The organism is Celeribacter baekdonensis B30 (assembly GCF_000299875.1).
Lineage (GTDB): Bacteria > Pseudomonadota > Alphaproteobacteria > Rhodobacterales > Rhodobacteraceae > Celeribacter > Celeribacter baekdonensis_A.
Genome location: NZ_AMRK01000004.1, coordinates 1 through 55,999, shown reverse-complemented (window position 1 = coordinate 55,999; position 55,999 = coordinate 1). Strand labels below are relative to the sequence as shown.

Below are 55,999 nucleotides of genomic sequence, written 5' to 3'. Positions count from 1 at the left end.
GATGAAACGGCTGATGAAAACACTGCGCTCCGCCCTCGCCCTCCTGGTGGCGACATGGGGGCTTGCGGGGTGCCTGTCGGGCGAGGCCACCGAGGTCTCGCAAGACGGGTTCACATTTGCCGTTGAGGTCATGGGCGACACTGCCGTGGCCAGAAATTATCACATGGGGCGGCTTAATTTCGCCAAGCTTGAAGAGGCCGCCCGTGCCGCCATTGAAACCGCCTCCGGCTGTGCCGTGCGCACGTTGGCGAAACGCGGTGAGATCAACACATTCGATGCCACGCTCAATTGTGCGGGCTAAGGGAGAGAACACATGTCTGCTCTACGCATCCAACAAGGCTCCACCAGCCATTCCGCCTATGACCTTCGCGACTACCACGCCGAGGTGATTGAAAAACACACGCTGGCCGTTTTGGTCGACAACGAAGCGGGCGTTTTAGCCCGTGTGGTCGGGTTGTTTTCGGGCCGCGGCTATAACATCGAAAGCCTGACCGTAGCCGAGGTCGATCATGCGGGGCATCTGTCGCGCATCACCATTGTCACCACCGGCACCCGCGATGTGATCGAACAAATCAAAGCCCAGGTCGGGCGCATCGTGCCGGTTCATGATGTGCATGACCTGACCGTCGAAGGCCCGTCGATCGAGCGCGAACTGGCACTGTTTAAGGTGCATGGCACCGGTGAAAAACGTATTGAAGCGCTGCGTCTGGCGGAAATTTTCCGCGCCAATGTGGTCGATAGCACCTTGGAGAGCTTTGTCTTTGAAATGACCGGCACCTCGGAGAAAATCGACGCCTTTGCCGATCTGATGCGCCCGCTGGGCCTGATCGAAACCGCGCGCACGGGTGTGGCGGCGTTGGGCCGGGGCGGCAAAGACTAAGCCCCCTCCGCGACGAAAAAACACACAAAAGGGCCCCCAAAAGGGCCCTTTTCTATGATAAATAGGACCGCGTCAGAAGGATTTGGACAGGCCAATCCGCAGCCCGGCGTCATACGTGCCTTCGGCCTGTTTGCCCGCATCCACATCAACCGATAGCATCATGCCATTGGCCATTTCGCTGTCAAAACCAACCCCGATCCGTGGCGCAACAAAGCTGCTGCTGCCCTCGGCGCGGGTCTTATGGCTCACTGCCTCAACCGCCCCGCTGAAATAAGGGGTCATGCCGTTCACCTCGGCAAATTCCATCCGCGCCCCCAACGACAGGCGGGCGTTTTGGATATGCTCGGCGGCAACCGTGCCATAGGCGCGCTGACGTTCGTCAAAGGCGGTCAAACGACCAAAGGGCGACAAGATGCCAGAGGCCAGCGGAACGTCCCCCGACATCGCCAGACCAAGGGCACGACGATTGGCGGTGAAACTTTCGCCGCCGATTTCATACTCAGGCCGGGCGTAGGTCAGGAAACCATCAAGGCGAAGCGTACCGGTCTCAAGCCCAAAATACGGCCCATATGCCAGCGCCTTGCCGGTATCGTCACTGCCATCCACGTCAATTTTATTATAGCCCAGCATCGCGCCGACAAACAGCGTGTCGGACATCATCCGGTCGGCGCCGATCACCAGATCATAAGATGCCCCATCGTCGTCGCCCCAATAGCTGCGGCCTTCGGCATAGCCCCAAACGGTCACGCCTGTGCCCTCGATTGCGCCTGTGGCGAACCCGCCCTGACGGCTAACAGCGACCGTATCGGCATGGCCGCCAAACCGGTTCTGGGCCACCCCATCAAGGGCATTGTGCATGGCAAGGTTTTGGGTTGTGCCCATGATCCGCCCCAATTTGGCTCCTGCGCCAGCATCAGCGTCAAGCCCGGCCCCCGGAACACAGCTTGCACTGGCGCGCAAGTTGGCCGTGCCAAGCGGCACCGCCCCCGATGGCACCAAGGTGACACTGAGCGTCACCTCCCCATCCGACTGCGCCACATAGGTATGTGGCAAGGCCGTTTGATACGCCCCCTCCGGTGAGGTCACTGCCAAACTGTATGCGGATTGCACATTGACATTTATGCGCTCCAAGGCCTCGACCACGGTGATGGCGTCGCCACGCTTCAAATCAAAATGGTAAACGAAATCACCGTAGAAGCCGACATTTGTCGCCTCTTCACAGGTGTAAAGCTGACTGGCCTGCACGCCAACAACCGCTCCAACAGCGATCCCTGTACTCAGTACCAAAGTTCGAAAAACCGACATAACATCCCCCTCTCGCATGGCCTGAACCCCATGCGGCACTCAACTTATTCCTATCTGTAAATGTTAGACCCGTTCAGCGACGCGGTGTATGCGCTATGTCAATGCGAGCGTAATCAGCAGAAAATCTATAATTTTATGTGGTATTTTGAGATCACAAATGGACAGAACACGCACAATAGACGTTATGGCTCTGCTGTGTCTGTGCCTAAATAGTCCTTGTTGCCTATCTCATTGGCGCATGTTTGTCGAAATAACCGCGCACCAAAGCCGGAAACCCTCTGCGCGGATGAATGCCAATGTCATGCCGCCGCCGGATCATCACCGCCAAACTCGGTTCGAGCCGCTCCAACAGCAAGGGCGAAGGCGCGCGCACATCTTGGGTCGAAATGGCGCTGCCGAACAGGAACCTGGGATTGCCAAGATAATTTGGTTCAAACCCGCCGAGATTCATCAATGGCACACGGTCCATCGCCGAAATAAAAGAAAACCCAAGCATTTGACGAAACACGATCCCGCGATAGCGGCGCATCGGCATCGCTTTGCCAAAGCCGACCCTTTCACTGGCGATACGCGAGATAAAGCCCGAGATTTGCATCACACCCATCTGATCCCGCTTGAGCGTGAACAAATGGCAACTCAGCGCGCTGGCGTCAAAATAGGACACCCGATAGTATAGATAGGGCCCGTCTGGCAGTTCCGCAGGCGAGACCCCCACCTCGCTCAATGCGCCCAAAAACCCCGAAAGCTCGCGCACCGCAGCGCCTTTTTGAGCTTGCGATGTCAGGCTGTCCAAAGGATCTAACAAAATCCGCGCATCCACATCAAAATATTGACAGATGCGATATAACACATCCGGGCGCGGGAACGCTTCGGCTTTGAGATAGCGATTGAATTGCGTACGATTGATGCCAAGGTCGCGGCACAGCTGAGAGACGGAGGTGGCGCGTTCCGACAGACGCGTTAAATTTTCTCCGAAAACATGCCTCAGCTGAGCAGGAGATACATCCTGTTTCACGTCATGGCCCCCCTCAGATTGCATTCTGTTGAAAAACAAAGCTGCGCGCTTCTCGGGGCGTGGCGAATACTTTGTATCAAATGAAAAACCGCCCTTATGACACAGAGTATGCGCAAAAATGGGGTTGGTTGATACAGTTTTGTGTAAAATCTTTGGCTACGCTGTCCGCTTGACGCCAAACAGCGTCAGAAGGATCGTATCATGACACATAAAGCCGAATGTTCTGCGCTTTCTGCTCATGATACGAGTATATGCTCAACGGATAACATGAATTCAAAAGGTTTCAATTATGGACGGAATCGTTCTTTGGTCCGATCCTGGCACACATACCGCCGTTATTTGGTGTAGTGATCACGGCGATCTCGCCTATGCCTGTGGATTGGATATTTTGGTTGGAGGGCTCTCGATGCCTGAAACGGGGACGATGGTTTCCATCAAGGCACGCTATGAAAACGGCATTCGCATTTGCTATCAGATGATGCCCATCCAACGCTTTGCTGCCCCGGAAATTGCAAGTCATTTGCGGGAGTTATCCGAAGACGTCACAGCCGCATAGAGCCTGACCAAAACAGGGGCATCCGCGACGGTTCGCAGGTTTCATTTCGGGCGACCACGGCCGCGCCAACCCGGCGCACGTCCTCTCTCGCCCACCGCAGCGTTGGTCAAGTGCCGCAATTGGGTGAGGCGCACAGGCTGGACAAGGGAACGTCGCCTCAATAGATACAGGGGTGTGCTGTCACAATGAACTGCCGAGGAAGGCCCTTGCCCCCGTTATGAGCAACCCTGTCTTTCAGCTTCTCGAACAGCGTAACTCCTGCCGCGCCTTCCTGCCGGATGCGGTGCCTTTGGCCGATCTGCGTGACATAATTGCCGCCGCGCGGCGCGCCCCGAGTGGCGCGAACCTACAGCCCGGCGGGTTCCATGTATTGACCGGCGCGCCGCTTGACCGGCTGCGCGCGGCACTTGCCAATGTTGCCCAAAACCCGCCCGAGTCCTCCGAATACAGTTATTTCCCAAATCCGATGCCACCCCATCTGCGCGCGCGGCAACGCAGGGCCGGGTATGCGCTTTACCATGCCTTGGGGATCGAACGGCGTGACATCGCCGGACGGCAGGCGCAGTTTGCCAAGAACTACCGGTTCTTCGATGCTCCTGTCGGCATCATTGTGACCATTGATCGCAACATGGGCGCGGGCTGTTTTATGGATCTGGGCATGGCGTTGATGGCCTTGATGCTCCATGCGCACAGCATGGGCTACGGCACCTGCGGCATCGGGGCGCTGGCCAATCACGGGCGGTTGACGCATCAGACACTCGGTCTGGCGCAGGACGACATCGTGGTCTGCGGGATCGCTCTTGGCCGACCGGATACACAGGCCCCGGTCAATGCTTTCCGGACAGAGCGCGCGCCGATTGAGGACTACGCGACATTCCATGGCTTCGAGGAAGATCACCGCGATGAGCGCAGTTGAGGCCTATCTTGGAGACAGGCGGCTTCGGGACAATACCGAAAGCGATGAGGCGACGGCCCTGCGGCGCCTGCTGACCTGTCTCACCTCCGGTCAATCCTTTCGCGTGCAACCTCGCCCCCCCTTCGTTCTGGAGATCGCGGGCCGGGAGGCCATTGAATGTTGTACCTCAGGCAGCTCGGGACAGCCAAAGGTCATACGGCGCAGCCGAAGCTCATGGACCGCAAGTTTCGCCGTCAACCGTGCACTCTTCGCCTTCGCCTCTTGCGATCGGGCGGCGGTTTTTGGGGCCTTGAGCCATTCCCTGACGCTTTACGGCATCGCTGAATCCCATCACTACGGGCTTGGTCTTCACCTGCTGCACGGGTTACGACCCAAAGCACAGATCGAACAGCTGAACCGTCATCAGATCAGCGTGATCTATGCGACGCCGACGCAACTGCGGATGCTGAGCGGCCCCCCTGCCCCTTCGGTGCGTGTCGTGCTGTGCGGTGGCGGGCACCTTGATGAGGCGACCCATACGCATGTCGCGCAGATGTTCCCCCGCGCGGAGCTTCGTGCATTCTATGGCGCCTCCGAGACCAGTTTCGTGACTCTGACCGACGCGCAGACACCCGCCGGGTCGGTCGGCCGCGCCTATCCCGGTGTGACGCTCGACATCCGCGCGGCGCAGGACGGTGTGGGCGAGGTTTGGGTGCAAAGCCCCTATCTGTTCGATCATTACGTCGATGGCGACAGTGCCGCAACGCGACGAGATGACGAGGGCATGACAGTCGGAGAGATCGGACGCCTTGACGAGAACGGCTATCTTTTCTTGATGGGGCGGCGTGATCGGATGGTCACAATCGCAGATCGTAACGTCCACCCCGAGGCGCTTGAAACACTCCTGGCCACACTGTTGCCGGACCGCCTGTCGGCCGTGACCACATGGCCCGACGCACGACGCGGGCATGTGCTGGTCGCCTATATCGAAACGGGCGCCACGACTCCCCCCGATGACGCATGGCTGCGCCAGGAAATCACCAACGCCCTCGGCGCGACCATGGTGCCCCGCAAGATCATCCTGACCGCGCAGTTTCCCCTGTTGGCCTCGGGGAAACCGGATCTCGCAGCCATGACGCAGGCCCAGCCATGGCCGTGATCATCGCAGCCCGCCGCACCGCAGTCGTACCCCGTGAGGGGGCATTTTCAACCTTGCAGCCGCATGAGCTCGCCGCACCTGTCATCGCCGCACTGTTGCGCGATACCGGCCTGAATCCCGGTGACATCGGGCAACTCTTTCTGGCAAACGCTCTGGGCGGCGGTGGCAATCCCGCCCGTATGGCCGCGTTGTTTTCGGGTCTTGGGCATGTGTCGGGCCTCAGCATCGACGCCCAATGTGCCGGGGGGCTTGATGCGATTGCGATGGCCGCGGCTTGGGTCGATGCCGGGTTTGCCCGCGCCGTCATCGCTGGAGGAAGCGAAAGCTTCTCGCAGCGCCCGCTGCGCGCAACGCAACCCGGTCAGGACGGTGCGCCGAGATTTTACACCCGCCCTCCCTTCAGCCCATTTCCCGAACAGGACCCGGACCTGACCGTTGCTGCGGACCATCTTGCGCGCAATTTGGGCCTTTCGCGGCAGGAACAGGATGATTTTGCCATCGAAAGCCATCGCAAGGCCTTGGCGGCGCGGGATGTTCTGAGGACCGAAATTGTTTCGCTCCAAGACGTTGACCAGGACGCCTTTACGCGCAGATTGACCTTAAAAACCGCAAGTCGTTCCAAAAGCTTATCTGGTTCGGTCAGTGCCGCCGCAACGGCGGTGGAGGCGGACGGGGCGGCTTTTTGTCTTGTCGTTTCCGATGACATGCGTGCCTTGGCGGATCATGCGGTGTCCATCCGCGCCCATGCCAGCGTCGGTGCGGATTCGGCAGTGCCCGGAATGGCTCCCGTCGCCGCAATCAAACGCGTGCTTGCCGCCTCCACACTGACGCCGAATGATCTGAACACCATCGAAGTGATGGAGGCCTATGCCGCGCAAGCCATCGCTTGCATCAGACTGGGCCACCTGCCCGAAGACAGAACCAATGTGTCAGGCGGCGCCCTGTCGCGCGGTCATCCGATTGGAGCCTCCGGTGCCATCTTGGTCTGCCGCGCCTTCCATGAGCTGACGCGACGCCCCGGCCCGGCCCTGTGCACAATCGCCGCGGCGGGTGGGATCGGCTCTGCACTGGTCTTGGAGACATCTGTGTAACGCTCCGCCGCCCTCCCCCCTCTGCGGTCATCGCGAACACTGGCCCAAAAAGTGCGAAGGAAACCCGGGTAAACTCAGCATTTCCTGAGCCACGTCAAGCACCCTGTCTCTCTCATACCAAACGGCCAATAAGAACAAACACGCCTGTGAATTTTACAAAAAACTCGAAAAGCAAGGTAGACAAAGGCGCGGCCTAAGGCCACCAATTCAATCGCATCGGAAAGCTGAGTGACAGCACCGGATTTGTGCATCTGTCATTTGCGAAACGCGTGGGGAAGAGCTTTGAGCAACCAATTGAAAGATTCTGCGATCATTCAAGCCTTCAAACACATGCAGGTCGCGCTTATGATTTTAGGATCAGAAGGTCAAATATTGCATAGCAATCACAAGACCGATCACTTGTTCGGTTATGACGAGGGCGAGTTGATAGCACGCAACATATGTGATGTTTTATGCGTTGAATCCTTGGCTGAGTTGAATGCTTTCATCGAACCTCCCGCCGTGGATACCCTCATTAAAAAAATAGCGGGACGCCATAAAAACGGGGATCTGCTCACTCTCTCGGTCCATGTCACGATATGGATTGATGCCGATCAGGGTCCACAGCATGCACTGGTTTTGAGAGATATTTCAAACGAATTGAAAAGCGAAAAATTGGTCAGGGACGAGTTGACGCGAGCGAACAATGCCATCGTTGGGGCTTATATTGGCGTTTTCGAATACAATCCCGTTGAGGACACCGTGATTGTGTCGGATATCTGGCGAGAGTTGCTGGAGTTGGGCCCCTCGGACGATGTGGACGTTCAGGTGGAATGGCGCGGGCGCGTGCATCCTGACGACCTGAATGCCGCACTGGAGCCAATCCGCCTTTGTCTCGAAGACACACACGAACGTGCCCGTTGCGAATATCGATTACGGTCGCGGGATGGATCGCAATGGCGTTGGATACGCACCGATATTGCAGTTTCGCAACGGGATGAAGCTGGTCAGCCTGTTCGTTTGAGTGGTGCAATGACGGATATTTCTGACATCAAGGCCACTGAAAGCGCTCTGCGATCGAGTGTCGAACAGTTCAGAGCCTCTTTCGAAAGCCCGGTCATTGGGAAAATCATTGTCGGCTTGGAAGGTGAGATCCTGCGTGTCAATGAGGCTGTGTGTAATCTTTTAGGGTATTCCACGGAGGAGCTTCAGGCCACCGATTTCCAGACATTGACGTATCCTGACGATCTGGAAGAGGACCTTCGTTTGTTTGCCCAATTGAAGGCCGGTAAAATTGCGCATTACGAGATGGAAAAGCGCTACATCCGTGCGAACGGTGCCATTATGTGGGGGCACTTAACCGTGAACATGATCAAAGACGCGGATGGCCATCCAGAATATTGCGTCTCCCAAATCATAGATATCACCGAACGACGGCGGCTGAGTGAACTTAAAAGCAGGTTCGTGTCAACTGTCAGTCATGAACTCAGAACGCCTCTGACCTCGGTTCTTGGCTCTTTGATGCTGCTGTCTTCCCTGGACGACGAACTCCTGTCGGATGAGGTTCAGCGGTTGTTGTTCATTGCGCAAAGAAACGGCGAGCGCCTGCGCGATCTGGTCAATAACATTCTGGATTTCGAAAAGTTTTCTGCCAAGCAAATGCGGTTCACCTTATCGCAAAAGCAACTCGTCTTGCTGGTTGAGGAAGCCGTTATGGCAAATTTGGTTGCGGCAGATATATCCGGTGTGCGGTGCAACGTCATCTGCCCGGACCGGACGGTGCGCGGTTTTGTTGATCCTAAACGATTTGAACAGGTGATGGCCAACCTCCTGTCGAACGCTACAAAATTTGCCGCCAAAGGGAGTTCAATTGACATTTCTGTTATAGAGCACAGCGAAGCCGTGCGTATTACAGTCACCAATAGAGGCGATGGCATTCCGGCCCCCATGCAGGCTCATATGTTCGAGCCTTTTTTCCAAGCCTCTCCCGGAACGACACAGACCAACGGTGGGACCGGTCTGGGCCTCAGCATCACCAAACAAATTGTTGAGCAGACGGGAGGGGAAATCGGCTTTGAAAGCATTCCAGACGAGACCACCACATTTTGGTTTACAGTTCCGACAGAGGACCCAGGCGGGAGTTCAACCCACTGATTTGTTTCGGATCACTTTTGAAAACCGTAGGCTGAGTAAATATTGATCGGTCTCGGCCCGTTCTGTTTCTCTTCAACGCGGGCCTCGGCACGCGCAATGGCGCGTTCAAAAGTCTGTTGGATCAAGAGCGCCACACTGGTGTTGGGGTGCAGCGGGCTTCCGGCGGACACTTCGATGTCAAGAGGATCACCATTGTCGTATTCGGAGTTCTTTTCGTCGAGAATGGTCTGAATGTTGGCTTCCAACTCTTCGGAGCTTTCAAAGCGCAGCCCGTTGGAGACAACAATATAGGCGCCGTGGCCGACATAAGACATCAGATGGCGGGTCGCGCCCAACACATTGGAAATCGCATCTATCACCTCCGTGAGCGCATATGAGAACTCTGCCACCGAGGCGCGGGAATGGATGGCTTCGATTTGGTGTATTTTGACAGCAAAGATATGTGAGCCCCCAAGACCCGCTCTCGAAAGCTGTTTCAGGTAATTTTCCAAGGCTCTTTCATCGACAAGGTTTTTGATACCCTCAATCATCACGGCTTCAGAAAGAGGGGATAGGGTATCGACCCCAGCCGAGGGAGGCTGCGGCAAACGCTCGCCACTCGTGTGCAGGTTGCTTTTCCGGGCGACGAGGAGTTCTTTTGCCAGTCGCAAACGCGTCCGCAATTCAACGATGTCGAACGGTTTGCTGGCGTAATCTGTGGCCCCGGCTTCAAAGGCACGATCAATGTACTCCCGCTCCTTCATCGCAGTCAGCATGACTATCGGAACCTTGCGATAGGAGGGGATTGCACGGATATGAGTGCAAAGTTCGATACCATCCATCTCAGGCATGTTGATATCCAGAAGGAGGCATTCGAATGGTGTCTCACTGTTTTTCAAAATATCCAACGCGGCGGCCCCGGAAGGCGCCGTCGACATTTTGGAAAACCCCGCCTTTAGCGCAATCATCGGAAGAAGTTCAAGTATGTACGGGTCGTCGTCGACTGCCAGAATTCGCATGTATGCCTCTAAAGTTGAAATGTAACAACCGACGTTAACTCATACAGCGTTTAGGATGATGGAAAACAACCTGGTCAAACCATTAGGGCACACCCAAATCGAATGCAACCAAATGCAATGACACTTAAAAACCCAAAGATATTGCGGTTCTCATTGCTTAAATCATCTTGAATGCACAGTCCAACGTGATCACTGCCTGTCATGCTTCCCCAGTCATCAATATTGGCAATGCAGCGAATCTGTTGCAAATGGTTTCTTCAAAGCGCGGCGTATTGAGCAAAGTTTGGTGCAGTACTGGGGTGTTGACGGGCTCAATCGGTCTGCCAAAAGCGTCACGCCTTTCACCTGAGACAGGGAAAGGGTGATGCTGCCAGACATGTCAATGTTGTGGGCGTTTTATGCGCCACAACCGCCCGCCTGCCCATTTGATGAGCGGATGTTCGCAAGTCAGACATAGCGGGCGAACGCCTCCGACAGAGCACTTCCCGATAGCCCAGCCCCCAGCAGAGCGGAAAGAAGCAATCGGGTTTTCACGGCGGACAGATCACCCGCCAACAAAGCGCCATATTCAACCAGCGTCACCCCGCCGCTGTCTTTGCCATAAACCGCGCGAGTACGCCCCTCTTGGCAACGGGACGCGACGGCGACGATACAGCCTTTTGCAACCAGACGCGCGACCTCTCCGGCAAAGCCTTTCGGCGCATTGCCGCGCCCAAAAGCGGACAGGACAATCCCTGAGGCACCATGATCCGCCGCCAGCCCCATCAGCCGTGGCGTACTGCCGAGACCGAGGCCAATCAATTCAACATCCGGGTCGAGCTTCGGCGTATCAAACGCCACACGCGCCTGCGCGGGACGCGTGTAAAGATGCACCTTGCCATGATCCACCTCGCCTAATTTCCCATGGCCAATCGAACGGAACGTATCCACGCGGGAGGTATGGGCCTTTGTCACATAGCGCGCACCATGAATGTCGCCCTCGAAGAGGATGACCGGCCCCACGCCTATCAGCTCTGTGCTGGCAGCGGCACAGATCGCATCGTGGATGTTGCGTGGCCCATCCGTATCCGGTTGACCGGCATGGCGCTGTGCGCCTGTGAACACCACGGGTTTGTCCGTTTTCGTGAGCACCCAAGCAAGGAATGCGCTTTCTTCCATCGTGTCGGTCCCATGGGTGACGACGACCCCATTCACCGCATCGTCGGAGAGCACGGCATCAATGCGGCGACACAGGTGATGAATCGTGGCAAGGTCGAGCGCATAGCTGCCTGCGGCCTCGAAATTCTCAACCACGACAGAAATGCCATCCAGCGGATCGTGCAGACTGCGCAACAACGCTTCGCCGGTCAGCCCCGCGTTCACGGCACCCGCAGCTTTATCTGCAGAAGAGGCAATGGTTCCGCCGGTGGCGATGAGGGTTACATTTTTCATTGGGCCTTCTCTCGAATGGTGCGTTTCTTCTTTAGCTGGCGCGGCGATTGGTGCGCGCCTTGGACGCCGCCAAATCAACCAATTCATTCCACCGGCGCACGACATAGTTATGTTCGTCCATGGTGGAATTCCAAATCGCGATATGGCGACACCGGTCTTCGCGAGAGCCGCCCGAACGGGTTTCCCCCGCCCGTATCGCCAGACGTCCGGCCACATCCTTAAGACCATGTGCCGCAGGTTGGCCTTCGTACCAATACGCCCAATCGGCCTGTGGCAGATGCGCTTTCACCCGTTCCGGGACGGACATGTAATAGCCCTGTCGCGCCACCACAGCCCCCGCATAGCCATCAAGATACCAGTTCAACCACTCATAGGCGCGGTCGAGTTTTTCCCCCTCCAGCACGCGGGACAGACACATGCCGCCATGCCAGGCGCGGTAGCCTTCGCGCGGATGGGCCTGACGCACGCGGACACCTTGGCGTTTCATTTCGACAATGGTGGGTGACCAGATCGAGGCGAGTTTGAGTTCACACTCCAAAAACCGCTCCACGGGCTCATTCGCACGAAGCCAGAACGGACTCAAATGTCCGCTAAGGATCAGAGACCGGGCATGTTCGCTTAACACATCAATCTCTTCGACACTCATGTTGCCCATATTCTCGAAACTCATCTGCCCCGATGCCGCCAGTGCCATAGCGAGATCGAACAGGCCGATCGCCGGCTCATCCACCAATGCGACTCGACCCGCCCATTTCGGATTCAGCAGTTCCGCCCAACTCACGATGTCGCGGTCGACATCTACGTCAGTGGTTTCAACCGCAAAACTGTCAAAATTGTAAAAGGTGGGCAGCATGGATATCTGCCCTGTCGGACTGTTCGAGAGGGTCATGTCGTGTTGAACGAACAGACGTGAAGCAGGAACATCGCCCAGCGCCTGACGCCCCGGCGCGCCGGGCATCCGTGACAACTCACCCAAATCGTCCCAATGAGTAATCCGGCGGGTATCAATGGCCTGCACCGCACGCCAATACCAGACAATGTCGAGATTGTGAAAACACTGATCATAAACATCATAGCTTGCCGGGTCGAGCGCGGCGGAACGTTGCGCGCTGTTGAAATCCATTTCGATGAATTCAAGAGGGAACCCAAGATCACTCTCGGCGCGGTCTTTCAGAAAGCGCCAAGGCTGGATTTCAGTTGTCAGGATGCGAAGCGGCTCTGTCATTCCGCCGCAGTCCTGGCCTCAGAAATCCCCATGAATGCTGTAAAGGAGCGGCGAATTTGGTCCGGCGCAAGCCCTTCAAGGATAAAGACGATCCGCGACTGGCGTGGTCCCTTTGGCCAATTCGCCATATGGGTCGGAGCATGAACGAGATGTTGAACACCGTGTATCGCAATCGGACTGTCTTCGCCCTCGATCGCTAAAATACCTTTCACTCTGAAAATCCTCTCACCGTGCTTATGCAGTAGAAGTGTAAGCCAAGTCCCGAACATAGTCCAATCGATCTCCTGTTCGATCACCAAGGAAAAGCTGGTGACGCCAAGCGCGTCGTCATAGTGATGCGCGTGGTGGCGGTTGTGTGAATGATCATGGTGGTGGGTATGTTGGTGCTCTGCGTGATCACAGGTGGGGCCGCAAAGGGGATCGCCTCCTCCCTCGCCGGCAAGAGTATTGGCAAAAGCGGTCGAGCCGAACCCCTCAAGGATCACGTCAACAGAAGCCTCTGTCGTCAAAATGAGTGCGCCCGGATTGATCCGCGCGAGACGCCGCCGCAGCGCCTGTTCCATCTCTGGCTCCGTGAGATCCGTCTTGGTCAACACGATCCGGTCCGCCGCCGCAATCTGACGCACGGCCTCTGAGCGATGCTCGACCTGAAGCACAGCGTTGACCGCGTCCACTGTTGTGAGAACGCCGCCATTGGTAAAATGTGACCGCAGCACAGGATGCGCCGTCAGCGTTTGCAAGACGGGATATGGGTCCGCCAGCCCTGTCGTTTCAATCACCACCCGATCAAAGGCGATCTCCCCGCGCGCCCTTAGGCTGTGGAGATTGGACAGTGCATCGGCCACTTCACCCCGAACGGTGCAACAGATACAACCGGATTTCAACACCACCACGGTGTCATCAATGCGATCCAGCAGCGCGTGATCCAACCCAACCTCGCCGAACTCGTTGATCAGCACAGCCGCGCCTTTCATCGAGGGATCGGTAAGCAGGCGTTGCAGAAGCGTCGTTTTGCCAGACCCAAGAAACCCGGTGAGCAGGATGACAGGAGTCATAGGCTTGTCCTCTCTTCCATCCATTCAATAAGATCATCGTCGAGCGGATCAAGATCGCGGCCAGATAAGGCCTCCGCCTCCGACCACAGATGAGACAGGGCCTCAAACACGCTGGAGCCACCGGTGGGGGACGTCATGACATAGGACCGCCCTTGCCAGACATCGAGTTTAAGACGGCGATATGAGAGGACTGCATTGGCAGACTTCAGGCGTCGCAGGCCCTCGGCCCGGCGCGATTGCGTGTCATGATTACGGGTGTAGACACCTGGGCGCACAATCGCGTTGGTCCAGTGATCATCACAGCCAAGAATACCGCAAAGCGAACACATGCCTCTCTCCTTCGTCTCGTTAAATGGCGGACGGTGCCGGGAATTGCCCGTCCGCCAAAGGCACAGCGAGGTTTAGCCGCGCGGGAACTTTTGGTCGTAGTTGTCGGCCATTTCATCCATGGTGACGAATTTCACGCCCTCATGCGAGGCCATATGTTTGAACAAACGTTCCAGCATCAGCAACACTTGCGGACGGCCAGAGACATCCGGGTGAATGGTGATCGGGAAAACGGCGTAATCCATGTTCTCATAGACCCAATCGAACTGGTCCTGCCACATCTGTTCGATGTCGCGGGGATTCACGAAACCGTGGGAGTTCGGGGATTTCTTGATGAACATCATCGGCGGCAGGTCGTCGAGATACCAGTTGGCAGGAATTTCGATCAGATCGGTTTCCTCACCGCGCACCAGCGGCTTCATCCAGTCCTCGGGCGTGCCGGCGTAGTCGATCTTGGTCCATGTGTCGCCCACACGCACGCGGTACGGCTCAAAATCCTTATGCATCAAAGAGTGATCGTACTTGATACCCTTTTTGAGCAGAAGCTCGTTGGACACGGCAGAGAATTCCCACCACGGCGCAACGTAGCCGGTCGGACGCTTGCCCGAAAGTTCGGTGATCAGGTCGATACACTTGTCGAGCACCGCCTCTTCCTGTTCAGGCGTCATGGCGATCGGGTTTTCGTGGCTATAGCCGTGGATACCGATCTCGTGACCGCGCTTTGCGACTTCTTTCATCTGTTCGGGAAAGGTCTCTGCGGAGTGGCCAGGAATGAACCAGGTGGTTTTGATCCCGAACTTGTCGAACAGATCGAGAAGACGCATAGAGCCGACTTCGCCTGCGAACAGACCGCGGGAAATGTCATCGGGGCTGTCTTCGCCACCATAGGACCCGAGCCAGCCGGCCACGGCGTCAACATCAATCCCGAAACCGACGAGAATTTCTTTTGCCATTGGATTTGTCTCCTGTTGGGGGGTTAAGTGTGAATAAGAGTGACAGAGGCCGGATCGACCCCAAGGGTGATCGGTGCGCCCAGTTCAAGCGCGCGCACCTCGGGACGATCCGCGCTCACTTCGACGGCAATCTCACGGTCCTCTGAAAGACGCACTTTGAGATGACCGACGGCGCCGACCAACTTGCGCTCGGCCAGGCGGCCTTCGAACCGGATTTCGCCCGGCGTGTTCTGTGGCGTGATGCGAAAGGCCTCGGCAGGCACGACAGCAAGGCTTTCATTGCCAAGCCCGACACCTTCGATCAGACCGAAGGGTGTCTCAATCCGGCCAAACCCTTTGTCCGCCGCCCCTTTCGGTATGCCCTCGAATACCGTGTTCGAGCCAATGAACTCCGCGACAAAGGGCGTTCTCGGCCTGCGATACAAGTCGCGCGGCGGGGAGATCTGTTCCACCACCCCGTTGGACATGACCACGACGCGGTCCGAGAGACCAAGAGCCTCGGATTGCGCATGGGTCACAAAAATAAAGGTGATGCCCAGTTCGCGCTGTAAAAGTTTCAATTCGTTCTGGATGATCCGTCGTAGGTTTGCGTCCAGCGCTCCGAGCGGTTCGTCGAGCAAAAGTATTTCCGGCTCAACGACCAGACCACGCGCCAGCGCGATCCTCTGACGCTGCCCCCCCGATAGTTTATCCGCCTTGCGATCTGCGAAACGTTCGAGATCGAACATATCGAGGATGCGATCCACCTTGCGGTCACGTTCCGTTTTTGGGGCGCCTTTGACATCAAGCCCGAAAGCGACGTTCTCGCGCACCGACATATGCGGGAACAACGCATAGTTCTGAAAAATCATAGAAGTTGGGCGTTTCTCAGGCGGGACATCTGTCACATTCTGTCCCATCATCAAGACGTCGCCATTGGTGATGTGCTCAAACCCTGCGATCATCCGTAACGTCGTGGATTTGCCGCACCCGCTTGGTCCAAGAAAGGCCACGAATTCGCCCTTCTCCACTTTCAGGTCGAAATCGGAAACAGCAACGGTGCCGTCAGGATAGGTTTTACCAACGGAAATAAGTTCGAGGTCGTGGACCATGGCACTCAACTTTCGGTTTTAAGCATTGGAAATGGGCGGGCGTCCGAAGAGCCATCAGACGCCCACTGTCACATCAGGCGTTCAGGAACTCGTCCCAACGCATGATCAGGTGATCGTACTCATCCGGCCACTGGTGCCAGTAGGCGACGTTGGACGCGCGCTCCTCAAGAGAGCCGCCATCGCGCAGATCGCCCGGATTGATGCCACGCTCGGCTTCGCCTTTCCACGGCTGGCCCTCATACCAGAAGGCGTATTTATCAGGGTCCATCGCGTCTTTGATGTTGGTGGACGGCGAATAGTAGCCCTGTTCCGTCACGGCGATGCCCGGCTCCCCCGACAACCAGAAGTTCGCATAGGCGATGACCGCCTCGCGGTTCGGCGTCCCCTTGAGCATTGACGGACCGATGGCCCAGCCGCGATACCCTTCTTTTGGTGTCGCGTATTTGGCGGGCTTGCCCTGTGCCTTCACCGCCATGACGGCGGGCTGCCACGCGTCACAGACGACCATTTCCCCCGAAGCCATAAGGTTCACCAACTCACCGAAATCGCCCCAAAGCGCACGGAACTGACCAGCTTTCTTCTTGGCGATAAGAAATTTGGCGGCTTCGTCGATTTCGGATTTCGTCGGGTTGCCGGGGTTTTTCGCCTCAAGCAAACCGAGCGAATTCATTGCGAGGACGGCCTGACCGATGGCGATGAGCGGGTCAACGTTCAGGCCCGACTTCCCTTGCCATTTTTCATCGAACAGCGCGGTCCAGGTGTTGGCCTCCTCGGCGCTCAACACGTCGGGATTATAACCGATGGAATCGTAGTTGTAGACCGCTGGCACCATGTAGAGCTGTGTCTGCGCCTCGTCCGCCCAAATCTGGCCGGAGATCTGCTCCTGCGGCTGCCATTTCGGATCGGTTTTGGTAAAGGTGTCGCGGATCGACGCCCAGTTCGGAAGCTCCGCGGCCGGAATGGTTTCCACATTGTCGGTCGCGATCAGCGCCGGAAGACGCTCGCCGATGATTTCCCAGCAATCGTAATCCGAGGAGCCGGACAGGATTTTGGTCTGGGCATCCGGAAATGTGGACGGCGTGCCAGAGGTCGCTCCGACGCCAGTCTGGGCCTTGAACATTTCAAGAATGCGATCCTGAACGGTCGTGGACAGACCGGTGGTGCGCAATTCCAGATCGGAGAGGTTCGCGGCATAAGCCATGCGCGACCAAGGGTGCAAACCGGAACCGAGGGCGGCAGCCCCCGCAGCGGCACCGTATTTCAGAAAGGTACGGCGGTTGGATTTCAAAGTCATAGTGTCTTTCCCTGTTGCTGGCGTATTGACGTTGATCGAAAGAAAACGAGGCGTTATTCGCCTCTTATCATTGGCGACTTCAGTAGCGGCCGGGGGTGAGGCCCCCATCCACCGTCACGACCTGACCGGTGAGGTAGGACGCGTCAGAAGACGCAAGAAACTTGATGACATTGGCGATTTCAGCGGGTTCACCCAGTCGCTTCATCGGGATGTAAGGCGAGGCAATCTCGGCAGCATCCGGCCCGAGGCTATGCCCCGGATTGAGAAGCTGCGCGGTGCGGATGTAACCCGGAGCGACGCCGTTGACGCGTATGCCCTTCTGGGCATATTCCACCGCCAGACCGCGGATCATACCGATCACACCGGATTTCGCGGTCGAGTAATGCACATGCTCGTCCCAACCGTAATTCGTGCCCATGATGGAAGAGAGGCAAATGACTGACGCGCCCTCTTTCATCGCGGGCAAAGCCGGACGGATCACCCGCAACATGCCATAGAGATTGATGTCGAGGGTCTCATGCCAGGTCTCGTCGGTCATCTCCGACATCGGAACCCGCAGGGCGATGCCCGCATTGGCAACGATCACGTCGATCCCGCCAAAACGGCCGTTGAGATCACCGACCAAGGCATCCGCCGCCTCGGTAGAACGCACATTCAATGGGTGGAACTCTGCACTGCCACCGGCATCCTCGATCTCTGCGACGACGGCTTTGCCTTTGTCTTCGAGCACATCGGTCACAACGACATGATCGCCTTGGGCGGCAAAGGCCAGAGCGGTGGCACGGCCAATGCCGATGCCTGCGCCGGTGATGAGAACAATACGTTTATCCATTTGATTCATATCCGTTTGAAGAGGTCAGAGCATGACGTCGCCGGAGTTCGGCCCGAGCGTTTGTCCAACGAAAAGCGCCGCATCATCGGAGACAAGGAAAGAGACAACACCGCCCACTTCGGCCGGACTGCCAAAGCGTCCCAAAGGCAATTCGGCGCGCTTGGCGGTTTTCCAGTCTTCAGACAAAGCCTCGACCAGCGGTGTATTGATCGGCCCCGGTGCGACGGCATTGACGCGCACGCCCTTGGCGGACACCTCACGGGCGAGAGATTTGGTCATCCCAATCACAGCGGCCTTGGCCCCTGCATAATGGGTCAGTTCAACACCGCCGATCTGGCCAAGCTGCGAGGCGATATTGACGATATGCCCCTGCCCTTTCGCGAGCATCGCGGGCAGGCAGGCACGGGTGCAAAGGTAGTTGCCACGAACATGCACGGCGAAGATTTTGTCGAACATCTCGGGCGTGATCTCGGTGAAAGGTGCTTGGTGACCGAAGCCCGCGTTGTTGACCAAAATCTCCGGCGCGCCGAAATCTTCGGTGATTGTGGCGACCATTGCGTTCACCTCAGCTTCGTCACTGACATCGGCGGCATAGGCTCCGGCAACACCCCCGGCGGCATGGATTTGTGCGACGGTTGTTTTGGCGACCTCAAGCGAAAGATCATTGACGGCGACGGTATGCCCGTCGGCGGCGAGACGTTGGGCGATGGCGGCCCCGATGCCGGAGCCTGCTCCGGTGACAAGCGCAATCATCATGCGTCCTCCTGGCCTTTGTAGCGCGAGGCTTTGGACGTAAACCGCTTCATCAACAGGCCGTAGATGACCAAAAGCGTGAAGCTGAAGAGCGTGGTGAGAACACCGAAGGCAAAGAGGTTGGGATAGATTTCCACCGAAAAGGTGCCATAGATCGCCAGCGGCAGGGTCAGGTCACGGCCAGCCGTGAACAGCGTTCGCGCAAATTCGTCATAGCTGAGCGTGAAAGAGAACAGCATGGCGGAAAGCACCCCCGGAAAAATGATCGGGAACGTCACACGGCGGAACGTCTGGGCCGGGCTGACACCGAGCGAGAGGGAGGCTTCTTCGACCGTCCGGTCAAACCGATTGAAAATGGCGAGCATGACAAGGAAAGCAAAGGGATAGGTGTAGACGACGTGCAGGACGAAAGACGTCCCCCACCAGGCCCGTCCGAGATCGAGCGTATTGGACAAAAGCGCCATCCCGAGACCGACCAGAACCCCCGGCACCATCATCCCGAGGATGATGAGGTAAAAGGCAGGACCGGAGCCTTTGAATTTTGTGCGAAAGGCTTCGGCGCTCATAACACCAAGAACCGTGGAGACCACCGTGGTCATAAAGGCCAGGACAATAGAGCGGATCAGGCTCTCGCCCACTGGAAGTTGGGACACGCGAGAGGTCTCGGCCAGCCCCAAAAGGTGCTCATACCAGTAGATCGACCAGTCGCGGATCGGAAATTGTGGACCGCCGTCGATGCTTTGAAAGGAGAGGATCGCGAGGACGATCATCGGCCCGTAGAGAAACAGCAAAAAGCATGCCGTATAAAGAGCGAGGGTCGGACGAAGGATACGAGATTCCATGGCTCACATTTCCTTGCGCAGATCGACGAGACGCAAAGCGAGCGCGATCACGGCGGTGATGATGATGGTGAGCACGACACCTGCGACGGCAGCGAAGGCCCATTTGAGCGAGCCGACCTGGCTCACGATGATGTTTCCGAGTAGGTTGACTTTGCGGCCCGAAAGCGATGCGGCGGTCGCGAACTCACCGAGCACCATGACGGAGACAAAGATCGCACCGACAATGACCCCCGGCAGTGACAGCGGAAGAATGATCCGGCGGAAAATGGTTCCGAAGGAGGCGCCGAGATCGCGCGCGGCTTCGATCACGGAGATGTCGATCCGCCCCAGCATGAAGGTGATCGGTCCAACCATGAACACGCAGTAAATCTGGGTCATGCCGACAAGCACGGAAAACTCGGAAAACAAAAGAAAAGTCAGAGGTTCAGAGATGATCCCGAGTTTCATCAGGATCACGTTGATCGCCCCTTCGGTTCCCAACATCGGACGCCACGCGATCACCCGGATCAGGAAAGAGGTCCAGAACGGGATCACACAGGCCACGAGGAGAGCCGTTTGCAGCGTCTTGTTACGCACGAAAAGCCCGATGAAAAGCGCCACCGGATAGCCGACCACAACGGTCGATATCAAGACGATGAGCCAGATGCGCAGTGTGGTCCAGATCGCACTGAGATAGGTCGCAGAACTCAGGAAGTGCTTCCAGCTTGCAGTGGTCAGGGTCGAATTCACCGAGAATGTCGTCTGGGTCCAGAAGGACACATAGATCACCATGGCCATCGGCAGGACCATGAAGAAAAACATCCACAACAGGCCCGGAGTCAAAAGGCTGATCGCGCGGCGGCGATCCTTTTTCTCGCGTAATTCGGCGGGGGAATGGGGGGTGGCGAAGTGAGTGTCGGTGGACAGGGCTGACATCAGGCGGCTCCGTGAAATTGGCGCAAGGCTTGCGGGGCAAAATGAATATCGTAGCGCTGACCTTCGACCAGATCGGGCAAGCGGGGCTGGCTCAGGTGATCAATGACCTGCAAAAGCGTGCCGTCATCCGCGCGAAAAAAGGACAGCGCGGTCGGCCCGTTGAATTCTCCAGTGAGATATTTCGCGCCCAAAGCGGGACGCCCTTGCGGCGCGGCGCCTTCCGCGCTCACATCCATCTGGTCAAATCGCACAGCGATTGTGCCCGAAGAGACATCACCGCGACACAGCCCGGCCTCAAAGATGTTCCATGCATTGAGGTGCCGCGCTGCCTCGGCATTCCCAGGTTGATTGAAAAGCATATCTGGGGCGTCGGACTGCATAATGCGTCCGTCTGCAAGGACGGCCACCTTGTCGCCCATGGTGAGAGCTTCTGTTTCGGAGCCGGTCACATGCAGGAAGCTTACGCCGAGACGTTCCCGGATTGCTTTCAACTCGTCGCACATCCGTGCTCGCAAGTTGGCGTCAAGCGCCCCAAGCGGTTCGTCAAGCAGAACAATCCGCGGTTCACACACCAGCGTTCGGGCGAGCGCAACGCGCTGACGCTGCCCGCCTGAAATCGCACTGACCGCCCGGTGACCAAAGCCCGACAGCCCGACAAGCGCCATCATGTCTTCGGTCCGGTCTTTGATTTCGGCCTCTTTGGTCAACGGCGCATGGGCGCGATAACGCAACCCGAACGCCACGTTTTCGGCCACGGTCAGATGTGGAAAAAGAGCGAAGTTCTGGAACACAAACCCAATGTCGCGCAGATGAGAGGGCTGGCCGTCGATCCGGTCGCCATCAATGGAAATCTCTCCCTGATCGGGTTCCTCGAACCCCGCAATCAGGCGCAAGAGAGTCGTCTTTCCCGAACCGGACGCGCCAAGGAGCGACATATATGTGTTTTCCGGGACGACAAAATCCACGCCGCTCAAGGCGACAGTTTCGCCGTATCTGCGGCTTACTCGGCTTAGCGTCAGCACTGATTTTCCCCTGTTTCGATATTTTTGATTTTGTTGATACAAACATCGATTCTTGCGTCCCGTAAAGTAAATAAACGATTTTTGTATTCTAAAAATCGTTTTAATGAACTTCCATAAATGCGGTAAAACGCATTATTATTGTACTTTTAAAGACTTAAGTCGCATTTGCTTAAATTCATGGCACCCAATTATTTTTGATCTTTGCACACAAAAATAATTTGCTTTCATCACTTCCTCCCACCTCTTATTGTCAGGGAAAGAAACCAGACGAGGCAGAAATGGCCATTTCAGAAGACCCCGCGCCCACCACTGAAGACAACGACAAGCGGGCACCTCTTTTCGAGGTTGCCGCTGAATTCATTCGCCACAACATCGCGCTCGACCACCTCTGCCCCGGCCTGGTTTTGCAAGAAAGCGCTCTGGCCGAGCGACTAGACATGTCGCGTGCCACAGTCAAAAGAGCGCTTGAAATCATCGAAGCCGAAGGGGCAATCCAAAGGTTCTCCGGGCGTGGTTTTCTGGTGGCTGGCAGAGACCTCACGCCAAAACGCGTGGACCTGCGCCAGATCGAACTGGATCACAGCACCCTGTCCGAAAGCGTTGGAAAGCCCAGCTGGCTCCGGATTTACGATGACGTCGCCTATCATGTGACACGGTGTCCTGTGTTTGGACGTTACCGTATTTTCGAAGCGCAGATGGCGGAGGAGTATAACGTCTCCCGCACAATCATCCGCGACGTTCTCGGACGCCTTCAGGAGCGCGGCCTAGTCCAAAAGAACCGCACATCCCGCTGGGTCGTAGAGCCTCTTACATCAAAGAAAATAAAGGACAAATTTGAACTACGAAGCATCCTTGAAGTGGCCGCACTCAAATCAGCGACGCTTCCGACCGAAAAACTTCGATCCCTTGCAGAAGAAATCCGCACATTCTCGACACAGTCGACGCTGACGCCGGCTCAGTGGTTTTCTCTTGACCAGCGCTTTTTTGAAATGGTTATTCTAACGACGTCAAACGCGGATCTTTCCGCATTTGCTTCAAGCAACCGCATCGAATTGGAGGCCTGCCAGTCGGCGCTCTTTGCCCTGGGTCTGCCGCCGGACACGCAATCGAGTCTGGAGCTCGGACAAGTGATTGAACTCTCCCTTTCGGGCTCCATAACCGCCGCCGCAAGCATGCTCGCGATGCATCTCGAAAAGGCGCGCGACCGCACCATTGCACAGCTCAAAATCACCGCCATCATCCCTCCCCCCCTCGACTTCCCCCCCTACCTCCAATTCACCTGAATCGGTCCCCACGGCAACCGGCGGCGTAAATCGGCCAGTGGCGGGTCCGGGCACCACGGCGCGTCCTTTCCCTTCCAAAGAAAGGACCGCACCCTCAAAACGTGGGATCAAAGCGCTAGCGCTGAACAGAATTGAGAAGTTCCAATATGTCCGGTGCGACGTTCCCGCTGTCGCGAAAAAAAACACCGCAAGCGCGTATGTCATCTTTTCGGATACGATCCGCGTTGAGACGCTGAAAGACAATGGGTGTTGAATATATCGGACGGTTTCGGGCGTTGTTCGTCGTCATGAGCAAACCGGTCAGGTAATCGGCCTGCGGAAAAGAGCTGGGATAGAGTGCAATGGATTGAATGCGCGCATTGGGCTGTCCTACGTTTTGAGCATCCAGTATGTATATTCTCTCACCAAGATAAAGCGCGATCCCATTGATTTTGATCGGTCTGCGGGGTTTGTTTTCTGCGCCATACGGACTGGCGAACATGATCGTTTTGACGGCAGTAAAATCGCCATGTCGTTGAATGACTGTATAGGCCCGCCCGATCTTGTTCGGATGTGTGAGCAAGTTGATGTAGGCGTGATAGAAACCACAAATCTCGTCCATGTCCCCATGGGTCCGGTGCATATGGTACAAAATATCCTGAACAGTCCCTTCAAGCTGAGGCGGCAAACCTTCAACTTTTGCCGGAGGGCTCCACCGCTTTTTAAAATCGCGCGGTGGCAGGAACATATCGTCCGGTTCGACCCCGAAATACGAGGCGATGGTTCGAAGAGTGGCAAGTGAAGGGGTGCTTGTCCCGCTCAGATATTTCGTCAACTGTTGGCGATTGATGCCAAGTTTGCCCGCGGCCTGAACGACGCTTGGGAAATACCCGACGACATGCTGCAAATTTTGCGCGAACGTGTGATTGTCTTTAGGCATAGTAATGATCTTATTCCATTATATGAACGACAGGAGAGGCCCTATCATTCCCGCACAAGCGATGGGCGATTTCGGAGTGACGCAGAAGAGCGTCAAAAGATAACAAACCACAGTTCAGAAGATCGCTCCGTCTGATACGGTCCACAGGCAGGCGCTCCAACGCCACGCTTGCCGAAAAGATCGGGCGGCGCCCAAATGCAAAGCTGCCAAGAAGAAACCCGCTGAGATATTGCACCCCTTTCATGTAAGTGGGGTAGAAGATCGTAAAATTCGGCGAGGCTTTTTGATTTCGTACAGTTGGTAGTTCGATACACTGAATCCGGTCCCCATTGAAGGAGAGGAGATGCTGGCTGCGACGGATATGAGCTATTTTCCACGGCTCACCGGCATTCGAGAACCGTTCGATGAAGCGTGCAAAGGTAAGCCCGTCTTTCTGGTAGATCATGGCATAGGAACGCAGCACCTGATTGCCGGTAGAGGGGAGCGCGTAGTAGCGAAAGTAAAGACCGCAATAGGGCCGTAACGCCTGGCTGCTGGAGATCGCCTGATCGGTCAGCTCAGAGGTCAGAGACTGTTGTATGCTGACTTGTTCAAGTTCACGGAATTTGTGCATTTTGCGCGCGAAGTCCGGAGGCGGCAGCGTAAGATCTTCGATCGCAACATCAAAGGCCTCGGCCACTCGGCGCATTGTCCGCAAAGACGGTTGGCTGCTTCCGTTCAAATATTTATTCAACTGCTGACGGTTGATACCGATGTCTCGGGATGCCGTTGCAATGGAAGGCATCAGGCTCACGAGATAGCGAATATTTTCCGTCAGATGTGCATTCTGGTCCTGCACCTTCTGCTTTTCCTCCATTTGCCCCCCCTTTTATTCATCTTTTGTTTCGTATTCTGATTTTCCGTTCACCAGCGGCCGACCCGCCCTGATGTCGTGCAAGCGACGTCTGAACACACAAGATAAAGACTACAGGAATGTCCAACAGTTCGCTCCAGAGCATCAGTTTTCAATATGAAAATACTTCAAACGCTACTGGTTCGGTTTTGGAGCGACATATTTTGATGGTTTTCCGCGAAGATAGCGCATGGTTTTCTTGCCACAAGGGAATAATTGCACCCGCGTTGCGAGAGCCATTTCTATGCGGAAAAGGTTATATTCAAAGCGGCTGTGACGGCCCTTATGGCGGGCACGCCACCCCCATTCTCTCCTTACTGTTGCGGAAATATGAGGTAGGCCATCCTCCAAGACACATCCATTGGTGTGACCGCAGACATAACATGCGGGGTTTGCCGGAGGCATTTTGACACAACGAGTCCTCTCAAACGCTGGAATGCGGCGGCGATACCTTTGAGATTTTCAGACGCGCTGCGAGGGCCATGATGAGAAGACTCGACAGGCAAATGAAACCGCCGGTCGTCCCCATGGCGACAGCTCCCTTCACTTCCCCCAAACCCGCCAGGGCAGGCAGAGCGAAAAGCGACAGCATGGCAATCATCGGATAGGCAAGTGCGGCGTCAGGATGGGCATCACTTTTTTGCTCAGGATCGACCATACGCAAGAGCACAAGCCCGCTGACATAGACGCCCGTGCCGGTTCCGTACATCAACAACGCCCGCTCCAGCCAAGAGGACGAATTAAACACTTTTGCAGACACCGCCAGAACAAGAAACATCGTTCCGATGAGGCCTGCGGTGGCGATGATCAGAACCGGCTTGAGCATCGGCCCCACCTGTTCGTACGGCAAGGCGGTGATCGCCGCGATCACTGCAATATCTGAGCAATATGCGGTTACGTTGTGGGAACTGTCACGGTCGACATGACGCCCGACAGCCGTGTTGCGCAGGCCCTTCCAAAGCAGCCATGCACAGAGCAAAGCATAAATCCATGGCGGCACCACACTAAGCCCGGCAATGCCGAGCCGCATACATGTGATCTGGAAGCCCAATCCAAGAAGAGAGGCGAGGAGGATCAGAAACCCGGTGGCGAGCAGGCGCACCCCTTGTGTTTTGCGCCGCTGTGGCATGGATATTCCGTCTTGTTCCATTTTGATGGGGTGAGTTCGGGTCTGGCCGTCCCGGCCTGAACGTCGAAAAATTTTTATAAGGATGAGGCCTGTTACGATGCTCATCACGAGGCCGTAAGTGGCATAGGTAATCGCCAAGGCCTGTGCGAGCGTCCATTCGCTATGCCCCATATCGTGCAGAACCCTGCCAAGCACACCTGAGGTTGCATGACCGCCAAAGAAGCCGGCCGTCATTTCAAGACCAAGGCTGCCATAGGCAGGCAGGTCTTTGTAAAAGAGGCGCAAAACCTCGGCAAGGTAACCGCCGATCATGACTTGCAGCCCGAAAACGGCAATGCCGATGAGCAACATCATCATAACGTTGCGTTTTATACTGCGTGTGGCGGCCGAGGGGCGGTTCCCGAGCGGAATACCGGCCAGCAGCGGGACAAGCATCAGCCCGGGCAACAGCATGAAGTACCCCACTGCGGATTGCAACAAGGACCAGTCCGGAAAAAAATGCTCGGCAAAAAGCCGTATTCCAAGGCCCAGTGCGCCGGCCAAAACCGCCGGGGGAACGGCCATGGTCCAACCGGCCGGACCAACCCGGAGTATCAAGCGCGATAAGACAAGCAAAAGGTTTATGAAGAGTGCGAGCGTCAGTAGCGTTACCAACTTGTCCTCCAAATGTCGTCGTTTGGTGAAGTTTTCCCGAAAAGAGGCGTCTCTCGCGTCAGTCGTTCTTGCCTGTGTTTAGATTCTTGCGCTCGTAAGGGGGAATTAGAGTGCGAAATCCCCCCTAAATCGACGCTTTATACCGCCTGCCGATGCAAAAAACGACCGAAAACAGCGTTGAATCGCAAAGGCATTCGCTCTCAGGCGTCACTCACTGTTGGTCACTAGAGAAATTCCGCCCCCCCTAGGCTTGTGCTCCTCTGTTCGAAACACGTTGATCGATTCCCAAGGAAATTTTCCCTGATGCTTGGAATTTCGCAGTTATTTGGACCTGGCTCAAGTGTCGCGTGTTTGGCAGGCGGCGGCGTGCACGGCGAACTCGGGTGTGAAAGCCAAGCACGGCTGCGGAAGTCAATTTTGACCGGGGCGTCTCGCATGGGGGGAAGGCACGTCACAGCACTTTAGGAAATGCAGAAGCCATAGCGCACTCCACGGGCGCTAAAGGGTGGCTTGAGAAGGGTTAGAGGCGACACGAGGCAGTATCTTACAACACCTTAAGTCTTTTTCTTAGGGCAATTCAGGAGATATGGAATGGCAACTCTTGATATGTGGGCGTGGTATGGGCAAGGCCTCATACCTCAAAACGGCGCGGCTGATCTCGATGGAAGTTTAAACGGAGTAGAATTCACTGCTGGCGTGGATTTCGATTACTACAATTACGGCGACCTTCAGATGGTGGACGCTGACGGAAATGATGTGATCAGGGATGCCGACGTGGACGACGGCACCGTGCATGGCGGGGATGGTATCATCACTCCTGACGGGGTTCAGCGTCAACTGAATGAAGTCGCCCTCTATGAAAATACAGTTATTACCTATCTTGATTTCAACGGAACGGAACAGACCTGGACGATGACCCTTACGGTCTGGCAGTTGGGAAATGGGGATGCGGTCCTTCGGATCAATGAGAGTATCAACGCTCAATGGCCAGCTGATTTCTATCCCGGAAATATCACCAGCATCACAGTGGGAACATGGGACGGTGTTGAATATGGTTCGGGTTCCGTATCGGCAAATGACGACCAAGCTGTCGTGGTCTGCTTCACCTCCGGCACGCAGTTCAAAACACTATACGGGGAGGTTATGATCGAAGATATCCAAGTCGGCGACATGATCCTGACGCTGGACCACGGGTATCAACCGGTCCGCTGGATCGGATCTCGGACGCTCTCGGCAACGGAACTTGGCACCAGCCCGAACCTGCGTCCGATCAGCATCCGCGCAGGGGCTTTGGGGTACGCTCTGCCGGAACAGGATCTCATCGTCTCACCGCAGCACCGTGTTCTGGTCCGCTCGCAGGTGGCCGAACGAATGTTCGGCACCAAAGAAGTCCTCGTGGCTGCAAAACATCTTGTGGCCCTCGATGGCATCGAGGTGGCAGCAAACATGACGGAAGTGACCTATTGGCACTTCCTTTTTGACCAACATCAGATCGTCTTTTCGAATGGGGCTGCCACCGAGAGCCTGTTCACGGGGGCCGAAGCCTTGAAAGCGGTGAGCCCGGAGGCGCGCGAGGAGATTTTCACAATATTTCCGGGCCTGCGCGCCGATCCTGAGGCAGGCACCGCAGCTGTACGTCTTTTGGTGCCTGGGCGTCGGGCGCGCAAATTGGCCGAGCGCATTAAGTGCAACGGCAAACTTCTGGTGGCTTAAAGGACGGATATGTTCGGCCTTAACCCTTGTGTGTAAATGGTTTTTTGGTTTCCCCCCTCTCTTCATGCCCTTGCGAGAGAGGGGGTACAGGCCGGGATCGGCAGGCTTTCCGCCATATTCCCCCAATATGACGCGGTTACTGGCAGCACTGCTTGGTCCCGGTCTGTATTTATATGTCGTGTGGTGTGAGCCGTGTCCGTAGATGCAGGCCCTCACCTAACCCGGAGCTTGGGACCCTCCCTCTGCGTTCCGGTTCTTCGTTCAAGTCCTCGGGCAAGGACATCCGCTTCGAAACAAGGTTCATCGTGTGACGTTTTAACAATCAGGAGCAAAAATGGGACATACAAACACAAACTGGACGCTGCGAAAGCGCCCGTCACAAGAACACATCCCCAAAATGATACGCAAGATATGGCTGGCCCGCGAGTGTTTCGACGAGTCCAAGGCGGGCGTGCAAGAGCACTCCGAACAGCATGTGGCCTTCTGTGGTAAAGAGGTGTGCGTCCTCCATGGGCGGGAGCCTCTTCGTATCCGTTTGCACCCAAGCCTGCCTGCGATCGAAGGAGAAATGCGGGCCATCAACCTGATCCGCCGGGTGTGGTTCGACGTGCCCTTTGAAGTGCCGCCTTCGGTATCGCTTCACCTCCCGGTGCACGTGCCCGGATGCAGGTTGAAAGCAACTGACATCACTGGCGATGGATTCGATATTTCTGCTGAAGTGTCACGTTGTCACGATGTCGAAGAGATCGTGGTCACATGGAAATCCGTCGGCTTTTCTATAGCCATCCCGGATGCGGAGATCGTCGATGCCCGAACCTCTTAGTGGCGCCAGACTGCAGCCGGTTTGCGAAGGAAGTGGCGCAAAAGCGCTTCGTAAATTGCGATTTGTGCAGTGCGGTAGAGAAATTACAACTTCCGCTTTTCGACGTAATTTGATGAGGCGTCGCTGTGCGCAGCACGAAGGTTACAACACATCCCGCCGTTTTCGATGATCCGGCGTACCGGGTTGAGAGGACGCGGGCAACGAAGTGCTCTGATCGCAAAGTCTAAAAATTAATGAGTAAAGGATATACACATATGCTGAGTGCTGCCCGTACTATTGTCGCCTCTCTAGCTCTGATCGGCCTGTCCGGCTGCGGGTCAGAATTCTTAGTGGATTACACGCCGGTTTCTTCAGAAACGTCCAGAGCATGGACCGTGAAAGCCATTCATGTTGACGTGCCGGAGGCGCTTGAGGTCAATCGGATCAATGTGGTGATCCCGCAAGAAGACATCGTTTGGTACGGCGATGGTGAAGGCGACAAGCGTGTGCAGGTTGCTGCAATTCTCAAAGAAGGGCTTGCGCAGGGGAGCAAGGGGCTTAGAGGACCGGTTCCCGTTGTCTTCGATGTGGAACTGATCAGGTTTCACGCTTTGACACCTAAGGCGTTCCACGTCGCCCCGGACGGCACTGGCGTAGAAAGTGTGCGCTTCAAAATCGAAGTCAGAGACGCCCGTACAAACACTGTTCTGGTGCCCGAACAGATCGTTGCATCGGATGGGCGTGCGCTCACCGCAGTGAACGGGGGCACCTTGGGCTCCGGGGAACGTTTGCGTATCGTCAACAAGATTGCAGAAACAACGCGGGGCTGGCTTGGCACAGGTCCTGACAACCGCGGAGAGTTCTGGCGGATGGGGCGTTAAAACCCCGCATCCCCGGTTTCGCAACATTCAGAACAGAGCGGGAAAAGGGAGGGGCCAAGATGACCGATTTGCTTGGAATTCAAGAGCTTGGCCAACGCTTAGTGACACCTGTCCTGCCGGGGTTGATCTCTGAAGGTGCGATGGTGATGACCCCGACTGGGGCCATCTTGATCGAAGATCTGAGCGAAGGGGATCGTGTCCTCACCTATGATCGGGGCGCAGCCGTCCTGGAAGGCTTCCTTCATGTGACGGTTTGCGCCAATGGCGGGCGGGACGTTCCGATAGAGATCAATCCGTATGGCAAAGGAAGTGTTTGTGTGTCGCCGCATTCGTTACTGCTGGTAGACACGCCGCATTGTCAGAAGATTTTCGGTTCTTCCAAAGCATTGGTCCGCGCAGCGTCTTTGAGCGAAGATCGACTGGCGCGCGGCTCCGATCAGACTGAGTGGCGCTTTATCGCGCTTTGTCTCAATCAGCCGGGGCTGATTTACGTAAACGGCTTGATTATGGAAGCACTCGGAGCGCGGGACAAAACCAGTGGGCCAGACGCTGGACATTTGAAAATGATCCGAAACACTCCCTCGGGCCTTCTGTTTCTCAGCGATGAAGAGGCGCGGTTTTTGTACAAACACGCAGGTGGGGCGGTGAATGCCGTAAAATTCGTCGATCTGGGAACGGGACATGCCCCTGATGTCGAGGCGGTGTCACCCTGCCAGTCTGGGCTCTGACGAATTTTTCTTCGTCGCAGGTGACGCGACGCAAGGACAGGGTCAATAAAGGACAGGCGCAATAAATGATGAATGGGCACCTCGTCTGCTCGTGTTGAATTGGTGCCGCCTGTCAAACCTGATTTAGACATTGGAGGGGAGTGAATGGCATTGGCCGTAGTTCCTGTCGGTTTTGATCTGCCCGACGGTCCGCACCTGAGTGAATTGCGAAAAATTGGTGGGCGGACACTTTTGGAGATTTGCCTGAAAGAGCTGTCTGACGCCGGTCAGACGGAACTTGTTGTCCTCGTTGGGCCTCATTCTGGGGTGGAAATTGGCGGTTACGGGGCAGAAACAGGTTTGCATGAAGTGTCCATCAGGCACGCTATTGAGGCGTTCGGCGCCGAGGTGTCAATTGCATATGCGTCAAGGCTGGAACAGGGTATATCAGAGCTGTCGAACCGGGACATTCTGGTCGTTTGGCCGACTGATCTCTGGAGAGATGAGAGCCCGGAGACCGTTCTCACAGAGGCAGAAATGAAGGACTCCGTACGTTCGGAGACAAACAAACAGACTTGTATCCGGCATGTTGCCGAACTGATGGCATTCCTGTGCCATCCAGTGGTCGTGGTTGAAAATGGCGTGGACTGGGAGATATCTCTACATGCCTGTGCCGTCGAACGGGATGCGTCCAATCACATTGTCCGGATTCTGGACCCGGACATATGTCGCGCGATGCCTGAAACGCTCGATATTATCCGCATGGTGGCGGGCATTCCGGCAGGATCGTTCCGGAAACTCAGGCCGGACAACACGTTCGTCGGTTGGTATGGATCTCAGGCCCTTTTCTACCATCTGCTTTCTGACAATGGAAAAATCATAGCATTTTCTGAGGAGGGAAAATGCTATGACGCGCGGTTCGAAAGCCAATTCAACGCCTATCTCGCCTCTTCGGCCAGCAAAGAATAAATGCGCAAAATGTTGACCCGCGCGGAGGACCTTGGAGGGCTGGGGCAGCATGGCCTCCGGTTCTCACCTGGCGCGCCCATCGCGCACCTGTTGCTGGTGAAAGCTTCAGACGCAACGCTGCCGCTCGCCCGCTTACCCCTTCTTCAATCAATCTCTGGAACCGACCTCTGAGTGCCAATGGCAAAGGTGCTGACATGATCCATCCGCCCAAAACAGATGAATCACATCTGACACCTCATGAGAATCCCCCGCGATTCAAGTTCAAGCCGAAACGCATTAGGGCGCCGTTGCGGCACCGGTTCGCCTCAAATACATGTGGTGTCTTCCGACCCCGCATTACGGTAAGTGCATAATTTCCTGCATTTCACCTCGTTCCCGGCCCAAACCTGCTGATCGTCCATTATATATGATGCGGCAATGCGGTCCGTCATTCCGGACTTTCGCTGCAGGCGCGAAATAAGAGCATGCGCGAATTCACTCCGTACGGGACGAAGCCGCCGCTCGTCCGTCGCTGGAGCCTCCGTTACAGCGCGTACGGACAAGATCGCTCCAACACCCCAGCATGGCCAAAGCGGGACTGCCAAGACGCTACCAGCAGCCCTTATGCTATCTGGGCTTACCACCGTTTCGCCCTCAGCCTGTGCGGCGTTGAGGATTTTCTGGCTGAACGCTGCATCACGGTCCGTCATGAGACGATCCGAGATTGGGTGGCGAAATTTGGCACACAGATTGCGGCCAAGATCCGACGTGAACGCCCCCAGTCCGCCGACAAATGGCACCTGGACGAAGTTGTGGTCACGATCCGTGGGAAAAAGCAGGCTCTGGCGTGCAGTCGATGGCAATGGAGACACCCTCGAAATCCTTATGCAGTCGCGCCGAAACGCTAAAGCCGCCAAACGTTTCTTGCGAAAACTCATGAAGCGTTGGGGCACACCTCGGGTTATCGCAACGGACAAATTGCTCAGCTATGGCGTCGCTACGCGCGAGCTTTGTCCTCGCGTTGATCACGTATCACACAAGGGATTGAACAACCGCGGCGAGGCGTCTCGTCGGCACACCCCTCGACGAGAGGAGATTTTCGGCCGGGTTAAATCAGCAAGACAGGTTCAGATGTTCTTGTCGGTCCATGGTCAAACCGCCGTTCTCTTTCGCCCGAAACGCCACCGTATTCGCAATGAGGCACATCGCCTCTCGGGGCGCTACGTGCAAAGCGCGCAGCCGTAGCCGCCTCATACCAAAGCGACCCCGCTGCGCCCTGCCAAACGGCTGCGCTCCAACAAAGTGGCGATCAGGGTGGCGGCAGCGGAAATATCCATGCCGCCGGTACGTATGTTGGACACGCAATAGCGCTCGGCATCGCGCGTATCGGCGCGCGGGTGCCATGTCACATAGGCCCCAAGCGAGTCGGCCGCCGACAGGCCCGGGCGTTCTCCGATGAGCGTTAGAACGGCCTGCGCCTTGAGCGCCAACGCAATACGATCACCCGCAGCCACCCGCCCGTTGCGCAGCAAAACCGTGCCAACAGTCAGCCCCGCAGGCAGGCATGGTCGCAGCGCCTCGATGAGCGGCACAGCGTTGCGGTTGACCGCCAGTGCCGACAATCCGTCGGCCACAACAAGGCACAGATCGCAACGCAGCGCGCTCTGCAAAAGCCGCGTCTGAGATGTGCCCGAGAGGAGACGGCCAAGGTCCGGACGCGTCAGATATTCTTCGCGCGATGTGACAGCGCTCTCGACCACCAAAGGCCAAGCGCCGTCTTTGAGCGCCCGCGAAAGTGCCGAGACCTCAAAGGCCGAGGAAATCGCATCGCGCGCCCGCGCATGGTCGAGGGAAAACCGTAAAACGGCCTGCGTTGGCAGTCCTGAACCCGCTTGGCCCAGACCAATACGCGCATCCGTAAACCGCTTGAGATTTGTCATCACATCCGCCGTAAGGACGCGGCGCAAAACGGGCCTGTCATCACTCATGCGCCAAACTCCAATAACTTGGCCCCTGCGCCCTGCAACCACGTTTGCGCGCCAGTGACACGTCCCGCACGATCAAGGATGTCGTGTTGCGCCAGCCATGCGGCAAATTCCGGCGCGGGGGTAAGGCCCAGCGTTTCGCGCAACTGCGCAAGATCATGGTGCGCGAGGCTTTGGTAATTCAGCATGACATCGTCGGCCCCCGGAACGGTAATGACAAAGTTCACCCCTGCATTCGCCAGACTGTGCAGCAAAAGATCCATGTCATTTTGGTCGGCCTCGGCATGGTTGGTGTAACAGACATCACAGCCCATCGGCACGCCCAGAAGCTTGCCGCAGAAATGGTCCTCAAGCCCCGCACGGATGATCTGCTTGCCGTCGTAGAGATACTCCGGTCCGATAAAGCCCACGACGGTGTTCACCAGCAAACAGTCAAAGGCGCGGGCAACCGCATAGGCACGTACTTCCATGGTTTGCTGGTCGACGCCGTGGTGACCGTTCGACGACAGGGCCGCGCCCTGCCCCGTCTCAAAATACATCGCGTCTTGGCCCACCGTGCCGCGTCCGAGCGCACGGGCGGCGTCCTGAGCCTCGCGCAGGATCGACAGCGAGACGCCAAAGCCTGCATTGGCCGATTGCGATCCTGCGATGGATTGAAACACCAGATCGACCGGCGCACCAAGGTTGATCGCCTCAATCGCAGTCGTCACATGGCCAAGCACGCAGGATTGAACCGGCAGGTCATAGGTGAGCCGCAGCTCGTCAAGCAACCGCGTGGTGCGAATATAGTCACTGACGCTATCGGTGGCTGGATTAACGCCGATCACAGCATCGCCCGAGCCATAGATCAGCCCATCCACAGCACTGATCGCAATACCCAACGGATCGTCAGTCGGATGGTTGGGCTGATTGCGCGCCGCGATCGTCCCCGGCAGACCCACCGTGGTGCGAAACGCACGCACCACATTGATTTTGCGCGCCACACTGATCAAATCGGCGTTGCGCATGAGTTTGCTGACGGCAGCGACCATGTCTGGCGTCAGGCCCCAAGCGACCGCCGCAATGGCAGGGCCATCTGCGCCCAAAAGCCATTCGCGAAACGCTCCCACAGTCAGGGAGGCGACCGGCGCAAAGGCATCAGAGGCATGTTGGGCCGCAATCAGATCACTCACCTCATCGGCCACTTCGGGCATAAGAGCATCTGCGAGAAAGGCCTTAAGCGGCACATCCGCCAGACAATATTGTGCAGCAATCCGTTCCTCGGCACTGCGCGCAGCAAGCCCCGCCAAAACATCACCCGAACGGTGCGGCGCTGCTCGCGCCAGCAGCATGCGCAGGTCCTCAAAATGCCAGCGCGTGGTGCCGAAAATATGCGAATAGCTCATGCGATGGGCTCCGGTTCCGTTTCAACTGGGCCTTTAAAAAGCGCACGTTGCCCTATGCCCGCGCCCTTCGCCTTGCCCAACCTTCAATCTTGGTCCGCGTCGAGCGTTTGCCATCGTGTCAAATGCACCTCGATGATGTCCTGCAAAGCGCGTGCATCGCCCGTCTCTATCGCATCGACCATGTGCAGGTGGTCAAGGCTGGACTGACGAACTTTGGCCGTCGTGGCCCAATTCGACCAGTCGCCCGGCAGGTCGCGTTCGCGCAACTCATGGATCAAGCTCGCAAGTGTTGAGTTCTGCAGGGGAGCGACCAACGCGCGATGGAACGCATGGTTGAGGCCGCGCATCTGCTGAAATGGCAAGACATCCACACCGGCATCAAAAGCCAGAGCCGCCGCCCGGATGTCAGCGATGTCTGCATCACTGGCATTGGCCACGACCTCTGCCGCGGCGGGCAATTCCAACATCAAACGCACGTCGGTGATTTCCACGCGCGCCTCGATCGAGGGCAGCACCACGCGGAACCCACGATTTGGCGTGTGCTCCACGATGTGCGCATTTGCGAGCGTTGCCAAAGCGGTACGCGCAGCGCTACGTGTGCAGTTGTAGCGGTCCTGCAAGTCGATCTGGCGCAGCCACTCGCCCGGACGTAGCGCGCCCAGAACGATGTCGCTGCGCAGACGCTCGGTCACGTCATCCGGCATATGGTCGATCAAAGAAGGGGCCTCCGCGGTCATATCAGCGCCCTCATCCGTCTACCCCAAACACAACGGCATCTTGCGCCCGCACCCAAATCCGGCCTGCACCGCGCGGCTGTGGTGTGTCGATGCTCAACCGGATCGTGGAGCCTGCCACATGGGCCTCCTGTTCAAAGTGATCCCCAAGGTAGCTTTCGGGACCGAACTCAACCTTGATTTCTGACGCATCATCGGTTGGGACGCAACGGATCAGATGCGGTCGGATGGCCAAAAGCTGCGCGCCCGCAGACAAATCCGCAAGTGGCGTGCGCGCCCGAACGACCTGACCGTCGCCCAAAGTAACGTCGCAGGGGCCGACATGCGACGTGGCGCTACCTGTCACAGCCAACAGATTGGCATTGCCGATAAAGCTTGCGGCAAAGGGATGGATCGGGTCACGGTAGATTTCCTGCGGCGTACCAAGTTGCACAATCTTGCCACCACGCATCACCACGATGCGGTCAGACATGGCCAGCGCCTCGTCTTGATCATGGGTCACGTAGATCGTGGTAAGCCCCAGTTCCTGTTGGATATCCTTGAGCCAGATGCGGGCCTGTTGGCGCAACTGCGCATCGAGGTTGGACAGCGGCTCGTCCAGCAACAACAACGGCGGGCGAAACACAATCGCGCGCGCCAGTGCCACACGCTGTTGCTGTCCACCGGACAATTCACCGGGATAGCGTTTGGCCAGCGATCCCAGCTCGACCAGTTCCAGCGCCTGCGCGATGCGGGCGCGCCGCTCGGCCGCGGGCACTTTGCGCAGTTTCAGCGCCATACCAACGTTGTCTTCGACGGACAGATGCGGCCACAGAGCATAGCTTTGGAACACCACACCAAACCCGCGCGCCTCAGGCGGCAGGAAGGTGCCGGATGCAGCATCCACCAACACCTGCTCGCCAAAGGAAATGCGCCCACCTGTGGGTTGGTCCAGCCCCGCGATCGTCGAAAGTGTCGTAGATTTGCCGCAGCCGGAGGGGCCCAAAAGGGTCAGGAATTCACCGTCTGTGACACTCAGGTTGATGCCGTCGATGGCGAGGGCTGTGCCGTATCGGCGCGAGACGTCTTTGAGCACGAGTTCAGTCATAGATCTTAACCTTGAAAAGGAGACGTGAGAGGATCAGCAGGACAGCGATCATCACGATCTGAAGGGTTGCAAAGGCTGCCAGTTCACCGACATCGCCGTTGGTCCACAAGGACAGCATCGTCACGCCCATGATTTCGAGACCGGGGGCGATCAGGAAAATGGCGATGATGTAGGATTTGAGGTGGAACACAAAGAGCAGGATGAAACTGCCCAGCAGCGCGGGTTTGAGCAGGGGTACCATGATCAGACGCATGGAACTGACCCAGTCAGCCCCCACGGTGCGCGCGGCCTTGTCGAGGTCGCGCCCGATCTGGACAATCGCAGGTTGGATCACCCCCAGCGCCAGCGGCAGGGTCGCCATGACATAGGCCACGACCATGATCCCGATATTGCCGCGCAGCCATCCCATCGGCGGCAAAATGATCGCCGCATAAAAGATCCCCAACCCCGTGATCATCCCGGGGATGACACGCGGCGAATAGGCCAGCGCCTCAAGTGTACCGGCGAACTTGAACGACGAGCGTTGGATGACCAACGCCACAGCGACGGCAAGCACGGTTCCAAGCGCCGCTGACAGCAGCGAGATTTGGACCGTGTTGCCAATCGCGCGCAGGTTGGCAGGATTGCCAAACAGGTGCTCGAAATTGGCGAGGGTCAGAACCTTGGTGAACGGCACCAGAGGCGAGAGGAACGAGGTAAAGGCCCGCAACAGGATACCCGCGATCGGCACAACCACCGCGACGAGAAGAATGAGACCCGTCAAGAGTGCCAGAGGCCAACGCAGCGTACCAAGGCTCAGGACCATCGGACGTGATCCTTTGCCTTTGACGGTTTCATAGCGGTGCCCCTGGCGCAACAAGATGCGCTGCACCACAAGCGCGGAGCCCACAAGCAACATCAAAAGAAGCGACGAGGCAGCAACGAGCCCGTGGTTCGGGTTCGAGGCGGCAATCCCTTCGGCGTAAAGAAACGTCGACAGCGTGTCGATCCGCGCCGGCCGCGCCAGAAACAGCGGAATGGACAGGGTCTCGACGGCAATCACCAGATTGAGCGCCGACGAGGTGATGATCGAGGGCACCATGAGCGGCAAAGTGACCCGACGCAGCACTTGCAAAGGCCCCGCACCGACCGTGCGAGCGGCACTTTCCAACGTGGAATCGACAGAGCGAACAGCACCATAGAGACAATAGAGATAGGCCAATGGCGCCTGCGAAATCCCCGCAACAAGCGACATGCCAGCAATGGAATAGAGGTTCCACGGCGCGCCGTCTGTCTGCTGCGCGATGGTCTGCGTGACAAACCCTGATGGGCCGTACATGACCACCCAGCCGAGCGCAAAAATCAGGTGGGACAAATAGAGTGGCCACATCAGGACATCGCCCATAATCTGGCGGCCCGGCAAATCAGTCCGTCCAATGAGTAGCGCCGCACCGATCCCCAGCACTTCGGCGATGATCACACTGAACAGGGCAAAAATGCCAGTTGTGAGCGCGATGCGCCCAATCCGTTCGGACTGCACAATGTCGCCAATATTGGACAGGGTGAATTGCCAGCCATCGGCGTAAAGCGGGCGATCAACAAAGACCTGAAGCAAGATCGGCAAGGCCGGTGCCAGCATCAGCGCAGCGGTCACGATAAAAATCAACCATTGCGCCAGACGCGCCCGGTCAAAGGACCGCTGAACGCCGCCACCGCGAGATGCGCGGTCCGAGAGGGTCGCATATGTCATGGAATATCCTTTTCGGTGGGGACCGGTCCGCACCCGTTGGGCAAACCGGTCCTGTCCGGCTTACATCTTGAATGCAGCGCCCCAACGGGCATTGAAGGCCTCGAAATTCTCGACCATCTCGGCATCGTAGTCGATCAGGATCAGCTTGTCCTCGGACCCAACGGCCGCGATAACCTCATCCAGCGAATAGGCATTCTCACCCTCGGGCGTGACCCCCGGACGGTAGGCCGTCAGATTGCCGTCCGCGACCGCATATTGGCCGGGTTCGGAGAGGACATAATCAAGGAACACGCGGGCGGCGGCCTGATGAGGCGCATCCTTGGTGATGCCCATACCGCGTAGGAAAACCGGCGTGCCGTCAGAGGGGAATGTCCAGCCCAAAACCTGCTCCAGCGCGGGGTCCATACGGCTCAACACGACCGGTGCGGAGACAAAGAACGAAGAGGCCAGCTCGCCTGTGAGCGTGCGTTCGATCATGCCACCTGCCCCGCCGCCGGGACGGGTCATCGGACCTGCGGAGGCAAACCAGTCCCACGCCGCATCGCCATGGAATTTGGTGAAAGCATAGCCAATCGAACCGCCAAAGGCGTAGCGCCCATCATAGGTCCCAACCTTGCCCTCAAACACCTCAGGATGGGCAACGATATTGGCAAAATACTCTTTCATTGAGGACACTTGAAGGTCTTCTGACACCGTCAGCTTATTGTAGATCGTGACCATCGGATCGGTCGAAAACGTATAGAGACCTGCCTCTGGATAGGACCATTGCGGCAGGTTGGCCTGTTCGGGCGACGCATAGTCATCCAGCGTTCCCGCATCGACCGCGCGCACCCAATCGGGGATCGAATTCGCGATGATCAGATCGGCGCTCTGTACCCCAGTGCCAGTTTCAGCATCATAGCGCGAAAAGGTCTCGGACGGGCCCATCTCGATCATTTCGACCTCAATATCGGGATAGGCCGCGTTAAAGGCTTCGATGACCGGACCGAGGTTGGAGCTCGACAGGTTGGTGTAGATAAGCAGCGAGCCCTCCGTCTGTGCTTGTGCGATCAGATCGCTGTAGTCGGCGGGGTAGCCTTCGGGCACGGCTTGCGCCTGTGCCGTTTGGGTCATCAGCAACGCGCAGGCGCTGGCAATCCAGAGATGTTTCATTTGGAACTCCTGTTGAGGGTATGAACGGTGCTTGCTTGTTGTTGATCAAGCCAGTTTCGCAAAACATGCGAAGCCGCTTCGGCGCAGGGGGCAAGCGTATGCCCCACACCTGGAATGAGAGTTAGGGTCACAGGCGCACCCAGAGCCGTGAGGCTATCGCGCAGCGCATGGACCTTATCGATGCGCGTCGCTCCAGCGAGGCCTGCTTGTGCCGATCCAAAGCGTGTGCCGGGACCGCGATTGACGACCCCTTTTGCGCGATCCTCGCCGCCGACGAAAAGCGCCGTGCGCAGAGTGATAAGAGCCTCCCTGTCAAGCTCTGCACCCGTGGCCGCCTCAGCACCGTCAAGACCAGGCCACCACGCGACATCCTCGCGCAGCAACGTCACGCCGCCCGGAGCCGCAAGGAGCAACCCGTCCAGTTCGGCGGCGCGAAACAGGGCGTAACGTTGGGCAAACTGCGCCCCGCCGGAAAAGCCAAAGAGCCAAATACAGCGCGGCTTATGGCCCAGACGCCCTAAAGCTTCGGCCAGAATACGGTCCATGAGGTGCAGGTAGTCAGTGCCGCCGCCGATCAGGAATTTATAATCATCACTTGCATCGTGATCGTCAATCTGCGCCGGAAACAGCGGCGCAAGAAGGGACACGGCACCGCCAAGGTCCAGACCTGTGAGCAGGCCATGAACATCCCTGTCACTGCCATGGGCCGCGATCAGCAGCGGGGCCCCCGGAGCCTCGGCGGGCCGCAAGGCATAGCGCCAATCGGTGCCTGACAGAGTGACAGCAGGCAGGCCTTCCAGAGGATCGGGTGAAGGGTTAAGGCTGGTTTTTCCGCGCGCACATGGGTTGGACATCATCGCGAATCCTTCGGTTTAGACGCACCATAGCCTTTGGTCAAAAAAGGCACCATAATCGGCGCTAAAATTGGCGCCAATTTTTGACATGTGATATTTTGCGCCGTATTCGACGCGTTAAATGGCCCCTCAACTGGCATAAGTGACCTTCCCAATCTCACGGGTTTGCGACAGAACTGGCAAGCGGCGGCGTGTACTGGCAACAGTCTCCGCGACAATATCCGCCAAAATCACACAGGGGACATCCCCGGCAGAGGCCAAAACCTCGCCCATCGGGGAAATGATGCGCGACTGCCCGAAGGTCGCGACGCCGTCGCGCATCCCGCATTGCGCAGCGGCCACCACATAGGCACCTGTTTCAATCGCACGCGCCTTAAGCAACACCTCCCAATGCAACGGGCCTGTGATCGGCGAAAAGGAGGCTGGAATCATCAGGACATTGGCCCCCGCCGTCGCCAATGCTCGGAAAAGATAGGCAAATCGCAAATCGTAGCAAATTGACAAGCCAAGCGTATGCCCCGCCGCATCGCAGATCACCGCGCCTTTTTCGCCGGGGGACACGGCGCGACTTTCAATAAAATCCCCTGCCCCGCCGAGAGCCACATCAAAGGTGTGCAACTTATCATAACAGGCGATGATCCGACCCTCGGGCGAAATCACATGCGCGCGGTTCCACACCCGAGTGCCATCTTCAGTACGCACCAGCAAGGAGCCTGTGTGCAGCCAGATGCCCAACTCCGCAGCGAGCGACACGCACAACGCCAGCGTCGTATCTTCGGCCTCGGGCAGGCAGAGGCGCGGATAGGCCATCTGATCTTTCAAAAGAATATTGGCGGCCTCTGGAAGACTGACGACCTGCGCGCCCTGACGGGCCGCATCGCGCACAAGCGCCTCGATGGTGGCGTTGTTCTGTGCCACATCGGCGGTCGAACACAGTTGGAGGGCGGCAAAAACAGTCATTTGGTGCTCCGGTTCAGGAAATCAGCGACAACAGACATGCACAGATCGTGCTCTTCGACATGCGGCATGTGGCTCGACTTGCCGAGAATCAGCCACTGCGCGCCGGGGATGTTGTTGGCATAGGCCTCGGTTGCGCGTGGGGTCGCTTCGTCAAAACGCCCCGTCAGGACCAGAGTCCGGGCCTTAATCAGGTGCAAGCGATCCTCGATGGTCCAGTCTTTAAGCGTGCCGATAACATGGAATTCCGTCGGCCCGTTCATCGTGTGATAAACCGTCGGATCAGCCGCAATCGCATCAAACGTCGCCACCACTTCCGCAGGCCAAGGGTCCATACGACAGACGTGGTTGCGATAAAACACGTCCGTTGCCGCAAGATAGGCGGGATGGTCAAATTCGCCTTTTCCCTCGTAGGCCAACAGCGTTTCATGCAGGCCGTCTGGCAGATCGTGACGCAGGCGCAGGGCTTCCTCGACCCATGTGCGAAACGAGCTGGGCGAATTGGCAATGATGAGCGCCTTAAGCCCTTTCGGGCGCAAAACAGCATGCTCTGCCGCAAGCATTCCGCCCCAACTTTGCCCGAGCAGGCAATAGTCGTCCTGAATGCCCAAATGACACAAAAGGCCATCCAACTCCGCCAGAAACAGCTCAACAGTCCAGAAATCGGGGGAGGCATCCGGCAAATGCGTCGAGCGCCCATTGCCAAGCTGGTCATAAAACACCACAGCGCGCCCGGTTTGCGCGATCGCTTTGTAGGCATCCACATAGTCATGCGTACATCCCGGACCGCCATGCGCCACCACGAGCGGCGCAAGTCCGCTGCGCAGGTTTCCAACCACCCGATACCAGGTCATGTGATCCCGAAAGGGGTAAAGGCCGTCTTGGGTAGAGGAATGTTGGATGTCGGGGGCAGCAAGCATAACTGGGCGTCCTTGGTCGTCTATGTCTCTGCACTTTGCCGCAGCTCAAGCCCCCCACGTAAGCTGCAACATCTTACACCCTGCCAACCCTACACGTCGGCTTTAGAACGGAGTCAAAATGGAGCCTGCACATGAAACCCCTGCGCCAAACCCTTTTGTCCGGTGAAAAGCTGCCCGCAGCCTTTCTGTTCCTCAACCAGCCCGATGTGGCCGAAATCATCGGACTGGCGGGCTTTCCCCTGATGATCGTCGACCGCGAACATGCGGCCACGGACCTTGGCAGTTTGCTGCACAGCTTGCGGGCGATCCGCAGCACCTCGGATGCTTTTGTCATGGCCCGCGCACAGGACGGCTCGCCAGCCGCGATCAAACCGCTGCTCGATGCGGGGTTTGACGGAATCATGGTGCCGGATGTCCGCTCGGGAGACGAGGCGCGTGCCATCGCGCAGGCGGCCCGCTATGCGCCTATCGGACGGCGTGGCGCGCAGTTCACGGTCTCACGAGCGGCGCGTTATGGCGCGGATACGTACCATGCAAAGCAGGCGAATGAGAGCCTTTTGGTCGCGGTCATGATTGAAAGCCGCGCAGGGCTTGAGGCCATCGACGTCATTGCCGCAACACCCGGTATCGACATGCTGTTTCTCGGGCCGCTTGATCTGACCACCGATTATGGCGCCTTTGGAGATCTTGGCTCTCCAGAACTGTCAGAAGCGTTGCTGAAGGCCGAACAAAGCATCCTCGCGACAGGGAAACTTTTGGGCGGGGCGGCGTTGCCAAATGAGGCCCCGTCAGCTCTGTTCGCGCGCGGCTATGCGCTAGTCAGCGCAACCTCGGATGTCGGGTTGATACGGGACGCGGCGGCGCGGGCCTATCAAGAGATCCAGCGCTGACGTGTGGCGATGGCGACCGCGTGACTGCGGTTGCGCGCTCCCAATTTCACCCCCGCCGCCTGAAGATGCTTGACCACCATGCTCTCGGAGCGATCCAATGCATAGGCGATTTGTTTGGCTGACAACCCATTCGCCGTCAGCGACAGGCACTCTGCCTCGCGCGGGCTCAGCGGGTTGCGCAACTGAGGCAAAACGGGGGTGAGTTGATCCTGCAACCGATGTGCCGCAAGGGCAAAATCCGCGAGGATCGTTTGCGCACGCGCGCCATCCGGTAAAAACACCGTAATTGTGGCAAACCCCTGTGCCGGCAGATGCAGCGGCACGGTGATCCCGCGTGCTAGGGCCCAGCCGAGCAGACGCTCGGACACCTCCCCCACCTCTGCCCGCTCTAAATCCCGTGCAATAACAGAAGGCTCCTGTGGGTGGTAGCTCCACGAAAAAGGGCGGGTGATACCAGCGGCCACGTTTTGGACCGGATCCGTACGATAAAGCGCCTGCCCGCACCAATCCGCGACCAACCGCTCGGCCCCACCGCGGGCCTCGATCACATCCGGCAGCGCAAACTTGGCCGGATCAGAGGAAAACGGCGTCGCCGCATAATCATAGATTAGACCCAGTGCGCCCTCGGGACAGGCCGCAAAGGCCGCATCGACAAGCTGTGGGATCGACGCCATCACTTAGTCCTCCGAGAGCATGTGGCTGTCCACGATGGCGCTGGCCCCGGAGAGATCACCAATCCGCTGTCCCGCCTCAACGCCGGAAATCGTACGTTTGGTCAGCGCCAAAAGGGCGTCTGCCCGTGTCAAACTGTGTTCCAACTCCGTAGCGTGGATCGCCACGACCCCCAAAGCATCGGCGAGGATCGCGTCGCCTGCAAGAATCGGAACACCGCCGACAGACACGGGGCGATTAAGGGCGCCCCCTTGCCCTTGGAGCCGCGTGGTCAGAACCGAGGCCCCGCGACTAAAGACGGGTAAACCTATGGCGGCAAGTTCGTCCGTATCCGTGTGACAACCGTCGATGATCACAGCGGCGGCCCCCGCATTCAGGATCGCCCGTGCCACACCGCCGCCGAGGCAGGCCGCCGAGCGGTCCCCCCGGCGGTCGATCACCAGAATATCGCCGGGACGCAAAAGCCCGGTGGCGTGGTGCAACAAAGTTGAATCCAGCCCCGGCAGGCTCAGGGTGACAGCCGTCCCTGTGACGGTGCCCACGGGGAGCGCAGGTACCACGCCGGGATCAAGCACCCCCCGATCCAAGAAGTGTCCAAAGAGGACAGTCTCAAAGCGTGCGAGCCGCGACAAGAGCGGGCCGGAGACGGGAGTGGGCATGGGGTCGAGAGCATAGGTCATATCAGATTCCAGTTGATTTTTTCTATTACGCAATCGGATAGCCTTGCTCGTCCACCTGATTTACTTGATCATTGTGATAGAAAATCTTAATCACCGGAAACGCACATGCAAACCCACAGCCTTGAGACCTTCTTTTGGGTGTCCCGCCTGTCCAGCTTTCGGCGGGCCGCCGAGAGGCTCAATATTTCGCAACCGACCGTGTCTGCACGCATTCAGGGACTGGAGGAAGAACTGGGCGTGACGCTGCTTCACAGAGACCGAAGCCTGACGCTCACCGAGCAGGGGCACGAACTCTTGGATTATGCCCGCAAGGTTTTGCGTCTGACCGAGGACCTCTCCTTTCACAAAGGGGCGCTGCCTGTTGAGACGCGGCTGAGGATCGGGGCAAACGGGCCCGTGGCCGCGACGTGGTTGATGACGCTGGCGACGCGTCTTGAGCATGCCCAACCGAGCCTGCGCCTCGAAATTGAGGTCAATCAGTCGGCCACGCTGCTGCAACACCTCGCGACAGATCAGCTCGACCTTGCGTTCCTGTCCGAAGACCCGCAAGACCCGCGCCTTCGGCTCGAACGTATCGGCGCGTATAAAATGGTTTGGGTGGCAAAACCGGGTCTGTCGACCACTCGGCTGTCAGACACCGAACTCGGCACCTGTCCCATCATCAGCTATGGATGGCAATCGCCGATCCACGACCACACTCACGCGCCCGCCTTTGGCACCGCGCGGCATCGGCGTTTTCTGCACACCGACAGCCTGTTCATGATGATCCGTCTCGCCATAGAGGGGGCGGGCCTAGCCCTTTTGCCCCACGCTGCGATCTTACGCGAGCTGGCGGAGGGTCAGTTGGTCATCGTAGAGGTGGAAACCAAGGCGATCGACCTGCCCCTCCTCGCCGCCCGCCCCCGATCAAAGCGCAGCGCTCTTGCCGATCAGGCGTTGGCACTGGCCAAGACCCTGATGCCGCTGAATGTGAAAAACTAGGTCGCCACATTCGGCGTCAGCGCTTGTACGGTGACATCAATGCGCGCCGGGCACCGCGTCAAGCAAGGCCCGCGTGTAGGGGTGCGACGGCGCTGAAAACAGATCTCGCGGCTCGGTCTCCTCTACAATCCTACCTGTCTGCACAACACAAATCGAAACGATGTAGGCATGTAAAGGCCATCGTTGATCGCCATGTAGATATTGATGCGCAAGACGCGCTTGGTCGGACCGCATTGCATTCAGCAGCCAAGGTCGGAGCTGATCGATGCTTTGAAGTTCTTCTTGCCGCTGGTGCAAACCCTACACTCCAGATCTTCGCCGGTAAGACGCCAGCTATTTTTGCCGCCGAGTTTGGTTGGGCCACAATCTTCAAGATGTGAGTGGCATGCGCGGCATATGAAATGAACCGAGATGAGCTAACGGGAGCACACAAACTGGCGCAGGACTCAGCAGGAAATTTCAAGGCAAAGCGCAAAGCGCTTTATGCCTCTTGATATCGACGCGCGGCTTTTAACCATTTGGCGTTTATGCCTAATCGTACTTGGGTGGTAGGTTGAAGAGCGAGATGAACGTGCGAACCATATCCGGGGCACCCGTGATCTGCACGCCCACCGTTTCGGGGGCAGCTCCACCATAGAAGACCGCCGCAAGGGGGGGAGCAGCGGGAGCTTCGAACCGCAAGTCGGGTTCTCTCGCATTACCACGCATTACAGGCATCGCACCGTTGGCGAGCCGGGCGGTGAATTGCGCGGTCCCGATGGTGAAGAGCACCTCCGCCTCCATGTCCCGCGCCGCCTCGGCATCGAGCATCGTTCGCAGCGACAGCATGAAGGAAGCCGGTGACAGGGGAAGTGTCGGATCGTGCAACGGTGAGGCGGCGGCCCACCGGCCCAGTTCCTGAATGACCGGTTCCGCTGCATAGCCCCATTCGGTCAGGCCATAGAGCTGTGCAGGTGCAGGCTCGGGCGCGGTTGAACGCAGGACCACGTCGTTTGCCTCGAGCCCGGCAAGCCGTTCGGTCAGCACCTTGGCACTGATCCCCGGCAGGTTTGTGCGAATGTCGCTGAAGCGCCGCGGCCCGAACATCAATTCGCGCACGATCAGAAGCGACCAGCGTTCTCCCAGAAGCTCAAGGCCGAAAGCCGTGCCGCAGGCATCGCCGTACCAGCGGCCATGGGGGCTTTTCGCCGATTTGGTTTCATTTTGTAACGTCATGGTTGCTTTTTGTAATCTCATTCTCATAGCCTGTCCATATCGACGACGCGACTCAGGAGGAAACGCGATGTCACAGATAATCTTCATAAACCTGCCGGTGGCAGACCTTGAACGTTCCATGGCGTTCTACGAGGCGATCGGTTTCACCAAGGACACCAGGTTTACCAATCACCTCGCTGCGAGCATGGCTTTATCCGACGAGATCCGGGTGATGTTGCTGACCCATGAGTTATGGTCGAGCTTCACCGACCGGCGCCGGGTGGACCCCGCGTCCGAAGCGCAGGTGTTGCTTTGCATCAGCCGTACGGATCGTGAGGCGGTGGATGCCATTACCGCCGCCGCCGTGGCTGCGGGCGGTGCGGGCGATCCCTGCCCGGCGCAGGATCACGGGTTCATGTACGGGCGCAGCTTTGCCGATCCCGACGGTCACATCTGGGAGCCCATGTGGATGAGCGCCGAGGCGGTCGAAAAAGGGCCGGCCGAGATGTCCCATGCCGGTTAAGGCGGACGCCCCGATCACGATCACCGCCTTCGACTGGGTGCCGGATTTCGCCAGGGGGCAGGTGCGTGACCTGCGTGTTCGCTGGGCGCTGGAAGAGGTCGGTCAGGATTACGCCGTTCGCTGTCTTCCGCAGGGGCAGCAGAAGGAGGCAGCACACCGTGCCCTGCAACCGTTCGGGCAGGTGCCAACCTACGAAGAGGGCGACCTGACGCTGTTCGAAAGCGGCGCCATTGTCTGGCATATCGCCGGGCGGTTTCCCGGCCTCATGCCCGAGGACCCCGCCGGTAGGGCGCGGGCGCTCGAATGGCTTTTCGCCGCGTTGAACACGTTGGAGCCGCCAATCATGGATCGCTCCATGGCGACGATCTTCGAGGCCACCGAACCCTGGTCGGCACCGCGTTTGCCGGGGATCGACACGCGGATCGAAGAACGGTTGCAGGAGGCGTCGGATCGGCTCGGGGCGGCGGAGTGGTTCACGGGTCGCTTCAGCGCGGGTGACCTGATGATGGTTAGCGTTCTTCGGATCATCGAAGGCGAAGGGTTGATCGAAACCTTCCCCAATCTCGCCGACTATGTCGCGCGGGGCACCGAACGGCCCGCCTTTCAGAGAGCATTAGCCGCGCAGATGGCGGGTTTCACGGGTAATCCGCCGCCCGGTTTCGACGCATGGATGGCGGAGTTTCAAGCCATACAAGGAGAGACGACATGACCTATATTGCCGGATTCCTCACCCCCGTCCCGAACGGGAACAAGGAGGCTTATATCGAAAGCGCCCGCAAGGCCTGGCCGCTTTTCAGGGAGTACGGAGCCTTGCAGATCATGGAAACCTGGGGCGATCAAATCCCCGAAGGCAAACACACTGATTTCAATCGCGCGGTGGCCCTGAAGGACGGTGAATCGGTCTGCTTTTCGTGGATGATCTGGCCGGACAAGGAAACGCATGACAAATGCGGCGCCAGCATGCAGACCGACCCGCGCTGGCAGGACATGGACATGCCCTTCGATGGCAAGCGCATGATGTGGGGCGGCTTTACCCCGATATTCGAGGACACCGCCTGAACCGTGATCGATGCAAGGGCTGGCGAATTGATGGGCTGGAGTTCTGACAGGGTGTAAAACGGGTCTCGCAGATAGCTGCGTGACACTCCGATGCACTGTCCCGACCGCCCTTTGAAAGGAGAAAGACGATGACGAAACGAAAGGCTGCCGTGTTCCTCTGGTTCGATACCGAGGCCGAAGCGGCGGCGGAGTTCTACGCCGCCACCTTCCGGGACAGCCATGTGGACAATGTGATCCGCGCGCCCGAAGGGACGCCGAGCACGCCAGCCGGGACCGTTCAGGTGGTCGAGATGACCCTTCTCGGCCTGCCTTATGCGCTGCTCAATGCCGGTCCGCATGTGCAGCCCAACGATGCCTATTCGCTGCAGGTCTATACCGAGGACCAGGCCGAGACGGACCGGCTCTGGGATGCCATCGTGGGTAACGGCGGAGAGCCCATCATGTGTGGCTGGTGCAAGGATCGCTGGGGCTATCGTTGGCAGATCACTCCGAGAGTCCTGATGGAGGCGCTGTCGCACCCGGACCGGGCCGCTTCGGCCCGCGCACAGGCCGCGATGATGGAGATGCAGAAGATTGACATCGCGGGCATCGAGGCAGCGTTGCAGGGCGCGACCTGAGAAATGAGGTCACAAATGCCCCGAATTATCCGCAGCCCGGATTGCGGGAACTCTCCGAAGAATGGCTTCGTTGAAGATACCGCGATCGCCCTGGAAACCGGCATATGCGACCCAGAAACCTTCGATCCAGCGGTAACCTGGGAGAGCACATCCACCCGGCAGATCGTGGGGAGAACAGCCGTTCTGGAGGCCCTGTCAACTGAACATGCGCCGGCGAAGGTTATCGTCGAATATGCGATCTCCCACGGTAGGGTTGGCGCTGCGAGCGGAGAGGTGATCCGGGCGAATGGCGAGACGTCCCGCTTCTGTCACGTACTCGAGTTCACGAGCCTCCGAGCCAATCATGTCGCGAGAGTAAAAAGCTATGATTGATTGTCCAGATCTTTGCTTTGTCCCACACGCGGACCTTGGCACTTCCAGTGCATGCTGCACGAGGTCACGGACAACCGCTTCAGGGAAGCCGCATCGCAGCGTTGACCATCCCGGCTAAGGTCAGCTCTGGGTCGATCTCGCCGGAGTTGAGGAGGATGTCGTAAATGGACAGTAGTTAAAGCCAACAGGGTTTCTCAAAACTTCGAAGGATGCCGATGAACTCGTCGCGTGTGCCGAATAGGACTACCAAGCTTTCGTAGTTCGCCGCGGAGAAGTGGACCAACTTGCCCCGAAGCCAGAGGTCCGGCGTTCCACCGAGAAAATGGTTCCAGCAGCAGCCTTTGGACGCAGCATCGGCCTGCGGGGAGGCGGGACTTTTCTGGCTTTCGTCGAGGATGGTCAAACTCCAGCGCAACTGAGCGCGCATCCACGGACAGGGCAGATGCGCTTCTATCTCTCTCCCGAGAATATCGCCTCATTCCACGCACGTTTCTTGACGACTCAGAGCATCGCTTTGGAAACGGGCCAGCATCTTAACAGTGTGCTTGCAGCGCTGAAGGCCGTTGGCGTCATACGGAAAAAATGGCGATCCCGGGAGGACTCGAACCCCCAACATCCTGATTAGAAGTCAGGTGCTCTATCCAGTTGAGCTACGGGACCGTGGCTCTTTGATAACGGTTCGAAAAATGGTTCGCAAGCCTGAGCCACCTTCCTATTCAACTGTTATCGTTCGTCTTTTCAAAAGATCAGTGCGACCAAGGCTCGCGGCGGTTGGTTGCGAAGTTTTCGCCATAGCCGCCGGGACGCACCACGGGGGCGCGGGTTTTGGGCTCTTGCACGACATAATCGAGACCATGATGATCGGCATAGGCGACGGCGGCCTCTTTGCTGTCAAAACTCATGCGCACCTGGGCCTGAGTATCATTGGAAGACGTCCAGCCCATCAACGGGTCGATGTCGCGCGCCGATGCGGGCGCGTAGTCGAGAAGCCAATGTTTGGTCTTACCCTGCCCGGATTGCATAGCATTTCGGGCGGGCTGATAGATACGAGCGCGCATCGGGAGACTCCTTTTTGCCTTGCTGCCTTATCCCCGTTTCCGTGCGCCGTTTCAAGCCCTTCGCACATCTGTCGCCACAGGGACAAACAGGTAGCGCGGCTCAGGCGAGAGCGGTTGCACACAAACCAAGCAAAACCCGCCCACTTAAAGACAAGAGGGCGGGCTTGGAGGGGGGTGACTGCCCGGCCAAGGGTGGAGAGCGAGGGGTGGGGTGGGTGGTGCACCCAAGGCCGGGACAGTCTGTTCTGCTGCTTGCACAATCAGACTAGGAGCCACACCGGCCATACGCAAGGATTAATATCCTTAAGGTTGTTTTTAATCGCATAAAAATCTCCTTAAAGTGGTAACTTTTTATTAACCCTTCCGTAGTGCGCCCACCGTAGTGCCCCCACGGAGCCGCACAAAACCCACCGTTCTGCCGCGCGAGGCTTGAAAGGTGAACAAAAAGGGATCATTAATGCACCTTAACGCATCTCGAAAGAGGCCTTGCCGCAGCTTGCTTTTGAAATGCTCACGAAACGGAATGGACGCCAAGGAGTTCCGCCCAATGCCAATGGACACGCCAATCCTGCACAGCCCGAACCCGGAACTAAAACTGCGCCCGAAATTGGAAGGCGGCAAACGGTTTGTGTTGCACAGCGATTTTGAGCCCTCGGGAGACCAACCGACGGCAATCAAAGAGCTGTCAAACGGGTTGGATGCGGGCGACCGTGATCAGGTGCTGTTGGGCGCGACGGGCACGGGCAAGACCTTTACCATGGCAAAGGTGATCGAGGCAACGCAACGCCCGGCGATCATCCTGGCCCCGAACAAAACCCTCGCCGCCCAGCTTTATGGCGAATTCAAAGGGTTTTTCCCGGAAAATGCCGTCGAATATTTCGTCTCCTACTATGACTATTACCAACCCGAAGCCTATGTCGCCCGCTCCGATACGTTCATCGAAAAAGAAAGCCAGATCAACGAACAGATCGACCGGATGCGCCACGCCGCAACGCGCGCGCTTTTGGAGCGCGACGACGTGATCATCGTGGCCTCCGTGTCCTGCATTTACGGTCTGGGGTCGCCCGAGCTTTACATGGCGATGACGATGGATTTGGAGGTCGGCAAGGAGTACGACCAGCGTCAGATCATGGGCGATTTGGTCGAACAACAATACCGCCGCAACGATCAGGCGTTTGAGCGTGGCTCGTTTCGGGTGCGTGGTGACAGTCTTGAGATTTGGCCCGCTCACCTGGATGACCGGGCGTGGAAACTATCGTTTTTTGGCGAAGAATTGGAGGCAATCACCGAATTTGATCCGCTCACCGGCAAGAAAACCGACACATTCGACCAAATCCGCGTCTATGCCAATTCGCATTATGTGACGCCGAAAAAGACGATCAAACAGGCGATCCAGGGCATCAAGAAAGAGCTGCGGCTGCGGTTGGATCAGTTCAACAACGAGGGCAAACTCTTGGAAGCGCAGCGGCTGGAGCAGCGCACCAATTTCGATCTTGAGATGTTGGAAGCCTCGGGATTTTGCAACGGGATCGAGAACTATTCACGTTATCTGACGGGCCGCGCGCCGGGTGAGCCGCCCCCGACCCTGTTCGAATTTATCCCCGACAACGCCATCGTGTTTGCTGATGAGTCCCACGTCTCCGTGCCACAAATCGGCGGCATGTATCGTGGTGACTTTCGGCGCAAAATGACGCTTGCGGAACATGGGTTTCGCTTGCCGTCCTGTATGGACAACCGGCCCTTGAAATTCGAGGAATGGGACGCGATGCGACCTCAATCGGTGTTTGTGTCCGCAACCCCGAAAGACTGGGAATTGGAACAGTCGGGCGGCGTGTTTGTCGAACAAATCATCCGCCCCACCGGGCTTTTGGACCCGGTGATCGAAATCCGTCCGGTGGACACGCAGGTCGATGATCTGATGCATGAGGCCAAACGCCAGGCGGCCAAGGGCAACCGGGTTTTGGTCACGACGCTGACCAAACGCATGGCCGAAGACCTGACCGAATACCTCCACGAACAAGGCGTGCGGGTGCGCTATATGCACTCCGATATTGATACGATCGAGCGGATCGAAATCCTGCGCGATCTGCGGCTTGGGGCGTTTGACGTGCTCGTCGGGATCAACCTGTTGCGCGAGGGGTTGGACATCCCGGAATGCGGGCTTGTGGCCATTCTGGACGCCGACAAAGAGGGCTTTTTGCGCTCGGAAACCTCGCTGATCCAAACCATTGGCCGCGCCGCGCGCAACGTCGAAGGCCGGGTGATTTTATACGCCGATAAAATCACCGGCTCGATGGAGCGCGCCATGGGGGAAACCGAGCGGCGGCGCGACAAACAGATCGCCTATAACAAGGCCCACGGCATCACCCCCGCGACGGTCAAAAAGAACGTCGAGGATATTTTGGCCGGTCTGTACAAAGGCGACGTGGACATGAACCGCGTCACCGCGACCGTCGACAAAGCGCAGGCCGGACAGAATTTGCAAGCCGTGTTGGACGGGCTGAAATCCGACATGCGCAAGGCGGCGGAGAATTTGGAGTTCGAAGAAGCGGCACGACTGCGCGACGAGATCAAACGTCTGGAAGCCGTCGATCTGGTGCTGCACGACGACCCCATGGCGCGACAAACTGCGGTGGACCAAGCGGTCGAAGGCGCGAAGGCCGCGAGTGGTCGGAGTACCGCTGGTCGTGGCGGAATGCGTGGGGGGAATGCTGGTCGGCGGGGGAAGCGGTGATCAAACGCCCCCCCTAAGCCGGCACATCGGGCAATAGTTTAGCCCTTTGGGACCATACGTATCGTACAGATATTCTTTATCGGGTTGGGACAGCGCGCAACCACAACCTTCGGCATGCCTTATCTCCAACGCTCGCCCCCGATGCATTTCATAGGGATCCGGGCCCAGCTTGACGATATTTTTCTGTGTATTAATACGCCGTTTCTGTTGTTCGGCCATCGCAGATTTTTCAAATGCGATTACGTGTTTCTCCATCCCGGGAAGACAAAGCTGTTCAAAAAATGTACTCAATAGGCAAATCCTTTCGCCAAGAAGAGTGGATCAAATGGGGGCGTACGATAAAAGACCAATCAACCACGAAGATTTTTATTGACTTTTTTAAGTATCCAGAATTCTAAATTACACTGATTCTATGCGGCCGCGCAAATCCGCGTAAACAACACCATCCAATCGTGGTTTTGGGCGCGTTCGGACATGCAAGCATGTCCGATTGGCCTCGCACAACCTTAGCTCAAACTACTCCGCCGCCAGCCTCTTGCCCAAAAGCCCCTGCCCGCTCGGGGTTTCGCCTTAATCTCGAAACTCGCCCGTGTCCTTGGTGGCGCATGCGGGGGCGCGCCCCGCATGCCGTCGGCCACTCCTCAACACTGCTGCAAACAGCCCCCTATTCCGTCACCGTCAGCCCGAGCATCCGCCAGACCTGCATTCCGCCGCGGTAGTAGAAAATCTTCTCCGCCGGGAAACCTGCTTCGATCATGCGGCGTGCGGCGGTGGGCGACTGGCCGCACCATGGGCCGTTGCAATAGAGCGCGACGGTTTTGACCTGATCGCCCTCGCAGATGAAGCCTTCGAAATCCGGTTCACAGCCCAACTCGCCCAGCCGATCCGCCGCCTCCGTGTAGGGCATATGCACTGCGCCCGGAATGGCGCCGCCGTCGAAATCCGGTTTGACCCGGCTGTCGAGCACCATGGCATTCGGGTCCTGCAACATCGCCATGAGTTCCAATTCGCCAATGGTGGTCACACCCGGCGCTGGATTCATCGGTTGAATGCAGAAATTCGGACAAGGCCGGGAGGTCTGCGCCCATGTGCCGGAGAGTTCATTGGCATTGTCCTGAATGCGCGAAATCTCCATTGGACCGGAGGGGGTTTCGACCGTGATCGCCATCGTGTCGGGGGTGATCCCGACAGGCTCCGCGAACGCTGCCCCAGCCATGAGGCTCATAATGATCGCCAAACGCATTAATACACTCCTTCTACTTCATACATGACGGGTTCAAATGTCTTGCACATGCCATTGATCACCCGGTTGCGTTTGCGCATCTCGTCGGTGCGCAACATCGCCTGATAATCCTCGCGCTTGGTCCATTGTGAATAATTGGCGATCCGGGTTTGGGCGTCATTGATATGAAGCGCCGCCGAAATGAACCCCGGCTGTTTGGAAATCACCTCCGCATAGGCGGATTGAAGCGCTTCCATCAGGTCATGCGCTGAACCGGGCGTGGTTTCAAATGTGGTTATGACGGTTTGACAGGCGTTGTCTTTGGAAATCGTTGGCATTGGATCCTCCCTGATCTGTCGCTGCGATCTGATATAGCCTAACACGAATATATCAGGTTTTAGCAACAGAGCTGTGGAGAATCATGACGCACAGGGGCGAAACTGAAACTGCGGGCATGGCATTTTGCGACGCCAGTTAGGCCCGGTTAACCACGGTTTTTGGACCATTCTCCCCATAGCTTCCCCCCTCTCGCCCCACCTCTGCCGCATTCCATGATATGCGCCGTGTTTTTTCGGATTTTCTTTTCTTTTCAGTCATTAACCATAACAAATCCTTGCCAAAGCCCCATCCAAATTAGCTAAAATTCAATCAACCTCACAACAGCGCGGCCAAAAGCCCGCGACAGTCGTCCAGAACGGACCCATCTGCGCCCCCGAATGCCAAAGGGCGGCGAACAACAAAAGGGTCGAATATGCGTGTACTTCTCTCTGAAACGAACTGGAATTCCATGGCGGCCGCAGCTGGTCTCGTTGACGCCGGTCTTTTGGTGACGCGGGTCAATGACGGGCGCGAAATGATAGATTTTGCCGAATTTGGCGAACAAAGCGCCATCGTGCTTGATCTCGACATGCCGGACATGGACGGGTGCAAATTGATCGAACATATGCGTCAGCGCAACTCTTTGATCCCGATTTATGTTTTGAGCGAAACCGAGCGTTGGGACGTACGCAAAAAGGCCTATGCCATGGGGGCCGACGATGTGATTTACGGCCCGGTCAATGCCGCGGCCCTTGCCGCACAAATCAAAGCCGCCGTACGCCGCACGGCGGGCTATTCAAGCAAAGACCTGACCATTGGGCCGCTGATCCTCGACACCCATCACGGCATCGCAACCCTGAATGGGCGGGCGCTGCATTTGACGCGCAAGGAGTATGAAATCCTTGAAATGCTGTCGCTGCATCGCGAACGGTTGGTGACGCGTGAGGCCTTTATGAACCACCTCTATGCTTGGGATGATGAACCCGATGCGCGGATCATCAACGTCTATCTCAGCCGCATTCGCCAACAGATTGAGCTGAGCGGCGGCGAACCGGATATGGTGCAAACGGTTTGGGGCCTGGGGTACCGGATCGTCTCGGAACTTGCCACTCGACAGGCCGCCTAGGGGCTGACATCTCCCTCTTGAGAACAACCGCCGCGCCGCCATATTCAAGA

The 55,999-nt window shown here is 57.4% G+C and carries 58 protein-coding genes, 1 tRNA gene and 1 pseudogene; 24 read left to right on the top strand and 36 right to left on the bottom strand.

The genetic code is table 11. The features are described 5' to 3' along the window. Positions 1–13: 13 nt before the first annotated feature. On the top strand, positions 14–301 hold the full coding sequence (locus B30_RS08385) for a hypothetical protein (RefSeq protein ID WP_009571614.1): 288 nt from the start codon (positions 14–16) through the stop codon (positions 299–301). 12 nt (positions 302–313) lie between these two features. Next, positions 314–880 (top strand): acetolactate synthase small subunit, encoded by a 567-nt coding sequence (gene ilvN, locus B30_RS08380; RefSeq protein ID WP_009571613.1) that lies wholly within the window; start codon positions 314–316, stop codon positions 878–880. Positions 881–952: 72 nt separating this feature from the next. Here ilvN and B30_RS08375 read toward each other — a convergent pair whose 3' ends face one another. Both B30_RS08375 and B30_RS08370 read right to left on the bottom strand, forming a co-directional pair. Further along, on the bottom strand, positions 953–2,185 hold the full coding sequence (locus B30_RS08375; protein WP_009571612.1) for an autotransporter domain-containing protein: 1,233 nt from the start codon (positions 2,183–2,185) through the stop codon (positions 953–955). A 223-nt stretch (positions 2,186–2,408) separates the two neighbouring features. Then, complete coding sequence (locus B30_RS08370) at positions 2,409–3,200, bottom strand: helix-turn-helix domain-containing protein (protein ID WP_232616909.1); 792 nt, start codon at positions 3,198–3,200, stop codon at positions 2,409–2,411. Positions 3,201–3,489: 289 nt separating this feature from the next. Here B30_RS08370 and B30_RS08365 point away from each other — a divergent pair, with 289 nt between their 5' ends. The 5 genes from B30_RS08365 (at position 3,490) to B30_RS21335 (ending at position 9,034) form a co-directional block, all read left to right on the top strand. Then, positions 3,490–3,756, top strand: coding sequence for a hypothetical protein (locus tag B30_RS08365; protein WP_009571610.1), 267 nt, complete (start codon positions 3,490–3,492; stop codon positions 3,754–3,756). A 217-nt stretch (positions 3,757–3,973) separates the two neighbouring features. After that, on the top strand, positions 3,974–4,672 hold the full coding sequence (locus B30_RS08360; RefSeq protein WP_009571609.1) for a nitroreductase: 699 nt from the start codon (positions 3,974–3,976) through the stop codon (positions 4,670–4,672). Then, positions 4,659–5,810 (top strand): AMP-binding protein, encoded by a 1,152-nt coding sequence (locus tag B30_RS08355; RefSeq protein ID WP_009571608.1) that lies wholly within the window; start codon positions 4,659–4,661, stop codon positions 5,808–5,810. Before B30_RS08360 ends, B30_RS08355 begins: the two co-directional genes overlap by 14 nt. Beyond that, complete coding sequence (locus tag B30_RS08350; protein WP_009571607.1) at positions 5,801–6,901, top strand: thiolase family protein; 1,101 nt, start codon at positions 5,801–5,803, stop codon at positions 6,899–6,901. The genes B30_RS08355 and B30_RS08350 overlap by 10 nt, the downstream gene beginning before the upstream one ends. A gap of 282 nt (positions 6,902–7,183) precedes the next feature. Beyond that, positions 7,184–9,034: a sensor histidine kinase gene (locus tag B30_RS21335; protein ID WP_009571606.1), complete on the top strand. Its 1,851-nt coding sequence runs from the start codon at positions 7,184–7,186 to the stop codon at positions 9,032–9,034. A gap of 11 nt (positions 9,035–9,045) precedes the next feature. On the opposite strand, the gene B30_RS08335 is transcribed toward B30_RS21335, so the two are convergent. The 13 genes from B30_RS08335 to B30_RS08275 all read right to left on the bottom strand — a co-directional run bounded on the left by B30_RS08335 (position 9,046) and on the right by B30_RS08275 (position 21,715). Next, positions 9,046–10,032: a response regulator gene (locus tag B30_RS08335; protein WP_009571605.1), complete on the bottom strand. Its 987-nt coding sequence runs from the start codon at positions 10,030–10,032 to the stop codon at positions 9,046–9,048. A gap of 447 nt (positions 10,033–10,479) precedes the next feature. After that, the gene (locus B30_RS08330; RefSeq protein WP_009571604.1) at positions 10,480–11,463 is read right to left on the bottom strand and encodes an asparaginase; all 984 of its coding nucleotides are present in this window, start codon (positions 11,461–11,463) and stop codon (positions 10,480–10,482) included. 31 nt (positions 11,464–11,494) lie between these two features. Next, positions 11,495–12,688 (bottom strand): ABC transporter substrate-binding protein, encoded by a 1,194-nt coding sequence (locus tag B30_RS08325; protein ID WP_009571603.1) that lies wholly within the window; start codon positions 12,686–12,688, stop codon positions 11,495–11,497. After that, positions 12,685–13,743, bottom strand: coding sequence for a CobW family GTP-binding protein (locus B30_RS08320; RefSeq protein ID WP_009571602.1), 1,059 nt, complete (start codon positions 13,741–13,743; stop codon positions 12,685–12,687). The genes B30_RS08325 and B30_RS08320 overlap by 4 nt, the downstream gene beginning before the upstream one ends. After that, entirely contained in the window at positions 13,740–14,072 is a 333-nt protein-coding gene (locus B30_RS08315) for a hypothetical protein (RefSeq protein ID WP_009571601.1), read from the bottom strand. Before B30_RS08315 ends, B30_RS08320 begins: the two co-directional genes overlap by 4 nt. A gap of 72 nt (positions 14,073–14,144) precedes the next feature. After that, the gene (locus B30_RS08310; RefSeq protein ID WP_009571600.1) at positions 14,145–15,023 is read right to left on the bottom strand and encodes a polysaccharide deacetylase family protein; all 879 of its coding nucleotides are present in this window, start codon (positions 15,021–15,023) and stop codon (positions 14,145–14,147) included. A gap of 23 nt (positions 15,024–15,046) precedes the next feature. Next, positions 15,047–16,114: an ABC transporter ATP-binding protein gene (locus tag B30_RS08305; RefSeq protein WP_009571599.1), complete on the bottom strand. Its 1,068-nt coding sequence runs from the start codon at positions 16,112–16,114 to the stop codon at positions 15,047–15,049. 73 nt (positions 16,115–16,187) lie between these two features. Continuing rightward, entirely contained in the window at positions 16,188–17,408 is a 1,221-nt protein-coding gene (locus tag B30_RS08300) for an ABC transporter substrate-binding protein (RefSeq protein ID WP_009571598.1), read from the bottom strand. 79 nt (positions 17,409–17,487) lie between these two features. Then, positions 17,488–18,240 (bottom strand): SDR family NAD(P)-dependent oxidoreductase, encoded by a 753-nt coding sequence (locus B30_RS08295; RefSeq protein WP_009571597.1) that lies wholly within the window; start codon positions 18,238–18,240, stop codon positions 17,488–17,490. Positions 18,241–18,264: 24 nt separating this feature from the next. Then, the gene (locus tag B30_RS08290; protein WP_040402093.1) at positions 18,265–18,996 is read right to left on the bottom strand and encodes an SDR family NAD(P)-dependent oxidoreductase; all 732 of its coding nucleotides are present in this window, start codon (positions 18,994–18,996) and stop codon (positions 18,265–18,267) included. Further along, positions 18,993–19,835 (bottom strand): ABC transporter permease, encoded by an 843-nt coding sequence (locus B30_RS08285; protein ID WP_009571595.1) that lies wholly within the window; start codon positions 19,833–19,835, stop codon positions 18,993–18,995. The genes B30_RS08290 and B30_RS08285 overlap by 4 nt, the downstream gene beginning before the upstream one ends. Before the next feature lie 3 nt (positions 19,836–19,838). Further along, on the bottom strand, positions 19,839–20,750 hold the full coding sequence (locus B30_RS08280) for an ABC transporter permease (protein ID WP_009571594.1): 912 nt from the start codon (positions 20,748–20,750) through the stop codon (positions 19,839–19,841). After that, on the bottom strand, positions 20,750–21,715 hold the full coding sequence (locus B30_RS08275; RefSeq protein WP_269771044.1) for an ABC transporter ATP-binding protein: 966 nt from the start codon (positions 21,713–21,715) through the stop codon (positions 20,750–20,752). Before B30_RS08275 ends, B30_RS08280 begins: the two co-directional genes overlap by 1 nt. Positions 21,716–22,050: 335 nt before the next feature. Here B30_RS08275 and B30_RS08270 point away from each other — a divergent pair, with 335 nt between their 5' ends. Then, complete coding sequence (locus B30_RS08270) at positions 22,051–23,055, top strand: GntR family transcriptional regulator (protein WP_009571592.1); 1,005 nt, start codon at positions 22,051–22,053, stop codon at positions 23,053–23,055. A 115-nt stretch (positions 23,056–23,170) separates the two neighbouring features. Here the strand turns inward: B30_RS08270 and B30_RS08265 are convergent, their stop codons facing one another. The 3 genes from B30_RS08265 to B30_RS08255 form a co-directional block, all read right to left on the bottom strand. Beyond that, positions 23,171–23,974 carry a helix-turn-helix domain-containing protein gene (locus B30_RS08265; protein ID WP_009571591.1) on the bottom strand — a complete coding sequence of 268 codons (804 nt, stop codon included), beginning with the start codon at positions 23,972–23,974 and terminating at the stop codon, positions 23,171–23,173. Positions 23,975–23,984: 10 nt separating this feature from the next. Continuing rightward, on the bottom strand, positions 23,985–24,830 hold the full coding sequence (locus B30_RS08260) for a helix-turn-helix domain-containing protein (RefSeq protein ID WP_009571590.1): 846 nt from the start codon (positions 24,828–24,830) through the stop codon (positions 23,985–23,987). Between the two features lie 460 nt (positions 24,831–25,290). Continuing rightward, on the bottom strand, positions 25,291–26,559 hold the full coding sequence (locus tag B30_RS08255; protein ID WP_009571589.1) for a hypothetical protein: 1,269 nt from the start codon (positions 26,557–26,559) through the stop codon (positions 25,291–25,293). A 681-nt stretch (positions 26,560–27,240) separates the two neighbouring features. Between B30_RS08255 and B30_RS08250 the strand changes: the two genes are divergently transcribed. The 6 genes and pseudogenes from B30_RS08250 to B30_RS22135 form a co-directional block, all read left to right on the top strand. Beyond that, positions 27,241–28,362, top strand: a complete 1,122-nt coding sequence (locus B30_RS08250; RefSeq protein WP_232616908.1) for a Hint domain-containing protein — start codon at positions 27,241–27,243, stop codon at positions 28,360–28,362. Positions 28,363–28,696: 334 nt separating this feature from the next. Continuing rightward, the gene (locus B30_RS22140) at positions 28,697–29,185 is read left to right on the top strand and encodes a hypothetical protein (RefSeq protein ID WP_157789800.1); all 489 of its coding nucleotides are present in this window, start codon (positions 28,697–28,699) and stop codon (positions 29,183–29,185) included. A 254-nt stretch (positions 29,186–29,439) separates the two neighbouring features. Next, positions 29,440–30,045 (top strand): DUF6778 family protein, encoded by a 606-nt coding sequence (locus tag B30_RS21330; protein ID WP_009571586.1) that lies wholly within the window; start codon positions 29,440–29,442, stop codon positions 30,043–30,045. Between the two features lie 59 nt (positions 30,046–30,104). Beyond that, on the top strand, positions 30,105–30,773 hold the full coding sequence (locus tag B30_RS08235) for a Hint domain-containing protein (protein WP_009571585.1): 669 nt from the start codon (positions 30,105–30,107) through the stop codon (positions 30,771–30,773). Between the two features lie 144 nt (positions 30,774–30,917). Next, positions 30,918–31,721 carry a hypothetical protein gene (locus B30_RS08230; RefSeq protein WP_009571584.1) on the top strand — a complete coding sequence of 268 codons (804 nt, stop codon included), beginning with the start codon at positions 30,918–30,920 and terminating at the stop codon, positions 31,719–31,721. Between the two features lie 602 nt (positions 31,722–32,323). Beyond that, positions 32,324–32,945, top strand: a pseudogene (locus tag B30_RS22135) (IS6 family transposase); the annotation flags it as partial. Between the two features lie 5 nt (positions 32,946–32,950). Here B30_RS22135 and eutC read toward each other — a convergent pair. The 9 genes from eutC to B30_RS08180 all read right to left on the bottom strand — a co-directional run bounded on the left by eutC (position 32,951) and on the right by B30_RS08180 (position 42,503). Beyond that, on the bottom strand, positions 32,951–33,688 hold the full coding sequence (gene eutC / locus B30_RS08220; protein WP_009571583.1) for an ethanolamine ammonia-lyase subunit EutC: 738 nt from the start codon (positions 33,686–33,688) through the stop codon (positions 32,951–32,953). Continuing rightward, a complete protein-coding gene (locus tag B30_RS08215) occupies positions 33,685–35,070 on the bottom strand; it encodes an ethanolamine ammonia-lyase subunit EutB (protein ID WP_009571582.1) in 1,386 nt (461 codons plus the stop codon). The genes eutC and B30_RS08215 overlap by 4 nt, the downstream gene beginning before the upstream one ends. A gap of 83 nt (positions 35,071–35,153) precedes the next feature. Further along, positions 35,154–35,807 carry a GntR family transcriptional regulator gene (locus tag B30_RS08210; RefSeq protein WP_009571581.1) on the bottom strand — a complete coding sequence of 218 codons (654 nt, stop codon included), beginning with the start codon at positions 35,805–35,807 and terminating at the stop codon, positions 35,154–35,156. Between the two features lie 10 nt (positions 35,808–35,817). Then, entirely contained in the window at positions 35,818–36,891 is a 1,074-nt protein-coding gene (locus tag B30_RS08205; protein ID WP_009571580.1) for an ABC transporter ATP-binding protein, read from the bottom strand. Further along, positions 36,884–38,620, bottom strand: a complete 1,737-nt coding sequence (locus B30_RS08200) for an ABC transporter permease (RefSeq protein ID WP_009571579.1) — start codon at positions 38,618–38,620, stop codon at positions 36,884–36,886. The genes B30_RS08205 and B30_RS08200 overlap by 8 nt, the downstream gene beginning before the upstream one ends. 60 nt (positions 38,621–38,680) lie before the next feature. After that, on the bottom strand, positions 38,681–39,772 hold the full coding sequence (locus B30_RS08195; protein WP_009571578.1) for an ABC transporter substrate-binding protein: 1,092 nt from the start codon (positions 39,770–39,772) through the stop codon (positions 38,681–38,683). Continuing rightward, the gene (locus tag B30_RS08190; RefSeq protein WP_193217676.1) at positions 39,769–40,626 is read right to left on the bottom strand and encodes an alpha/beta hydrolase; all 858 of its coding nucleotides are present in this window, start codon (positions 40,624–40,626) and stop codon (positions 39,769–39,771) included. Before B30_RS08190 ends, B30_RS08195 begins: the two co-directional genes overlap by 4 nt. A gap of 129 nt (positions 40,627–40,755) precedes the next feature. Further along, positions 40,756–41,586: a carbon-nitrogen hydrolase family protein gene (locus tag B30_RS08185; protein ID WP_009571576.1), complete on the bottom strand. Its 831-nt coding sequence runs from the start codon at positions 41,584–41,586 to the stop codon at positions 40,756–40,758. Continuing rightward, a complete protein-coding gene (locus B30_RS08180; RefSeq protein ID WP_009571575.1) occupies positions 41,583–42,503 on the bottom strand; it encodes a proline iminopeptidase-family hydrolase in 921 nt (306 codons plus the stop codon). Before B30_RS08180 ends, B30_RS08185 begins: the two co-directional genes overlap by 4 nt. Positions 42,504–42,634: 131 nt before the next feature. Between B30_RS08180 and B30_RS08175 the strand changes: the two genes are divergently transcribed. Continuing rightward, positions 42,635–43,393 carry an HpcH/HpaI aldolase family protein gene (locus B30_RS08175; protein WP_009571574.1) on the top strand — a complete coding sequence of 253 codons (759 nt, stop codon included), beginning with the start codon at positions 42,635–42,637 and terminating at the stop codon, positions 43,391–43,393. On the opposite strand, the gene B30_RS08170 is transcribed toward B30_RS08175, so the two are convergent. Together B30_RS08170 and B30_RS08165 are read right to left on the bottom strand one after the other, a co-directional pair. Next, positions 43,375–44,067, bottom strand: a complete 693-nt coding sequence (locus B30_RS08170) for a helix-turn-helix transcriptional regulator (RefSeq protein WP_009571573.1) — start codon at positions 44,065–44,067, stop codon at positions 43,375–43,377. The two genes, B30_RS08175 and B30_RS08170, sit on opposite strands and share 19 nt — an antisense overlap. 3 nt (positions 44,068–44,070) lie before the next feature. Beyond that, positions 44,071–44,745: an RraA family protein gene (locus B30_RS08165; protein ID WP_009571572.1), complete on the bottom strand. Its 675-nt coding sequence runs from the start codon at positions 44,743–44,745 to the stop codon at positions 44,071–44,073. A 105-nt stretch (positions 44,746–44,850) separates the two neighbouring features. Between B30_RS08165 and B30_RS08160 the strand changes: the two genes are divergently transcribed. Continuing rightward, positions 44,851–45,726: a LysR family transcriptional regulator gene (locus tag B30_RS08160; RefSeq protein ID WP_009571571.1), complete on the top strand. Its 876-nt coding sequence runs from the start codon at positions 44,851–44,853 to the stop codon at positions 45,724–45,726. A 36-nt stretch (positions 45,727–45,762) separates the two neighbouring features. Here B30_RS08160 and B30_RS22730 read toward each other — a convergent pair whose 3' ends face one another. Further along, complete coding sequence (locus tag B30_RS22730) at positions 45,763–45,870, bottom strand: ABC transporter ATP-binding protein (protein ID WP_349677503.1); 108 nt, start codon at positions 45,868–45,870, stop codon at positions 45,763–45,765. Here B30_RS22730 and B30_RS22725 point away from each other — a divergent pair. Then, on the top strand, positions 45,861–46,106 hold the full coding sequence (locus tag B30_RS22725; RefSeq protein WP_349677502.1) for an ankyrin repeat domain-containing protein: 246 nt from the start codon (positions 45,861–45,863) through the stop codon (positions 46,104–46,106). The two genes, B30_RS22730 and B30_RS22725, sit on opposite strands and share 10 nt — an antisense overlap. 151 nt (positions 46,107–46,257) lie before the next feature. Here B30_RS22725 and B30_RS08150 read toward each other — a convergent pair whose 3' ends face one another. Continuing rightward, entirely contained in the window at positions 46,258–46,962 is a 705-nt protein-coding gene (locus tag B30_RS08150) for a winged helix-turn-helix transcriptional regulator (protein WP_226946189.1), read from the bottom strand. Between the two features lie 46 nt (positions 46,963–47,008). Here B30_RS08150 and B30_RS08145 point away from each other — a divergent pair, with 46 nt between their 5' ends. From B30_RS08145 to B30_RS08125, 5 genes are all read left to right on the top strand, one after another. Beyond that, the gene (locus B30_RS08145; RefSeq protein ID WP_009571568.1) at positions 47,009–47,443 is read left to right on the top strand and encodes a VOC family protein; all 435 of its coding nucleotides are present in this window, start codon (positions 47,009–47,011) and stop codon (positions 47,441–47,443) included. Beyond that, positions 47,433–48,152 (top strand): glutathione S-transferase family protein, encoded by a 720-nt coding sequence (locus B30_RS08140; RefSeq protein WP_009571567.1) that lies wholly within the window; start codon positions 47,433–47,435, stop codon positions 48,150–48,152. Before B30_RS08145 ends, B30_RS08140 begins: the two co-directional genes overlap by 11 nt. After that, positions 48,149–48,502: a DUF1428 domain-containing protein gene (locus tag B30_RS08135; protein WP_009571566.1), complete on the top strand. Its 354-nt coding sequence runs from the start codon at positions 48,149–48,151 to the stop codon at positions 48,500–48,502. Before B30_RS08140 ends, B30_RS08135 begins: the two co-directional genes overlap by 4 nt. A gap of 128 nt (positions 48,503–48,630) precedes the next feature. Next, positions 48,631–49,119 carry a VOC family protein gene (locus B30_RS08130; RefSeq protein WP_009571565.1) on the top strand — a complete coding sequence of 163 codons (489 nt, stop codon included), beginning with the start codon at positions 48,631–48,633 and terminating at the stop codon, positions 49,117–49,119. 15 nt (positions 49,120–49,134) lie between these two features. After that, positions 49,135–49,491: a hypothetical protein gene (locus tag B30_RS08125; protein ID WP_009571564.1), complete on the top strand. Its 357-nt coding sequence runs from the start codon at positions 49,135–49,137 to the stop codon at positions 49,489–49,491. Positions 49,492–50,074: 583 nt separating this feature from the next. Here the strand turns inward: B30_RS08125 and B30_RS08115 are convergent. Continuing rightward, a tRNA-Arg gene (locus B30_RS08115) sits at positions 50,075–50,151 on the bottom strand. 86 nt (positions 50,152–50,237) lie between these two features. After that, positions 50,238–50,549 carry an ETC complex I subunit gene (locus B30_RS08110; protein ID WP_009571562.1) on the bottom strand — a complete coding sequence of 104 codons (312 nt, stop codon included), beginning with the start codon at positions 50,547–50,549 and terminating at the stop codon, positions 50,238–50,240. Positions 50,550–51,096: 547 nt separating this feature from the next. Here B30_RS08110 and uvrB point away from each other — a divergent pair. After that, positions 51,097–53,283: an excinuclease ABC subunit UvrB gene (gene uvrB / locus B30_RS08105; protein WP_009571561.1), complete on the top strand. Its 2,187-nt coding sequence runs from the start codon at positions 51,097–51,099 to the stop codon at positions 53,281–53,283. Here uvrB and B30_RS08100 read toward each other — a convergent pair whose 3' ends face one another. From B30_RS08100 to B30_RS08090, 3 genes are all read right to left on the bottom strand, one after another. Beyond that, positions 53,284–53,574: a hypothetical protein gene (locus B30_RS08100; RefSeq protein WP_009571560.1), complete on the bottom strand. Its 291-nt coding sequence runs from the start codon at positions 53,572–53,574 to the stop codon at positions 53,284–53,286. Between the two features lie 373 nt (positions 53,575–53,947). Next, positions 53,948–54,526: a rhodanese-like domain-containing protein gene (locus B30_RS08095; protein WP_009571559.1), complete on the bottom strand. Its 579-nt coding sequence runs from the start codon at positions 54,524–54,526 to the stop codon at positions 53,948–53,950. Further along, positions 54,526–54,843: an antibiotic biosynthesis monooxygenase family protein gene (locus B30_RS08090; RefSeq protein ID WP_009571558.1), complete on the bottom strand. Its 318-nt coding sequence runs from the start codon at positions 54,841–54,843 to the stop codon at positions 54,526–54,528. Before B30_RS08090 ends, B30_RS08095 begins: the two co-directional genes overlap by 1 nt. 413 nt (positions 54,844–55,256) lie before the next feature. Here B30_RS08090 and B30_RS08085 point away from each other — a divergent pair, with 413 nt between their 5' ends. Continuing rightward, entirely contained in the window at positions 55,257–55,949 is a 693-nt protein-coding gene (locus B30_RS08085) for a response regulator transcription factor (RefSeq protein WP_040402090.1), read from the top strand. Positions 55,950–55,999 lie beyond the last annotated feature (50 nt).

What these genes read in the sequence shown, in the direction of transcription:
- B30_RS08135 (WP_009571566.1), top strand. Translation starts at nt 48,149, where the DNA reads ATGACCTATATTGCCGGATTCCTCACCCCCGTCCCGAACGGGAACAAG.
- B30_RS08290 (WP_040402093.1), bottom strand. Translation starts at nt 18,996, where the DNA reads ATGATGATTGCGCTTGTCACCGGAGCAGGCTCCGGCATCGGGGCCGCC.
- B30_RS08270 (WP_009571592.1), top strand. Translation starts at nt 22,051, where the DNA reads ATGGCCATTTCAGAAGACCCCGCGCCCACCACTGAAGACAACGACAAG.
- B30_RS08170 (WP_009571573.1), bottom strand. Translation starts at nt 44,067, where the DNA reads ATGGCGTCGATCCCACAGCTTGTCGATGCGGCCTTTGCGGCCTGTCCC.
- B30_RS08085 (WP_040402090.1), top strand. Translation starts at nt 55,257, where the DNA reads ATGCGTGTACTTCTCTCTGAAACGAACTGGAATTCCATGGCGGCCGCA.
- B30_RS08350 (WP_009571607.1), top strand. Translation starts at nt 5,801, where the DNA reads ATGGCCGTGATCATCGCAGCCCGCCGCACCGCAGTCGTACCCCGTGAG.
- B30_RS08385 (WP_009571614.1), top strand. Translation starts at nt 14, where the DNA reads ATGAAAACACTGCGCTCCGCCCTCGCCCTCCTGGTGGCGACATGGGGG.
- B30_RS08315 (WP_009571601.1), bottom strand. Translation starts at nt 14,072, where the DNA reads ATGTGTTCGCTTTGCGGTATTCTTGGCTGTGATGATCACTGGACCAAC.
- B30_RS08285 (WP_009571595.1), bottom strand. Translation starts at nt 19,835, where the DNA reads ATGGAATCTCGTATCCTTCGTCCGACCCTCGCTCTTTATACGGCATGC.
- B30_RS22140 (WP_157789800.1), top strand. Translation starts at nt 28,697, where the DNA reads ATGGGACATACAAACACAAACTGGACGCTGCGAAAGCGCCCGTCACAA.
- B30_RS08160 (WP_009571571.1), top strand. Translation starts at nt 44,851, where the DNA reads ATGCAAACCCACAGCCTTGAGACCTTCTTTTGGGTGTCCCGCCTGTCC.
- B30_RS08165 (WP_009571572.1), bottom strand. Translation starts at nt 44,745, where the DNA reads ATGACCTATGCTCTCGACCCCATGCCCACTCCCGTCTCCGGCCCGCTC.
- B30_RS08305 (WP_009571599.1), bottom strand. Translation starts at nt 16,114, where the DNA reads ATGGTCCACGACCTCGAACTTATTTCCGTTGGTAAAACCTATCCTGAC.
- B30_RS08265 (WP_009571591.1), bottom strand. Translation starts at nt 23,974, where the DNA reads ATGCCTAAAGACAATCACACGTTCGCGCAAAATTTGCAGCATGTCGTC.
- B30_RS08110 (WP_009571562.1), bottom strand. Translation starts at nt 50,549, where the DNA reads ATGCGCGCTCGTATCTATCAGCCCGCCCGAAATGCTATGCAATCCGGG.
- B30_RS08325 (WP_009571603.1), bottom strand. Translation starts at nt 12,688, where the DNA reads ATGACAGAGCCGCTTCGCATCCTGACAACTGAAATCCAGCCTTGGCGC.
- eutC (WP_009571583.1), bottom strand. Translation starts at nt 33,688, where the DNA reads ATGAGTGATGACAGGCCCGTTTTGCGCCGCGTCCTTACGGCGGATGTG.
- uvrB (WP_009571561.1), top strand. Translation starts at nt 51,097, where the DNA reads ATGCCAATGGACACGCCAATCCTGCACAGCCCGAACCCGGAACTAAAA.
- B30_RS08215 (WP_009571582.1), bottom strand. Translation starts at nt 35,070, where the DNA reads ATGAGCTATTCGCATATTTTCGGCACCACGCGCTGGCATTTTGAGGAC.
- B30_RS08205 (WP_009571580.1), bottom strand. Translation starts at nt 36,891, where the DNA reads ATGACTGAACTCGTGCTCAAAGACGTCTCGCGCCGATACGGCACAGCC.
- B30_RS08140 (WP_009571567.1), top strand. Translation starts at nt 47,433, where the DNA reads ATGCCGGTTAAGGCGGACGCCCCGATCACGATCACCGCCTTCGACTGG.
- B30_RS08230 (WP_009571584.1), top strand. Translation starts at nt 30,918, where the DNA reads ATGGCATTGGCCGTAGTTCCTGTCGGTTTTGATCTGCCCGACGGTCCG.
- B30_RS08360 (WP_009571609.1), top strand. Translation starts at nt 3,974, where the DNA reads ATGAGCAACCCTGTCTTTCAGCTTCTCGAACAGCGTAACTCCTGCCGC.
- B30_RS08300 (WP_009571598.1), bottom strand. Translation starts at nt 17,408, where the DNA reads ATGACTTTGAAATCCAACCGCCGTACCTTTCTGAAATACGGTGCCGCT.
- B30_RS08320 (WP_009571602.1), bottom strand. Translation starts at nt 13,743, where the DNA reads ATGACTCCTGTCATCCTGCTCACCGGGTTTCTTGGGTCTGGCAAAACG.
- B30_RS08095 (WP_009571559.1), bottom strand. Translation starts at nt 54,526, where the DNA reads ATGCGTTTGGCGATCATTATGAGCCTCATGGCTGGGGCAGCGTTCGCG.
- B30_RS08090 (WP_009571558.1), bottom strand. Translation starts at nt 54,843, where the DNA reads ATGCCAACGATTTCCAAAGACAACGCCTGTCAAACCGTCATAACCACA.
- B30_RS08210 (WP_009571581.1), bottom strand. Translation starts at nt 35,807, where the DNA reads ATGACCGCGGAGGCCCCTTCTTTGATCGACCATATGCCGGATGACGTG.
- B30_RS21330 (WP_009571586.1), top strand. Translation starts at nt 29,440, where the DNA reads ATGCTGAGTGCTGCCCGTACTATTGTCGCCTCTCTAGCTCTGATCGGC.
- B30_RS08150 (WP_226946189.1), bottom strand. Translation starts at nt 46,962, where the DNA reads ATGAGATTACAAAAAGCAACCATGACGTTACAAAATGAAACCAAATCG.
- B30_RS08330 (WP_009571604.1), bottom strand. Translation starts at nt 11,463, where the DNA reads ATGAAAAATGTAACCCTCATCGCCACCGGCGGAACCATTGCCTCTTCT.
- ilvN (WP_009571613.1), top strand. Translation starts at nt 314, where the DNA reads ATGTCTGCTCTACGCATCCAACAAGGCTCCACCAGCCATTCCGCCTAT.
- B30_RS08175 (WP_009571574.1), top strand. Translation starts at nt 42,635, where the DNA reads ATGAAACCCCTGCGCCAAACCCTTTTGTCCGGTGAAAAGCTGCCCGCA.
- B30_RS08335 (WP_009571605.1), bottom strand. Translation starts at nt 10,032, where the DNA reads ATGCGAATTCTGGCAGTCGACGACGACCCGTACATACTTGAACTTCTT.
- B30_RS08185 (WP_009571576.1), bottom strand. Translation starts at nt 41,586, where the DNA reads ATGACTGTTTTTGCCGCCCTCCAACTGTGTTCGACCGCCGATGTGGCA.
- B30_RS08280 (WP_009571594.1), bottom strand. Translation starts at nt 20,750, where the DNA reads ATGTCAGCCCTGTCCACCGACACTCACTTCGCCACCCCCCATTCCCCC.
- B30_RS08130 (WP_009571565.1), top strand. Translation starts at nt 48,631, where the DNA reads ATGACGAAACGAAAGGCTGCCGTGTTCCTCTGGTTCGATACCGAGGCC.
- B30_RS08250 (WP_232616908.1), top strand. Translation starts at nt 27,241, where the DNA reads ATGGCAACTCTTGATATGTGGGCGTGGTATGGGCAAGGCCTCATACCT.
- B30_RS08200 (WP_009571579.1), bottom strand. Translation starts at nt 38,620, where the DNA reads ATGACATATGCGACCCTCTCGGACCGCGCATCTCGCGGTGGCGGCGTT.
- B30_RS08190 (WP_193217676.1), bottom strand. Translation starts at nt 40,626, where the DNA reads ATGTCCAACCCATGTGCGCGCGGAAAAACCAGCCTTAACCCTTCACCC.
- B30_RS08375 (WP_009571612.1), bottom strand. Translation starts at nt 2,185, where the DNA reads ATGTCGGTTTTTCGAACTTTGGTACTGAGTACAGGGATCGCTGTTGGA.
- B30_RS08255 (WP_009571589.1), bottom strand. Translation starts at nt 26,559, where the DNA reads ATGGCCGTTCCCCCGGCGGTTTTGGCCGGCGCACTGGGCCTTGGAATA.
- B30_RS08310 (WP_009571600.1), bottom strand. Translation starts at nt 15,023, where the DNA reads ATGGCAAAAGAAATTCTCGTCGGTTTCGGGATTGATGTTGACGCCGTG.
- B30_RS08145 (WP_009571568.1), top strand. Translation starts at nt 47,009, where the DNA reads ATGTCACAGATAATCTTCATAAACCTGCCGGTGGCAGACCTTGAACGT.
- B30_RS08355 (WP_009571608.1), top strand. Translation starts at nt 4,659, where the DNA reads ATGAGCGCAGTTGAGGCCTATCTTGGAGACAGGCGGCTTCGGGACAAT.
- B30_RS08180 (WP_009571575.1), bottom strand. Translation starts at nt 42,503, where the DNA reads ATGCTTGCTGCCCCCGACATCCAACATTCCTCTACCCAAGACGGCCTT.
- B30_RS08125 (WP_009571564.1), top strand. Translation starts at nt 49,135, where the DNA reads ATGCCCCGAATTATCCGCAGCCCGGATTGCGGGAACTCTCCGAAGAAT.
- B30_RS08235 (WP_009571585.1), top strand. Translation starts at nt 30,105, where the DNA reads ATGACCGATTTGCTTGGAATTCAAGAGCTTGGCCAACGCTTAGTGACA.
- B30_RS08295 (WP_009571597.1), bottom strand. Translation starts at nt 18,240, where the DNA reads ATGGATAAACGTATTGTTCTCATCACCGGCGCAGGCATCGGCATTGGC.
- B30_RS08260 (WP_009571590.1), bottom strand. Translation starts at nt 24,830, where the DNA reads ATGGAGGAAAAGCAGAAGGTGCAGGACCAGAATGCACATCTGACGGAA.
- B30_RS08365 (WP_009571610.1), top strand. Translation starts at nt 3,490, where the DNA reads ATGGACGGAATCGTTCTTTGGTCCGATCCTGGCACACATACCGCCGTT.
- B30_RS08195 (WP_009571578.1), bottom strand. Translation starts at nt 39,772, where the DNA reads ATGAAACATCTCTGGATTGCCAGCGCCTGCGCGTTGCTGATGACCCAA.